The organism is Devosia sp. GW821-FHT12F11, assembly GCF_058806655.1.
The window spans coordinates 167,670-223,482 of the sequence record NZ_JBXAPX010000006.1; the positions used below are offsets into that span (position 1 = coordinate 167,670).

A 55,813-nucleotide genomic window follows, 5' to 3' on the forward strand; every position below is an offset into this window, starting at 1 on the left:
CAGCGCGGCAGGCCGCCGGCGGCGTTGGACATGATGTTCTGCGTCCAGGCCTGCAGGAACCACGGCCAGGTGAAGTAGATCAGAAGAATGCAAAGCGGCAAGAGGAAGAACAGCCCGCCGAGCAGGTCGATCCAGGTCCGCGCCTTCTCGCTGATGGCGCCGTAGAACAGATCGACGCGCACATGTTCGTTGAGCTTCAGCGTCCAGGCGCCGCCCAGCATCACCATGCCGCCGAACATGTACCAGACCGACTCGCTGAGCACGTTGGAGTACTGGGTGTAGAACCACACCAGACCGCCGAACACGCCGCCGCCATAGCTGCGCTCGAGCCAGATCATGCCGCTGATCGAATAGCGGAAAATCGCGTTGAAGGCCGAGACCAGTGCCGAGAACAGCACCAGCCAGATGGCGACAAGGCCGACCAGGCGGCTCAATTCATCGATAATGCGCGTGAAGCGCAAAGCCAGCGCCATTGGCGGTGGTTCCCCCGGCCCTCGTTCCTGTCCGGCCCGCTCTGCTGGCGAAGTCCAGACCGCAAGGCAACATGTGTCGGTAGGTCGCGTCAATCACTATGGAGACGGTTTGTTGTGGGTTGGTACATTTGACAAGAAAAATCGTCTATTGTAGCAACGCCAGATGCAGAACGAGACCCCGGCGCTGATCGAGGATGCAGGCAAGGCACGGCAGGCGATGACGCCGCTTCGGCTGAAGATGCTGGCGCTGCTGCGCCAGCCGGGTTCGGCGGCGACGCTGGCGGCAGCGCTGGAGTTGCCGCGGCAGAAGGTGGGCTATCACCTGCATGCGCTGGAGAAGGCAGGGCTGGTGGCGCCGGCCGGTGAGCGGCAGCGGCGGGGTTTCATCGAGCGGCTGTTTGTCGCCAAGGGTGGCTCGTTTGTAGTCGATCCGTCGATCTTCGGAGCGCCGCCCGCGGTGGAGAAGCAGGATCGGTTCGCCGCCGACCACCTGGTGGCGCGCTCGGCCGAGACTGTGCGTGAGGTGACGCGGATGCAGGCCGCCGCAGCGGACGAAGGCACGAGGCTCCTCACTTTCACCATCGAGGCGGATGTCGGCTTTGCCACGCCGCAGGATGTCGAGGTCTTTGCCGAGCGGCTGACCGCGATGCTGGCGGGGCTGGCCGGAGAGTTTGCGCCGAAAGGCGAGGGGCGGCGCTACCGCCTGCTGATCGGCGGGCACCCGGCGATCAAGGGCAAAGCGACCGGCACGGTCAATTGAGGAGCACGAGATGAGTGAGAAACAGGATCGTGTCATCGTCGAGATGACGATTGCCGCACCGGTCGAGACGGTGTGGGCGGCGCTGCGCGAGCCCGAGCAGTTGCTCAATTGGTTCGGTTGGGATGCCGATACCCTTCGCGACGAGATCAAGTTCATCTTCGAAGACCATGCCGAGGCGGACGAGGCCAACAGGGTCATCTCCTTCGGCGAGTACGAGGGGGTCGCCGACCGGGTCGAGCTCCGCGCGGCGCCCGGCGGCACGGTGCTGCGCGTGGTGCGCAGCGGCCCGGTCTCCGCTGACTGGAACGCCTTCTACGAGGACACCTGGGAGGGCTGGACCACGTTCTTCCAGCAGTTGCGGTTCCTGCTCGAGCGGCATCCGGGGGCGAAGCGACGGACGCTGTTCCTCTCCGGGCGGCTGGAGGCGCCCGGTGCCCTGCCGGTCGCGGCACTCGGTTTGGAAGCGCTGTGGAATGCCGCGGGCGGCAGCAAGGCATCATTCGCTCTGCCGCTAGGCGAAACGGTCACCGGCACCGTCTGGCACCACAGCAACCGCCAGGTGGCGATGAGCGTCGCTGGCTGGGGCGACGGGCTGATGGTGATCACCGACCAGCCGGCGCCCAATGCCGGGCCCAATGGCGGCGGCACCGCGCTGCTGACGACGTTTGGGTTGTCCGATGAGGTGTTCGCGGCGCTGGAGCAGCGCTGGACGGCGTGGTGGCGGCAGCGGTTTGTGAAGGTGGGGTAACTAGGGCACTTCGATGCCCAACCCACGGTGTCACCCCGGCGAAGGCCGGGGCCTATCCTGAGGTGGGGCAGTTCTGCGCAAGAGCCGGACTATCTCAGGATGGATCCCGGCCTGCGCCGGGATGACATCGCGTTTGTATAAGCGTTGGGGCGATCAGCCCTCCAGCCAGTGCACCTGTTCCGGCGTCAGCTTGATGTCGAAGGCGTTCATGCTGTCGTCGAGTTCGCCGAGTTTGCGCGGACCGATCAGCGGGATGGACGGGAAGTCCTGGGCCAGCACATAGGCGAGGGCCACGTGGATCGGGCTCTTGCCGAGCTTGGTGGCCAGTTCGATCGCCCGGTCGCGGCGGACGAAGTTCTGCTCGTTGTACCAGACGCGGACCATCTCCTCGTTGTCGCGCTTGTCGCGGCCGGCGAGGTCGGTGAAGAAGCCGCGGGCCTGGCTCGACCACGAGAAGTTCGGGATCTGCCGATCCTTCAGCCACTGCTTCCACTCTGGTGTCGACGAGGTGACGCAGCCGGCCCAGATCGGGTCGAGCATCTCGGCGAGGGCGAAGTTGTTGGAGAGCGCCCCCGGCCGCTGCTTGCCGTGCTTGTCGGCATAGGCAATGGCCTCATCGAAACGCTCGCGGGTCCAGTTCGAACCACCGAACGGCCCGCGGATGCGGCCCTTCTTCACCTCGGCATCCATGGCGTCGACGAACTCGCCGACCGGCACGTCGAGATTGTCGCGGTGCATGAAGTAGACGTCGACATAGTCGGTCTGCAGCCGATCGAGCGACTGGGTCAGTTGCTTGGAGATCACGTCCGGGTAGACCAGCGGGCTATGGGCGCCCTTGCCGATCACCACGGCCTCTTCGCGCACGCCGCGCGACTTCTGCCACTCGCCGAACAGTTTTTCGGTATAGCCGCCGGCATAGATGAAGGCGGTGTCGAAGATGTTGCCGCCCTTTTCCCAGAACGCATCGAGCAGGATGGCGCCGGAAGCGAAGGTGCGGAAATCCTCAAAGCCAAGGGCAACAGCCGAAGCCGGCTTCCTGACACCCGGGATGCTGCGCTTGGGGATCACCGTGCCACCGGACTTGAGCGGGCGGCCCGACAGCGTGTTGATGCGACGGGTCGACTTCTCGATCGTGAACTCGATGCCGGCATCGGCGCGCCACTTGTCGAGGGCGCGGGCCTGGCCGAGGCTGTCGGCCCAGGTCATGCCCGGCGCGGTCAGCTCCTGCCGGCCGGCAAGGATCGCTTCGGCAGCAGCGTCGGCCTCGAACGAGAACAGGTGCTTCTGCTTGCCGACGCTGATCGTCTCGCGGCTGCCGTCATTGCGGATGATGTCGATCTTGCCGTCACCGCCTTCGCGCCCGCCATCGGCGAACCAGAAGTTCGGCACTTCGATGCGGCCATCGGAGCCGAGGATGCGCAGCACGTTGTCCTGGTTGACGAACACCGAGCAGCTGACTTCGGCAATGATGCCGTTCTCGAACTGCAGCAGCGCCGCGGCCCAGTCATCGGTGCCCTCGGCGTTGAGGCGGGCCATGCCGGACACCTTCACCGGATCGGCGAACGGCCGGCCGAGCGAGGCGCCGGCGATGAAGCGCGACATCGAGACCGGATAGCCGCCGACATCGAGGATGCCGCCGCCGGCGAGTTCGGAGGCGAAGATGCGGTGGTCGGGGATGAACTTGCCCATCTGGAAGCCGAAGCTCGACTTGATGGCGCGCACCTCACCGATGGTGCCGGAGTTCACCAGTTCCCAGAGCTTCTGGGTCTGCGGGTGGAGCCGGTACATGAAGGCTTCGCCGACGAAGGTGCCGGCCTTCCTGTGCGCGTGGATCACCGCGTCGACTTCGAAGGCGGTGAGCGCCATCGGCTTTTCGACCAGCACATGCTTGCCGGCTTCGGCCGCCTTGATCGCCCACTCGGCATGGCCGGTATGGGGCAAAGCGAGATAGACCGCATCGACGTTGGGGTCGGCGAGCAGCGCGTCATAGCCATGGATGACGCGGGCGCCCGGGAAGTCCTCGGCGAGGCCGGGCTTGTTCGGGTTGCGGGTGGCGATCGCTTCTAGCGTGCCCAGCCGCGAGTCCTTGAGGCCGCGGGTGAAGTCCTTGGCGATGGCGCCGGGGCCGATGATCCCCCAGCGGATGGGGGCCTGAATGGTCATGATACTCTCCTCAAGAAATCGGGCCCAGCGGCAGCGATTCCCGCCGCCAAGGCAAGTTGCGGTTGGTAGCTATTTCACCGCGCCCAGCATGCCTTCGACGAAACGGCGCTGGAGCAGGAAGAAGATGATGAGCGTCGGCAGCGTGGCGAGGATCGTGCCGAACAGGATCATGCCGAAGTCGGGGGTATAGGACGAGGTCAGCGACGAGATGACGAGCGTCGCCGTCTTCTGCTCGGGCTTGTTGAGCACGATCAGCGGCCACAGGTAGTTGTTCCAGTTGGCCATGAACACGATGATGATGGCGGCCGCATAGGTCGAGCGCATCGTGGGCAGGTAGATGTAGAAGAAGATCTGCCACTCATTGAGCCCATCCACCCGTGCCGCGTCGCGCAGTTCGCCGGGGAAGGCCTTCGTCGCCTGGCGGAAGTAGAAGATGATGAAGATCGAGGCGATGCCGGGCAGCACCACTGCCGCCACCGTGCCGACGAGCTTGAACGATGAGATCATCACGAACAGCGGCACCATCAGCGCCGCGAACGGGATCGACAGCAGCAGCAGCATCAGCGTGAAGATGCGTTCGCGGAACCTCGACCGGAACATCTCGAAGCCATAGCCGGCGAGCGATGAGATGGCGAGCGTCAGCACGGTGCCGACCAGCGCGATGAAGGCCGAGTTCCAGAAGATGCGCGGGGCATCGACCGTGGCGAAGAAGTTGGCGGCGTTGACGAACAGCTGGTCGCCGAACGTCGCCTTGCCGATGCCGATATCGACCGAGCGGTTGGTAGCGCCCACGACCATCCAGAAGAACGGGAAGATCGAGACGAAAGCCGCAAGGCTCAGCAGCAGGTACTTGATGGTGCGGGCGACAAAGCTCGGCAGGTTGAACGATCGCGTGCGGCGCTCGACCCGGGACGTAGCGAGGGGAAGGGCCTGATCGGTCATTTGCTGCGATCCCGTGCGATGACGAACTGCAGGAAGCTGAGAACGGCAACGAGCAGCACGATGACCCAGGAAACCGTGGCCGAGTAGCCGAAGCTGGGCATGAACTTGAAGGTCAGGTTGTAGATGTAGAGCGAGAGCGTCAGCGTCGAGTCCGAGGGGCCGCCCTGGGTGATGTTGTTGACCTCGTCGAACAGCTGCAGTGTGCCGATGGTCGAAATGATGGTGGTGAACAGGATCACCGGCTTCAGCATCGGCACGGTAATCTGCCAGAACTGCTGCCACCCCGAGGCGCCATCGATGCGGGCCGCTTCGTAGATCGAGCGGTCGACGTTCTGCAGCGCCGCCAGGTAGAACACCATGTTGTAGCCGGTCCAGCGCCAGGTGATGGCGATGATGATCAGGATCTTGGCCCAGAACGGATCCTGCAACCAGTGGATCGGCTCCTGGATGATCCACACCGCCATCAGCATCTTGTTGACGATGCCGTCGGTGGCGAACATCGACTTGAACAGGGTCGAGTAGGCGATCAGCGAGGTGACGCAGGGCAGGAAGATCGCCGTGCGGAAGAAGCCGCGGAAGCGCAGCTTGGGATCGTTCAGCGCCACTGCTGCCAGCAGCGCCAAGAGGATCATGATTGGCACCTGCACGACCAGGAAGGTCAGGGTGTTGACCAGCGCGCGGATGAACACCGGATCCTTGGTCAGGCGAACGATGTTGGCGAAACCGCCGAAATTGAAGTTCATCCCCTTGCCGACCTGGAAGCTCATCCAGAGCGACCACAGGATCGGATAGAGCATGAAGATGCCGAGCAGCACGAGGGCGGGCGCGATGAACGTCCAGCCGGTGATGTGCTCGGTTCGGCCAAGTCTTGCGTTTGCCATGCCAACTCCCCGACAGGCGACTACACAACAGCTGCCGGTCGCGCTCCGGCGCGGGAGGGCGACCGCCAATGGGAGGAGGCGGGGCGTGTGGCCCCGCCTCCGCACCCGTTACTGCATCTGCTGGCTGGCCTGGTCGTTGATGGCCTTGAGCGCGTCGTCGACGCTGCCGCCCTGGGTGATGGCGGGAAGCTGGGCAACCACGGCCGCATCCACTTCGGCGGTATAGATGCCATAGTCGATGCTGGGGATCTTGGCCTGCCACTCGGAGAAATTCGCCCACACCGGCTGGCCGCCGAAGAAGTCGTCCGAGGCCTTGTAGGCATCGCCGGCCGAAGCCGGGAGCCAGGTGCTGAACGCGCCCTGGCCGATGAGAATCTTCTGGTAGAAGTCGACGTCGGTCGCCCAAACGGACTTCAGGAAGTCGACGGCGGCATCCTTGCCGGCGCCCGACGACAGCACATACCAGCTCGAGCCGCCTTCGTTGGAGTAGCCCGTGGCGCCCTCGACGCCTTCGAGCTTGGGAATGGGCGCCACGCCCCACTTGCCGGCCTGGTCGGGCTGCGACTTGATCGTGCCGGTCATCCACACGCCGTTGAGCGCGACGGCGGTTTCACCCGAGGTGAAGGCGCCGGTGAACTCGGTCCAGCCGGAGGCGGGCTTGACGATATCGGCCTGCCAGATCTTGGCGTAGGTCTCGAGCGCGGCCTTCAGCGGCTTGTTGTCGACGATGTTGAGACTGCCGTCGGTGTTGAAATACCAGGCGCCGGCCGACTGCATCATGATGCGGATGAGGCCGCTGCCGTTGAGATCGAGGGCAATGAGGTTATGGCCGGTCTTGGCCTTCACGTCCTTACCGATCTGGATGAACTTGTCCCAGGTCAGGTCCTTGAGAGCGTCGGCTTCGTAGCCGGCTTCCTTGAGGTAGTCGGCGCGGTAGAACAGCCCGGTGACGCCGGAGTCGAAGGGCAGCGAGTAGGATTTGCCGTCATGGGTGGCGGCAGCGACCTTGTAGGGCGCGAAGGCGGTCATATCGATCGAGTCGGACAGCGGCACGAAGGCGCCCGGGAAGGACTGCAGGTACTTTTGCGCCACGTCGTCCTGGATCAGGACGATGTCGGGCAGGCCGGTGGTGTCGCCGGCGAGCAGCTGGGTCTGCAGCTTCTGGCGGATATCCTCCTGCTGCATGCTGTCGTCGATCTTGATGGTCACATCCGGATGCGACGGGGCATAGCGCGACGCGGCTTCCTTCATGGCAGCGCCGTTGAAATTGGTATCCCAGGCCCAGACGGTGACATCGACGGCCATGGCCGCCGTCATGGTGAGCACGGAGACGCCGGCGGCTGCGGCAATGGCGAGCGCGTGGCGCCAGCGCGATGCGGTGGTGGTCATATATTCCTCCCGTTTTCATTTGGCTCACCTTGGGCAAGCGTGGTTAGAATATGCGACCAAAGGCGCATGTCCGCGACAAAGGGAAACTCGACTTGGCGGAAAGTAAGGTGCAGCAGCGGCCGGTGTACCAACCCAACGCCAGCAGCGTTGAGGCCCACCCGACGATCCTTTCAACCTTCCACAACCACCCGCTCGTGATGCTGAAGCCGCACTGGCACGCGCAGGTGGAGGTCAACTTCATCGTCGCCGGCACGGTGCATTACCGCATGCACACGCACGAGCTGACGCTGACGGCGGGGCAGATGGTGCTGTTCTGGGGTGGTCTGCCGCACCAGATGTACGATCTCTCCGACGATGCGATCTATGCCGGGGCGCATCTGCCGCTGATGCACTTCTTCCGGCTGCGGCTGCCCGAGGACGTGCCGCACCAGCTGATGCAGGGCACGACGCTGTTGAGTTGCACCCCCGATGATTCCGACGCGCATAATTTCGCACGCTGGAATCGCTATGCGCGCTCGGGCGATGCGGTGAAGGCGCAGCATGCGGTCGACGAGCTGCTGCTGCGGCTGGAGCGGGTGCGGTTCGAGCCCTACCAACTGGTCGGCAACAGCAAGGCGCCCGGGCACGCGGTGGAAACCGCCGAAGTGCAGTCGTCGCGCAATGTCGGGAGGATGTGCGACTACATCGCCGAGAATTTCCTGCACGAGATCGACTCGGTCGATATCGCGCGGGCGGCGAACCTTCATCCGAAATACGCCATGAGCATCTTCAAGCGCTCCACCGGCATGACGCTCAACGAGTATGTCAGCCTGTTGCGGCTCAGCTACGCCCAGGCGCTGCTGCTGCGCGACGATGCCAACGTGCTGCGCGTCGCGATGGAATCCGGGTTCGGCTCGCTCAGCGCCTTCAACAAATCGTTCCGCAAGATTGCCGGCATGTCGCCGTCGGATTTCCGGCGCGACGCCTTCATCCCCGGCGCGCTCGCCTCCTGAGCTTGAACTTTCGCGCATCGGCATTGTAACGATGCAGCAATTGTAGCTCGGGGATACGCAATGTTCGTAGTGGGTGGCGAAAGCCTGATCGACCTGATTTCGGAGCCGGTCGGGGTCGATGGCGTCATCCGCCTCGTGGCGCACCAGGGCGGCTCGCCGTACAACTGCGCCATCGCGCTCAGTAAGCTCGGCAATGACACTGGCTTTCTCTGCCCGATCAGCACCGATGGCTTCGGCACCTACCTGTTGGCGCCGCTGGCGGAAGCCGGGGTGAAGCCGCTGCTCGCGGAGCGGGTGGAAGCCTACACGACGCTGGCGGTGGTGACCTTCGATGCCAAGAAGAGCGCGCAGTACGGCTTTTACCGCAATGCCGATCGCGCCTTCACCCGCGAGGCGCTGATCGCCGCACTGCCGCAACAGCTCGAGGCGTTCCAGGTCGGCGGCTTCTGCCCGATCGAACCCGAGGACGCGGCGATCTGGCTGGATGTGGCCAAGGAAGCGGCGCGGCGGGGTGCGACGCTGACCATGGATCCCAATGTCCGGCCGTCGCTGGTGCCGGATTTTGCCGGCTACAAGGCACGTCTCTCGAGTTTCCTCGACATCGTCAACCTGGTGAAGGTGTCGATCGAGGATCTGGCTTCGCTGGAGCAGAGCCGCGCCGTGCGCGCCACCGAGCTGACCTCGGCCGAGGTCGAGGCGCTGGTGAAAAAGTACACCGCCGATTTCCTCGGCCGGGCCAATTGCGAGCTGGTGATCGTCACCTTCGGCGATGAGGGCAGCCGGGCGTTCAGCAGATCCGGTTCGGCGAAGCAGGGCGTTTACCCGGCGGTGCCGTTCGGCGACACGGTGGGGGCGGGCGACACGCTGATGGCGGCGGTGCTGACGCTGCTTAACGAGCAGGGCAACCTCAAGCCGGGCAAGCTCGGGGCGATGGACGATGCAGCGCTCGCGACGATGCTGCGCTTTGGCGCGGTGGCGGCAGGGCTCAACTGCCAGTTCGTCGGTTGCCATCCGCCGACCCGCGGCGAAGTCGACGCGGTGCTGGCCAAGGGCTAGCCGCCGCGACGCGCGGATGGTGGGCCGGCAAGGCCGGCTGGCGAACGCCATGGTTCAACCCACACCGAGTGCGGGTAGCTGATACCCTGGGCCTCACAGGCTCGTCAGTTGCGGTTGATTGGCCGCGCTGGTCAATTGCCGCCCGACTTGCTCGGGCTGATCTCCACTGGCCATCGAGTTCGCGGGCCGGAGGAAGGGCCGATATGCGTCACTGGCTTTGGATGCTTCTGGTAGCCATGCTGCTGGGCGCCGGGATCGCCGTCTATATGCTGAAGCCGGTGCAGGGCGCGGCGCGCGACCTGACGCTCACCGGCGACGTGGCGCGTGGGCAGTACCTGCTGCGGCTGGGCGATTGCGTCACCTGCCACACCGACAAGAAGAACGGGGTGGCTGAACTCGGTGGTGGCCCCGGGCTGGTGACGCCATTCGGCACGTTCTATGCGCCCAACATCACCTCCGACCCCAAGGCGGGCATAGGCGGCTGGACGCTGGCACAGTTCTCGAGGGCGATCAGCGATGGCGAGGGGCCGAAGGGGCACCTCTACCCGGCGTTCCCCTTTGAGAACTACACGCTGATGAGCGATCAGGATGTTGCCGATCTCTATGCGGCGCTGCAGCAGGTGCCGCCGGTTGCCACCTCGGCAAAGCCGCACGAGGTGGCCTTTCCGTTCGGCCTGCGACCGCTGGTGGCGGGCTGGAAGAACCTGTTCTTCACGCCACGCCGCTACGAGGCAGACGTCAGCCATTCGGAACGCTGGAACCGCGGCCGCTACCTGGTCGAGGGGCCGGGGCACTGCGTGATGTGTCACTCGCCACGCAACCTGCTCGGCGCGGTGGACAAGGGCAAGGAACTCACCGGCAACCCGGCCGGCGGCACCGGCGGCAAGGCGCCGGCACTGACGGCCGAGCGATTGAAGACAGAAGGCTATGATGTCGCCTCGATCGCCAGCGCGCTGAGCGATGGATTTACCCCCGAGTTCAACGTGTTGGGCAGCGCCATGGGCGAGGTGATCGCCGACGGCACGTCGTACTGGACCGAGGCGGATCGCGAGGCGGTGGGGGCTTATCTGCTCGGGGAGGAATAGAGCTACTCGAACATCTCCGATGAGATGCGGCGTGCGGAGTCGATGACACGCACCACTCGTCGTCGCATCGAAATCGAAGAACACGAGGTAACGCCCGACCGGAAAGCTCCGCAGTTTTGGTGCAAGGTCGTCACGTGCGCGCCCCATCTGAGGCGTGCTTGCGAGGTGCCAGATCGACTCCCCGATGCGACGCAGCTGCCCGTCGGCCGCTGGCGGGTTATCCGAAGCTATGAAAGACCAGATACTTCTCAGGTCGCGACGCGCGGCATTGGTGTGATGGGACACTAAGCGGCATCTTGGCGGCTCGCCTTCAGCTAATTCGCCTCGGCGATGATGTCCTCCATGTCGAGCGGCCCGGCATCACCGCTATCCAGTCCCTCCTGGATCAACCGCTTCAGCTCTTCCGTTCGCACCTTTCGCAGGACCTCTGCGTCTTCAAGCAGCCGCAGCCCGTCACGCAGCACTTCGCTGGCGCTGTTGTAGCGGCCGCTTTCGACGAGCTCGCGGACGAACTTCTCGTAATGGTCCCCGAGGGTGTAGCTGGATGGCATGGCTGATCTCCTTCGGGAGTAGACTATCACTTTATGATAGTCTTGGCCATTACGCCCCGGCGCGGATGGCGAGGGCGTCTTCGAGCGTCATCTCGGTGTGGTGCTCCCATTCGGGGCGCGGTTCGGGGAAATCGGTGCGGAAGTGGCCGCCGCGGCTTTCCTCGCGCTGCAGGGCGCCGGCGGCGACCAATGTCGCCGAGGTGGTCATATTGAGGAACGAGCGGGTAACGCCCTGCGCGGTGGCCTCGATCTCGGCGATGCGGCGCAGCGCAGTGCGCAGGTCGGTGGCGTTGCGCTCGACCCCGACCAGGTCGGTCATGGTGCGGCGCAATTCCTTCACCGACACGTGGTTGCGCAGGCGCTCCTCCACCGCCTCGCCCTCGACCGGATCCCAGCCGATGCCGGGGAAGGGGGCGAGCGGGCTGCGCAGCGGCTCGAGGCCGGAGATATCGGCGGCAATGCGGGCGCCATAGACCACGGCCTCGAGCAGCGAGTTCGAGGCGAGGCGGTTGGCGCCATGCAGGCCCGTCGACGAGCACTCGCCGGCGGCCCAGAGGCCCGGCAGCGAGGAACGGCCGTTGGCTTCGACCTTGACGCCGCCCATGTGGTAATGCGCCGCCGGGGTGACCGGGATCAGCTGGGTCACCGGGTCGATGCCGAAGTCGGTGCAGTATTTGGCGACGGTGGGGAAGGCGGTGAGGATGCGTTCGCCGATCGCCTCGCGGGTATCGAGGAACACCTTCCGGCCCGCCTTGATCTGCCGGTAGTTGGCGCGGGCGACGATATCGCGCGGCGCCAGCTCGGCATCGGGATGGATCGCCGGCATGAAGCGTTCGCCGAGGTCGTTGACCAGGATGGCGCCTTCGCCGCGCAGCGCCTCGGTGGCGAGCGGGGCGGGATCGGCGCCGGTGGCGATGGCGGTGGGGTGGAACTGCACAAACTCGGGGTCGGCGATCAGCGCCCCGGCCCGGGCCGCCATGCCCATGGCATGGCCGCGCACCCCGGAGGGGTTGGTGGTGACGGCGTAGAGCCCGCCCAGCCCACCGGCGGCGAGTACGGTGGCGCGAGCCCGGATCAGCACCGGCTCGGCATAGCGATCACCGAGCTTGCGGGCATAGACGCCGATGATGCGGCCATCGGCGCGAGCGAGATCGACGACGGTCAGACCCTCGACAATGCGGATCGACGGGGTCTTGCGCACCTCGGCAATGATCGCCTGCATGATGGCGTAGCCGGCGCGGTCGCCTTCGACACGCACCACGCGGTTGCGCGAGTGGGCAGCTTCCTTGCTCAGCACATAGTGGCCGAGCTCGTCGCGATCGAACGGGGTGCCCCAGCGGGCGAGGTCCTCGATGCGCGCCGCGGCCTCGGCAGTGACCGATTCCGCCTCGTCCTCATCGACGATGCCGGCGCCGGCGATCTCGGTGTCGACGGCATGGGCATGCGAGGTGTCGCCCGGACCGACCGCGGCAGCGACGCCGCCTTGCGCCCAGGCGGACGAGGCGCCATTGCCGAGCGGCACGGGGGAAATGACGGTGACGGGGCGGGGGGCGAGTTTCAGCGCGCAGAACAGGCCGGCCAAACCAGCGCCGACGATGAGGGCACCGTCGGCGTTGAGGACGTTGTCAGTAAAGGTCATCGGTCTCCCCCGGGCGAAACGCCCGGATCAGGCCTCGTCGACCACAGGGGTTTCTGCAGCGCGCTTCTTAAGCGATTCTATGGCGTTTTTGGCGCTCGACTTCGACTTGTAGGTTTCGGTCCGGACCATGGTCTCGCCGTTCGCCGCGACGAAGCGGACGAAGGTCTGGCCGTCCTTGGAGGCTGCCAGCTCGAAGCGATAGCCCTTGCCGGTCTCGCCCTTGGCGGTATCGACCACGGCGGCCTCGGGAGCGTTCTTCTTCAGCGAAGCAATGGCGTTCTTGGCGCTGTCCTTGCCCGCATAGTTCTCGGACCAGAAGATGGTCTCGGCGTTGTAGACATATTTGGCAACGAACTGCCCGCCCTTGGCGGAGGTGATCTTGAAGGAATGTGGCACGACGCTATTACCCCTCGGTTGCGGGCCGGGAAGTCGTGGCCCGATGACGCAAATCTAGCGCCGTGCGGGAGTCGCGCAACCCTCAAAGTCAGGCACGCGCTTGATTTGATTGAGCTTGGACCTGAGGGGCTGCCTACTGAGCGGATATCTACGTGACGAAAGTCCATATCCGCCGATACAGGGCTGGCTTAGCTGCAGCTATGCGAGAACCCGGTCCCTGCACCGGGGTCGGCTAGTTTGCGTCGGGATCAATCCCGCTTCTTGGAGAAATTGATCATCCTCTGCACAGCGGCGCGGGCGGGCTCGAGCAGTTCTTCGGCCACCGTCACTTCCTCGGTCATGGTGTGGAGCGACCACAACACGTTCTCGAGGTTGATGCGCTTCATGTGCGGGCAGATGTTGCAGCCGCGCAGGAAATCGACGCCGGTCGCCTCGGAGGCGACGTTGTCGGACATCGAGCACTCGGTGACCATCACCACGCGCGGCGGCTTCTGCGTCTTGACGTAGTCGATCATCGCGGCGGTCGAGCCGGCGAAATCCACCGCGTCGATCACCTCGGGTGGGCACTCGGGGTGGGCGATAATCTTGGCCGTCGGGTAGGCGTGGCGAAGTTCGGCGATGTCGTCGGCGGTGAAGGTCTCGTGCACCTCGCACGAACCGGCCCAGGTGATGACCTTCTTCTGCGTCTTCTTGGCGGTATTGCGCGCCAGGTACTGGTCGGGGATCATGATCACCGTGTCGCCGGCCACGCCGTTGACGATGTCGGCGGCGTTCGACGAGGTGCAGCAGACATCGGTCACCGCCTTCACCGCGGCGGAAGTATTGACGTAGGTGATGACCGGCACGCCCGGATACTGGGCGCGCATGGCGATGACGTCTTCGGGAGTGATCGACGACGCCAGCGAGCAACCGGCCCGGCTGTCGGGGATCAGCACGGTCTTCTTGGGGTTCAGCAGCTTCGACGTCTCGGCCATGAAGTGCACGCCGCACTGCACGATGATCGACTGCTTGACCTTGGTCGCTTCGATGGCGAGCTGCAGGCTGTCGCCGACGATATCGGCCACGCCGTGATAGATCTGCGGCGACTGGTAGTTATGGGCGAGGATGACCGCATCCTTCTCCTTCTTCAGCCGGTTGATCTGCAGGATCAGCGGCGCATAGAAGGGCCATTCGATCTCGGGGATGCGGTCTTTCACCCGCTCGTAGACGCGCGACGTCACCCGTTCGACCGCCTTGGTGAACTTGAGGTCGAAACTTTCCGCTAGGATGGCGCGAGCCTCCTCCAGCGGGGTGAGAGCGTTGATGAGCTGCACCGGACCGTCCCTCCAGACAGGTGGGACACTTAAGGTCGATTGCGGTCCTTTTCAATGTCGCGATTTGGCTTGATCGGCATGCGGCAAGTGCCTAACGCTCTCGCCGAACGACAGCCCCTCGAGGATCGCCATGCCGCAAGACGCCGCCGCCCTTCGCCAGACTCTCTCGCTCGCGCCGGTGATTCCGGTGATCGTGCTAGACGATGTGTCCGCGGCGCGGCCGCTGGCCGAAGCGCTGGTGGCTGGCGGTCTGCCGGTGCTGGAAGTGACGCTGAGGACGCCGCACGCGCTGCAGATCATCGAGGAGATGGCCAAGGTTGCGGGCGCTGTGGTCGGTTCGGGCACGGTGCGCTCGCCGCTGCAGATGGGCCATTCGGTCGATGCCGGCTGCCAGTTCATGGTGTCGCCCGGCGCTTCGCCGCGGCTGCTCGAGGCGGCCGAAGAGCACAAGATTCCGCTACTGCCCGGCATCGGCACTCCTACCGAGGCGATGACCGCCTCGGAACATGGTTACTCGTTCCTTAAGTTTTTCCCGGCCGAAGCGCTGGGTGGGGTCAAGGTGCTGAAGGCCTATGCCAGCCCGCTGGCCGACATCACCTTCTGCCCGACCGGCGGCATCGACATGGCAAAGGCCAAGGAATACCTGGCGCTGCCCAACGTCATCTGCGTCGGCGGCTCGTGGATCATGCCGGCCGATGCCATTGCCAACAAGGACTGGAAGCGGATCGAGACGCTGGCGAGGGAAGCTGCGGGGTTGAAGCGGAACTAGACCTGGTCAGAACGCTCGCAGGGTCGCCAGCTTGTTGCCGGCACTGTCGATGAGGACCAGCACACCAGCCTCGGCGTGAAATTTGGCGGCGGCAGCGAGGACGGCGAGGAAGCTCGCCTCCTGCGCCATGGTTGCCGGCTCGCACGCCATCTCGGTCCAGGCGATATCGGTGAACTGCACCGTGTCGTCGTTGACGCTGACGCTGCCGCCATAGCCGTTGCAGCCGCCGTTGCCGCCGGCGCGCCCGCCCGGCCCGACTTCCAGCGTGGTGTGCACACCTAATGTCACGACGCCATCGCGCAGTTCCTCGAGCGCCCACTTGCCATGGAGCAGCGAGCCGCCGGCGAAAGCCGGGGTGGCGGCTGCGAGGGCAAAGACACAGACGAGCAGGGCACGGAACGACACTTCAAAACCTCCACGGGACGCAGTTGCAGCCATACCCCGCCGGCATTATGGCAAAGCCATGATCCGAACTGCTATGGGTGGAGCGACGGCGCCCGCGGAGGCAGAGCTTGGCTAGAAAATCGCGATCGACGGTCATCGGCCTCTCCCACCTCCGCATCACCCTCAGCGAAAGCTTCTACATCGGTCCCGGCCGCGCCGACCTGATGGAACTGATCGCCGAGACCGGCTCGATCTCGGACGCGGCCAAGCGGATGGGGATGTCGTACAAGCGGGCCTGGGGGCTGGTGCAGGTGTTGAACGAGGGGTTCGGGGCGCCGCTGGTCGAGGCGTCGCGTGGTGGCACGGCACAGGGGGCGTCGCTCACCGCTGCGGGGCGCGAGGTGCTGGAGCGCTATCGCGACATGCAGGAGGCGACGCGTAAGGCGATCGGCAGGGATGTCGAGGCGCTCGTCGCATTACACGTCGATATGTCCACACGAAAATAACGCTTGCTGCCGGTGCCTGACGTTGGCACAACCATGGATATTTCCATTCGGACATATCGAGGGCCTCATGCGTCGGACGACCCTTCTGCTTGGCGTCAATCTGCTGGCGCTGCTGGGCGCGCCGGCCCTTGCCGCCGATGTCAGCGCGGCCATTGCTGCCAACTTCACCAAGCCGGCCGAAGAGCTGGGCGCGGCGTTCAGCAAGCAGACGGGCGACACGGTGAGCTTCAGCTTCGGCGCCACCGGGGCGCTCTATACGCAGATCAGCCAGGGCGCGCCGTTCGAGGTGTTCCTTTCGGCCGACACCAAGCGGCCGGCGCAGACGGTGAAGGACGGCTTTGGCGTCGACGGCACGGTGTTCACCTATGCGGTGGGCAAGGTCGTGCTCTACTCGCCGTCGGTCGATCTCACCGACGGTGCAGCGGTGCTCAAAGCCAACGCGTTCCAGCACCTCGCGGTCGCCGATCCGAAGACCGCGCCCTATGGCGCCGCGGCAATGGAAACGCTGGACAAGCTCGGGCTGACAGAAGCCGTGACGCCCAAGATCGTCACCGGCGAGAATATCAGCCAGGCGCTGCAGTTCATCGATTCAGCCAATGCCGAGCTCGGCTTCGTTTCCCTGAGCCAGGTGATCGACAAGCCGGCCGCGCAGGTCTGGCGCGTCCCGGCCGAGGACTATTCGCCGATCCTGCAGGATGCGGTGCTGCTGAAGCCAGGCGAGGCCGATCCGGCGGCCGCGGCGTTCCTCGAGTTCTTGAAGAGCAGCGAAGCGCGCGCCATCATCGAGAAATACGGCTACGAGGTCGGCTCGGGTCAGTGAGGTTTTCATGATGCTGAGCGCCAGTGAGATCGTGCAGCCCGTCGGGCTGACGCTGACGCTGGCACTCATCGTCACGCTGATCCTGCTGCTGGTCGGCACGCCGATCGCCTGGTGGCTGTGCCGGACGCGCTCGCCGCTGCAGGCACCGATCGCCGCGGTGGTGTCGCTGCCGCTGGTGCTGCCGCCGACGGTGCTCGGGTTCTACCTGTTGCTGGCGTTCGGGCCGAATGGTCCGGGCGGCCTCTTGGCGCCGCTATGGGGCGCACGGACCCTGGCTTTCTCGTTCGAAGGGCTGGTCATCGCCTCGGTGCTCTACTCGCTGCCCTTCATGGTGCAGCCGCTGCGCACGGCCTTCGAGGCGCTCGGCGACGAGCCGCTGGAGGCCGCGGCAACGCTCGGGGCAGGGCGGTGGACGACCTTTTTTCGCGTGGTGATCCCGCTGTCGCGCACCGGCTATCTCACCGGCGCCATCCTGACCTTCGCGCATACCGTCGGCGAGTTCGGCGTGGTGCTGATGATCGGCGGCAACATCCCCGGCAAGACCAAGCTGGTGTCGATGGCGATCTACGATTTCGTCGAGCGGCTGGAATGGGACAAGGCCCATATCCTCGCCGGCGGCATGGTGGTGTTCGCCTTCGTGGTGATCACGGCGGTGATGCTGATCGACCGGCGGGTTGGGCGGGTGGTGGGGTGAGTATCGACTGAGGCAGACGGCCCCCTCCCATCCTCCGCCACAAGGGGGGAGGTGCCACGCCGGTTCACTGGGCATGATCGAAGACAGAACCTCGACTCTTCACCTCCCCCTTCATGGGGGAGGCCGGGAGGGGGCCGTCTCTATCAGTCGGCGTCAAGCCAGCCGCAACAGCTCCACGAAGCGCTTCAGCGCCTTGGTCAGGCCCTTGCGCTTCTTGGTGTCGAGGTCGGCGAACAGCGCTTCTTCGAGTTGTTCCCAGTTGGCGGCCAGCACTTCGCGGATGCGGGCGCCGCGTTCGGTGAGGGCCAGTCCTTCGGTGAGGTCCGGACCGATGGCCTGGCGCGCCACGATGCCCCGCTCGATCAGCCGTTGCAACCGGGGCTGCAGCGCTTCGGGCTCCAGCCCCAGATGCTCGGCGAGGGCCGCTTCGCTCGCCCCGAGCTCGGCATGCAGCACGAAGATCACGGCATCGTCGCCGGCCTCCAGCCCGCGGTCGAGCAGCGGCACCAGCAGCGCCTTGTGGGCCAGCTGGCCAGCTTCGATCAGCCGGTAAAGCGTTGAACGGGCTTCGGGTTTGGTCATGGGTGGATAGATAGACTTCAGGACGGGATCGAGCGACATGGGACCCATCCTATCGTTAATCTCAGAGAGACCAAGTGGCGGCATTGTTCAGGCTTTGCGGATGACTTATGCGTGCTGAGGCGGTGTTCGGCAGAAGCACCCCCAGTCTACACAGTTCAGGTCAGGAACGCATGAGCCAGGACCTCGCCCGCATCAGGGCCTTCGTGCAGGTGTTCGATGCCGGCGGCTTCTCGTCCGCAGCGCGGCAACACGGGCGCTCCAAGGCGCTGCTGTCGAAATATGTCACCGACCTCGAGGACTATCTCGGGGTGCGGCTGATGAACCGAACCACCCGCAAGCTCAGCCTCACCGAAGCCGGCGAAGCCTATTATCGCGAGGCCAGCCAGCTGCTGCAGCAGCTGGACGACCTCGATGCGACGATCTCGGATCAGACCGCCGAGCCCCGCGGGCTGGTGCGGGTGTCGGCGCCGCGGAACCTTGGTGAGACCACGCTGGCGCCGGCGATCTTCGCCTTTATCGCCAAGAACCCGCTGATGTCGGTCGATCTGAGGCTCGAGGATCGCTATGTCGACCTGGTCGAGGAGAGCGTCGATGTGGCGCTGCGCATCTCGACGCTGGCCGATTCCTCGCTGATCGCCCGCAAGATCTCCGATATGCGGCATGTGATCTGCGCCGCACCGAGCCTCGTCAAACGGGTCGGCACGCCGACCTCGGGTGAGGCGCTGCGCAACATGCCGTGCGTGCTCGATACCAATATGCCCTCGCACAGTTCGTGGCGCTTCATCGAAAACGGTACGCCGATCTCGGTGCATGTGTCCGGTCCGGCTCGGGTAAATTCTCCGGTGGCCGCCATGCAGGCGGCGCTGGCCGGCCTTGGGTTCGCCGTATTGCCGACCTACCTCGCTGACCCGCTGATCGCCGAAGGGCGGCTGGTTCGCGTGCTCGAGGACAGGATGCCCGAGGGGCCGAGCCTGCAAGCCGTCTATCCGCATCGGCGGCATCTTGCCGGCAAGGTTCGCGCCCTGATCGACCACCTGGTCGCCTGGTTCGCCGACAACCCGGTCAAGTAGGTTCAGGGATTGGGGCAGGCGTTGATGACGGGTTTGTTACGCAAGCTGGCGCTGGCGGTTGCCGCCACACTCGGCCTTGTCGGCGCGGCTGAGGCTCACCCGCATATCTTCATCGATGCCAAGGCGACGATCGTCTTCAACGACGCGGGCGAACTCACCGAGATCAAGAACGCCTGGACCTTCGACGAAGCGTTCTCGGTCTGGCAGATCCAGGGGCTCGACACCAACAACGACGGCATCACCTCGTCCGAGGAGATGCAGGACCTCGCCGACGAGAACATCAAGGGTCTGGCCGAGTACAACTTCTACACCTCGGCCGGGGAAACCACCGCGTCGCTGCCGTTCGCTTCGATGGACAACGGCAGGTTCGTGTTTGCCGACAACCGGTCGACGCTCAGCTTCGGCATCGAGCCGCAGGGCCCATATCGGATCAAGGACAAGCTCGAGATCGCAATTGCCGACCCCGAGTACTATGTGGCGATCACCTTCCGCGACCTCTCCGATATCACGCTCGAGAATGCGCCTGCCGGTTGCGGCGTACATCTCGAACCGCCGCGCGAGCTGTCGCCTGACCTGCAGGCGCGGCTCTACGAGCTGTCGTCCGATGTCACCAAGCTGCCCCCCGATCTCGAGGCCGCTGTCCGGGGCACGCAGGGCGCCATCGTGGTTGACTGCTCCGGCGCGGCCAAGCCAGCGGCAGCCAGCACGGCACTTGAGGCCGTAACTCAGGTGGCCGAAGCCAAGCCCGCAATGCCGTTCGGCGGCCCGCCACCGGAGCCTGGGTTCAAGCTGCCGCGGACCGGCTTTCTCGGCTGGGTGCAGAAGGCGCAGGAAGACTTCTACCGCGGGCTGGAAGGGGCGCTTTCGGCGCTGAAGCACGACTGGACAGCGTTCTGGGTGCTGGGCGGGCTGAGCTTCCTCTATGGGGTGTTCCACGCCGCCGGACCGGGGCACGGCAAGGTGGTGATCGGCTCCTACATGCTGGCCAACGAGCGACAGGTGCGGCGCGGCATCGGGCTCAGCTTCGCCGCGGCGATGATGCAGTCGCTGGTGGCGGTGGTGTTCGTGGGCGTCGCCGCGGCAATCCTGGGGTTGTCGAGCGTCGCCATGGGCACGGCGGTCGGCTGGATCGAGAAGGCGTCGTATGGCCTCGTGGCGCTGCTCGGCCTGTGGCTGATCGCGCGAAAGCTGTTCGGCTGGGGAGGGCACTCGCACGACCACGGGCCGAACCTGACAGCCAAGGCGCACCAGCATCTGCATGCCGACGAAGCGCCCAAGCATGCGCTGCTCAATGTTCGCAAACAAGACTTGGAGCGGGGGCAGAGCTTCAATTTCCGCACCGGCCTGCAGCCGGCGGGTGGCCCGGCGCTCGATGCCTATGGCCGGGTGCCGGGTGATGCGCATTACGGACACGACCACGGCGATCATGACGGGCACGATCACGATCACGAGCACGAGCATGGCCATCATCATCACGTCGTGACTGCCGAGCAGACCGGCGGCGACTGGCGCGAACAGCTCGGCGTGGTGCTGGGGGTCGGGCTCAGGCCCTGCTCGGGAGCGCTGGTGGTGCTAGTGTTCGCACTGAGCCAGGGCATCCTCGCGGCGGGCATCGCCGCAGTGTTCCTGATGGGGCTCGGCACGGCGATTACCGTGTCGGCGCTGGCGGTGCTGGCGGTCGGTGCAAAGGGCTTTGCCACCCGCTATCTCGGCGCCGAAGGCAAGCTTGGCAGCCGGCTGGTCTGGTGGGCCGAGCTCTGCGGCGCGCTGGTGGTGTTTGCCTTTGGCGCGGTGCTGCTGCTCGCCAGTTTCTAGAGCCATCTCGCGACAAACCAGGCTCGCCGCGACACCCTTGCACTTGTGTTCGGTGCGCCGCTGACTATGTTGCGCGCCAACAGAACGTTTCCAGCTATAGGCCAGCCCATGGCAACCGGACTTCCCGCCGGACACCCCGCGATCGCGACACCGAAAGTGGGGGTGCTGTTGCTCAACCTGGGCACTCCCGATGGCACCGACTACTGGTCGGTGCGCCGCTATCTCAGCGAATTCCTTTCCGACCCCAGGGTGATCGAACAGCCGCAATGGCTGTGGCAGCCGATCCTGCAGGGCGTGGTGCTTTCGACCCGCCCGCAGAAGAGCGGCGAGAACTATGCCCGGATCTGGGACAAGGAAGCCAACGAGAGCCCGCTCCGGGTCATCACTCGCAAGCAGGCGACCAAGCTGCAGGAGCGGCTGGGCAAGAACATCATCGTCGATTTCGCCATGCGCTATGGCAACCCGTCGACCAGGTCGGGCATCGAGGCGCTGCAGGCGCAGGGCTGCCAGAAGATCCTGCTCGCGCCGCTCTATCCGCAATACTCGGCAACCACCACGGCGACCGCCAATGACAAGGCGTTCGATGCGCTGAAGACGCTGCGCTGGCAACCGGCCGTGCGCACGCTCCCGGCGTATTTCGACCAGCCGGCCTATATCGAGGCGCTGGCGCAGAGCATTGCCGATGGCGTTGCGGCACTGGATTTCACGCCGGACGTGATCCTCACCTCGTATCACGGCATGCCGGTGCAGTATTTCGAGGCAGGTGACCCCTATCACTGCCAGTGCCTCAAGACGACGCGGCTGGTGCGCGAGCACCTGGGCTGGTCCGAGGACAAGCTCAAGGTCACCTTCCAGAGCCGGTTCGGCCCGACCAAGTGGCTCGAGCCCTATACCGACGCCACGCTGATGGCGCTGCCGGCGGAGGGCATGAAGCGGGTTGCCGTGGTGGCGCCGGCTTTCTCGGCTGATTGCATCGAGACGCTCGAAGAGATCGCCATCACCGGCCGCGAGCAGTTCGAGCACGCCGGCGGCGAGCGTTATGCCTATATCCCCTGCCTCAACGACAGCGAACTGGGAATGGGTATGCTGGAGAGTGTGATCCGCAAGGAACTGGCGGGCTGGGTGTAGGTGTTGGCGGCGCTTGCCGCGGTCGGTCAACCAGCCAGTGGCCGTCATCCCGACGAAAGTCGGGACCCAGTGCACTGACCGCACCACATCCGCAGATCTCTCCGACCCTGCCGTGATGGACCGGGGAGGTCACCACTAAGACGGGCCGTCCGAGCAATGGGTCCCGACTTTCGTCGGGATGACGGCCGGTGGGGGGGAGTCGGAGCACTCAGTGCCTCGAACTACAGCTTCAGATCCTTCAACGGCCCGGCCACCGCCTCCACCATCCCCTTGGTGATCGACTGGGTCAGCTCGAAATAGCCGGCCCACGGGTCAGGTTCCTGGGCCTTTGCCGCGGCGGCGTCGATCTGGAACAGGTTGGCGGCCTTGATCGTCTCCAGCTCATCCCAGCCGACCGGCACGGCGCAAGGAGCGCCGGGGCGCGCCCGGGTCGAGAATGGAGCGATGGCGGTGGCGCCGCGCTCGTTGCGCAGGTAATCGACGAACATCCGGCCCTTGCGTTCGACCTTGCGTATATTGGCGGTGAAGCTATCGGGTTCGTTGTCCTCGAGCTTCTGCGCGAAGGTGCGGCAGAACAGCTTGACCAGCGGCCATTCGGTCACCGGCTGCAGCGGCGCGATGACGTGGATGCCCTTGCCGCCGGTGACCATCGGGAAACTCTCGAGCCCCCTTTCACCGAGCACGTCGCGGATGTGGCGCGCCGCCTCGCGGGTGACCTTGAAGTCGAGTCCCTCGTCGGGGTCGATATCGAAGATGATGCGATCGGGCTTTTCCAGCGTATCGATATGGCTGCCCCAGATGTGGAACTCCAGCGTCGACATCTGCACCCCGGCGAGGATGCCGGCGAGATCGACCACGTAGAAATGGTCCTCCTTGTCGCTCTCCTTGAGCTCGATGGCGACGCGCTTCATCGTGTCGGGGAAGCCGCCGGTATCGTGCTTCTGAAAGAACGGCTTGCTGCCGCGCGGCACCCGCACCAGGCTGAGCGCGCGGCTTTCGATATGGGGCAGCATGCGCTCGGCGACGGCGTCGTAATAGGCGACGAGCTGGCCCTTGGTGACGCCGCCATCGGGCAGCGCCTCGCGGTCGGGGCTGGTGAGCCGGACGCCGAGCCGCTCAGCCACGGCTATCCCCATGTCGTCGGTGAGCTTCATGGGCTTGAGCTTAGCCGCTGATTTCCGCTTTGTCGCCACAGGCTTGGCCGGTGTGGTTTCCAGTTTCACCTGGCGCGCCGGCTTGTCCTGCCGGAGGCCGACAAAGGAGGGGTGGCGCAGCACGCCGTCGGGGGTGAACTCAGTGAAGTCGACCTCGCCCACCAATTCAGGCTCGACCCAGCGGGCGCGCCGGACGATGTCGCGGGGGACGGTTTCGAACGGTGGGGTCTTGCGCGCTCGCTTATCCAGCTCGGCCTGCAGCTCGGCCAAACTCTGCTGGGTGAAGCCGGTGCCGACGCGGCCGCGATAGACCAGCTTGCCACCCTCCCAGGTGCCGAGCAGCAGTGAGGCGAAGCCCTTGTGCTTGTCGGAGGGCCGCCAGCCGCCGATGACGAATTCCTGCCGGTTGGTGCACTTGATCTTCAGCCAGCTGCGGGTGCGTTCATGCCGGTAAGGCGCATCGGCCAGCTTGGCGATCACGCCCTCCTGATGCGCCTCGCACATTGCCTTCAGCACCTTGTCGCCATGCCCGCGCACGTGCTCGGAATACTGGATCTCGCCATCTTCCCGGATCTTCCCAAGGAGCTTTCGCAGCCGCTCCTTGCGCTCCAGCAACGGCAGTTTTTCAAGGTTTTCGCCATCCTGTTCGAGCAGGTCGAAGGCGAAATAGACCAGCGGGCCGCCGTTCGACAGCGCGTCCTTGAGGGTCGAGAAATCGGAACGGCCGTCCTTGAACGCGCAGATCTCGCCATCGAGCAGGGCAGAGCCCCTGGTGAGCTTGGAGAGCGGTTCGACAAGCCGGTGGAACTGCCTGGTCCAGTCATTGCCGTTGCGGGTGAAAAGCCGCACCTCCGGCCCGGCGACGGCGGCGACACAACGGTAGCCGTCATACTTCATCTCGAACAGCCAGTCCTCGCCGCTGGGCACCTCCTCCACCAGCGTTGCCAGCTGTGGCTCGCGGAAATCCGGCAGCGCCACCGCCTTGCCGCCGGTCCACACCTTGGCGGTGGGCTCGGTCGCGGCCTTGGCAGCCTTCGTCGTTGGTTTCTTCCGCGGCTTGTTGCCTTTGGCGATGCCGGGGAGGTCGCGGCCGGTCTCGACGCTGGTGGTGAACTTCTCGGTGAGGCCGTCGGTGTCGGTCGAATAGTCGTCGCGATGCTTGATCAGCAGCCAGTTCTCGCGCGTGCCGTGCCTGGTCTGGTTGTCGCGGCCCTTCATATGGACCAGCACCCATTCGCCCTTCATCCGCTGGCCCTTGAGGGTGAATTTCAGGTCGCCACCATCGAGCCCCTCGTGCGGGTCGCCAACCGGTTCCCAGGTGCCTTCGTCCCACAGCATCACCGTGCCGCCGCCATACTCGCCTTCGGGGATGGTGCCCTCGAAGTCGCCATAGTCGAGCGGGTGATCCTCGACCCGCACCGCCAGCCGCTTGTCGGCCGGGTTGGTGGAGGGGCCCTTGGTGATGGCCCAGCTTTTCAGCACGCCGTCGAGCTCGAGCCGGAAATCATAGTGGAGCCGCGTCGCGTCATGCTTTTGCACCACGAAGCGCAGCGGCTTGCCTTTCCTGGCACGCTTGGCCTTCGTCCCCGAAGGTTCAGCGGTTTTGGCGAAGTCGCGCTTCGCCCGATAGGCTTTGAGCTGTTCGTTCGGGGTGGTGGTCATCTCAGCTCGCCTTCTTGCGCGGCGCAGCTTTGGTGGCGGCCTTGCGCGCCGGTGTCGCAGCTGGCTTGGACTTGCCGCCTTCCAGGCTCTTCTTCAGCGCCGCCATCAGGTCGACGACATTGTCGCCGCGCGGGCTGCGGGAAGGCTCTTCGACCTCGGCGGTGATCCGGCGGCCCTTCGATTTCAGCTTGCGCTGGATCAGTTCGCGCAAGGCGGCCTGATAGTGGTCCTTGAAAGCTCTCGGGTCGAACTTCTCGGTCTTCTTCTCGATCAGTGCCGTCGCCACGTCGAGCAGGTCGTCGTCGGCGGATTTGGCCGGGATGTCGGAGAAGAAGCTGTCGGACTTCTTCAGCTCATCTTCGTAATGCAGCGTCTCGAGCAGGATGCCCTTGCCGCACGGCTTGATCGAAACGAGGTATTCCTTGCCGCGCAGCGCCAGCTGACCGAGCCCGACCTTCTTTGCCTTGCGCAGGGCGTCACGCACTACCCGGAAGGCGTCTTCTGCCAGCTCGTCGGCTGGGGTGAGGAAATAGGGCGTGTCGAAATACATCGGCGGGATCTCGTCCTCGTCGACGAACTGCACCAGCTCGAGGGTCTTGCGCGTCTCCAGCTTCACCGCATCGATCTCGTCGTCGGTGAGCAGCACATAGTCGCCCTTCTCGTACTCGAAGCCCTTGCGGATCTCGTCCTTCTCCACCGGGCCGACGCCGTCGACCACCTTCTCGTAATGGATCGGCTTGCCGGTCGGCTCGTGGATCTGGCGGAAGCTCGGCTTGGCGCCGGATTTCGTCGCGGTGAACATCTCGACCGGAATCGAAACGAGCGAAAGACGCAACTGGCCTTTCCAGATCGGACGGGTGGCAGGCATGGGCGTTACTCGCGAACGATTGTCTTATCGTTCAACGGCATTTGCGCCCTGAGTGTTCCACCCGGCCAACATGGGATATCGGGCCGCCGACATTGCGCCAACACCCACCGGCACATACATGTTTCCTAACGGGCCGGGCGCAAAAGGGGATGAGGCAATGGAGTTCATGGATCTCGACGGGTTGAGCCTGACGCTGATTGCGCTGGGCGTGCTCGCGGTGTTGGTGCTGTTCGCCGGCGCCAAGGTGGTGCCGCAGGGCTACAACTTCACCGTGGAGCGGTTCGGCCGCTACATCCGCACTCTCAAGCCGGGTTTGAGCCTGATCATTCCGTTCGTCGACGGTGTCGGCCGCAAGATGAACATGATGGAGCAGGTGGTCGACGTGCCGCACCAGGAGGTGATCACCCGCGACAACGCCACGGTCACCGTCAACGGCGTGAATTTCTACCAGATCCTCGACGCCGCGGCAGCGGCCTATGAAGTGGCGCAGCTCGAACTCGCGGTGCAGAACCTCACCATGACCAACATCCGTACGGTGATGGGCTCGATGGATCTCGACCAGTTGCTTTCCAACCGCGACGAGATCAACCAGCGCCTGCTCAAAGTGGTGGATGCTGCGGTGCAGCCATGGGGCCTCAAGATCACCCGCATCGAGATCAAGGATATCGACCCGCCCAAGGACCTCGTCGAATCGATGGGCCGGCAGATGAAGGCGGAGCGCGAGAAGCGCGCGCTGATCCTCGAGGCCGAGGGCAAGCGGCAGGCTTCGATCCTGCAGGCCGAGGGCCAGAAGCAGAGCCAGGTGCTGGAAGCCGAAGGACGGCGCGAAGCGGCGTTCCGTGACGCCGAGGCGCGCGAGCGTTCCGCCGAAGCCGAGGCCAAGGCCACTCAGGTGGTGTCGGACGCCATCGCCTCCGGCAACGTGCAGGCGATCAACTATTTCGTCGCCAACAACTACATCAAGGCGCTCGAAAGCCTCGCCAAGTCGCCCAACCAGAAGGTGCTGATGCTGCCGGTCGAGGCGGCCAGCGTCATCGGCGCCATCGGCGGCATCGCCGAGATCGCCAAGGAAACCTTCGGTGCCGAGAAGCCGGCCACCAGGCCGACCAGCGGCCGTCCGCCGTCCACCACCTGATCCGGTCATTGGTGAAAGCGCTCCAAGGAGGCAGACATGCAGGTCATCGACTTCATCGCCACCCACGGCGCGTGGTCCTGGGTAGTGGCCGGGCTGATCCTTCTGGCGCTGGAGCTGGTCGTGCCGGGCGGGGTGCTGGTCTGGCTCGGTGGCGCAGCGCTCGCCACCGGGGTGCTGGCGCTGTTCGTCAGCATCTTCTGGCCGCTGCAGTTCGTCATTTTCGGCGCCCTGGCGCTGGTCAGCATCGGGTTGTGGCTCAAGTTCCGCGGCCCGGGCGTGGCATCCGACCGGCCGTTCCTCAACCAGCGGGCCAACCGCTTCATCGGGCAGGAGGCGGTGCTAGACGAGCCGATCCGCGACGGCATCGGCCGGCTGGCACTTGGCGATACCGTGTGGCGCGTACAGGGCCCGGATCTCGCAGCCGGCTCGCGGGTGCGGATCGTCGACGCGGATGGCGCGCTGCTGAAGGTGGAAGCCGCCTAGACATTCAGCGTTCCAGGCGCACCTCACAAGGTTTCCTTAACCATAAGCTGCAAGGGTTCGTTGACCATTATCGCCCGAGGCAGTGCAGCAGATGCGAACGAGGAGAGCCGGCTTTGCCGTCAGCGCTACTGCGCTGGCGCTGCTCGCGATTCCTGCGAGCGCAGGCGAAATCATCCCGCTCGGCGACGGTTCGGCGACCAACAATGCCGACTTGCTTGGCAGCCCGGCGATCGACTGCGCCAACTGCGCGGCCACACCGCCTTATGAATGGGGCAACCAGCCGTTCGAGCTCGACTGGAGCCTGGGCCTTCGCGGTGGCATCAAGGATGACGGCACCGGTGGCAGCCCTAGCTATGAACTGATCGCGCTGCCGAGCGTGACGCTGAAGCACCAGACCATTCGCGGCGGCTATGACGTCGGGTTGAGCGGCGAGCTCGGCTACGACCTCGATGGCAGCGCCCGGATCGGCTCGATCACGGGCACGGCGGGGGGCGAATACAAGCTCGATGCGCTGACGACGCTCGCCGGGCGCGCCAACCTCAAGGTGTCGCAGGACGATCCGAACGGGCCGGACTATGCCAGCAACGTCGCTTCCACGCCGGTTGTGGTATCCGGCGATGGCGAGATCAGCGCCGCGCGCGATCTCGGAGCGTTCAACCTGGCCGTGCGCGGCAGCGCCGGGCGCGAGGTCTATGGCGAGACCGTCTATGATGACAACTCGACCTCCGACAACAGCTTCCAGAGCACGACGGCCTATGGCGCCGGCGCCCGGCTTGGCTATGAGCTGACGCCGGGACTGGTTGCCTTCGTCGACGTAGAGGCGGACTACCTGGCGTACGATGCCCCGTCGCCGAGCCTGCTGGTCAAGCTCGACAATGTCACCTATGCGGGCCGCGGGGGGCTCAGCGCCAAGTTCAGCGAGACGCTGCAGCTCGAGGGCTCACTGGGCCTCGGCTACACCGACCTCACCGACGGCACGCTCGGCGATTTCTCTGCCGTGCTCTACGACGCCAAGGCGGTGTTCCGCCCCGACGAGACGCTGACCCTGACCGGCGCCTTCACCACGACGATCTCGCAGCCGGGCACCACGTCGGGCGCCACGGCGAAGCTGATCTACGCCGCCACCGGCCAGGTCGAGTATCTGGTGAACCCGTGGCTGAAGCTGCGGGCCGATGCGCAGTGGAGCGAGGCGCACTACCAGGGCATCGACAACGACGAGTACAAGTGGGGCCTTGGCGCCGGGGCGGACTACCTGCTCAACGAGCATACCGACCTCACGGCCGATTACAGTTTCGTGAGAGCGGAGAAGACCCCGGACCCCGCCACCGACGAGCATCAGGTGACGGTGGGGGTGAAGTTCCACCGGTAGAGCAGGGCCAGGGCGATAACGCTGCACGTTTGGCCCCACACGCGGTATGCGAACCGAGGCTCTGCAGGTCCCCCAAACTCGGTGTCATCCCCGCGAAAGCGGGGAACTCCGTTTGCGATCGTGCGGCAGGCCAAAAAAACAGAGGTTCCCGCTTTCGCGGGAATGACCCGGTGGGTGGGGCACTCCCCGATGGGAGACGTGAGACGAGGGCCAGCGCGCAGTCCGTGAGACGTTCCCCTAAATCAGATGCCGGATCTGCTTGCGGAACGCCTCGGAGAGATCGGGCCGATCGAGCGCGAACACCACGTTGGCGGTCAGGAAGCCGAGTTTCGAGCCGCAGTCGAACGACTGGCCCTTGTACTTCACGCCGCTGAAATGCTGCTGGGTCATCAGCGTCTGCATGGCGTCGGTGAGCTGGATCTCGCCGCCGGCGCCGCGTTCCTGATCGGCGATCAGCGAGAAGATCTGTGGTTGCAGGATGTAGCGGCCGGAGATGATGAGGTTGGAGGGGGCCTCTTGCCGCTTCGGCTTTTCCACCATGCCGGTGATGCGGAAGCCTTCGTCAGGACCGGCGCCGCGCGCCACGACGCCATAGGACGAGACATCGTCCATCGGCACCTCTTCGACGGCAATGACGTTGCCGCCGCTGGTCTCGTAGGCATCCATCATCTGCCGCAGGACACCCGGGACGCCCTTGAACACCATGTCGGGCAGCAGCAGCGCGAAGGGCTGGTCGCCGACCAGTTCGCGGGCGCACCAGACGGCGTGCCCCAGGCCCAGCGGTTCCTGCTGACGGGTGAAGCTGGTCTGGCCGGCCGAGGGCAGATCCTTCTGCAGCTCTTTCAGCGCCTCGCTCTTGCCGCGGATTTCGAGGGTATGCTCGAGCTCGTACTGGCGGTCGAAATGATCCTCGATGACGCCCTTGTTGCGGCCGGTGACGAAGACGAAGTGTTCGATCCCCGCCTCGCGCGCTTCATCCACCGCGTACTGAATCAGCGGCCGATCGACCACCGTCAGCATTTCCTTGGGCATCGCCTTGGTGGCAGGCAGGAAGCGGGTGCCGAGACCCGCGACCGGGAACACGGCGGTGCGCACGCGATTGGGCAAGGAGGACTCCTGAAAAAGGCGGGAGGGGAGGCTATAGGCGGGCTATAAGGCGTTTCTTAGCACCTCGCAAATTAGCGTCCACGCCATTAATTTCTGGTTTTGAGGGTTGGACCATGACGGTTCTGGTCACAGGCGGCGCCGGCTATATCGGCAGCCATATGGTGCTGCGGCTTGCCGACGCGGGGCAGGCGGTGGTGGTGCTCGACAACCTCAGCACCGGCTTCGATTGGGCCATCGACCACCGGGCGACATTCGTCGAGGGCAATGCCGGCGACATGCAACTGGTCGGCAAGCTCATCGCTGAGCATGGCATCGCCGAGATCGTCCATTTCGCCGGCTCGATCGTGGTGCCGGAATCGGTCAGCGACCCGCTCAAGTACTACGCCAACAACACGGCGACCTCGCGCAACCTGATCGAGGCAGCGGTGAAGGGCGGGGTGAAGCACATCATCTTTTCCTCGACCGCGGCGGTTTATGGCAATGCCGGGCTCGAGCCGGTGGCCGAGACCAGCCAACTGATGCCGGAATCGCCCTATGGCCGCTCCAAGCTGATGACGGAACTGATGCTGGCCGATGTCGCCGCGGCTCACCCCTTGACCTATGGCGTGCTGCGCTACTTCAACGTCGCCGGCGCCGACCCCAGGAAGCGCAGTGGGCAGTCCTCGCCAACCGCCACGCACCTGATCAAGGTCGCCGCGCAGGCGGCGCTGGGCCAGCGCCCGAGCATGGGGATTTTCGGCACCGACTTCCCGACGCCCGACGGCACCGGGGTGCGTGACTACATCCATGTCAGCGACCTGGTCGAAGCGCATGCCTTGCTGCTCGAGTACCTGCGCAAGGGCGGCGCCTCGGTCACCATGAACTGCGGCTACGGCCGCGGCTTCTCGGTGCGCGACGTGGTGCGCACGGTCAAAGCGGTCTCGGGCGTCGACTTCAAGGTGATCGAAGAGCCGCGCCGCGCCGGCGATCCGGCTTCGATCGTCGCCAAGGCCGACAAGGTGCGGCAGGTGCTGGGCTGGAAGCCGGCGCATGAGGATCTCACCGAGATCGTTGACGCCGCGCTGAACTGGGAGCGCTATTTAGCCACACGAAACAGGTAGCGATTCGCCATGCAACGTCACCTCGCCTTCGTCGTCGCGTTCCTTGGCCTCATCTCACCGGCCTTTGCTCAACCGGTGGAGAGCTTTGAGTCCTTCATCAAGAACTTCGAGGCGACGGCGGTGGCCGCGGGTGTCACGCACGAAACCTACGCCAAGGCGATGTACGGGCTGAAGCCCGATCCGAATGTGCCGGCGCTGGTCACGGCGCAGCCCGAGTTCACGACGCCATTGTGGGACTACATCGAGAAGCGCGTTACCGAATGGCGCCTCGACAAGGGCAAGGAAGCCATCGAGCAGAACAAGGCGCTGCTGACGGCGATGGGGCAGAAATACGGCGTCGACCCCTACCTGCTGGCCTCGATCTGGGGCATCGAGACCAACTACGGCCGCGTGCTGAGCGATCCCCAGTATATCCGTCCGATCATCCCGTCGCTTGCAACGCTCGTGCATCAACGGCGCGTTCGGCTCGAAGGCGACACGGCGGACCTGATCGCGGCACTGCTGCTGGTGCAGCGCGGGCCGCTGGACGCTACCCAGCTGGTCGGCAGCTGGGCCGGCGCCATCGGCCACCTGCAGGTCAACCCGAGCAACGTCATCAAATACGGCACCGACGGCGATGGCGATGGCGCTGTCGACCTGCACAACTCTCTGGCCGACGCGCTTGCAACCTCCGCCACCTACATCATTGGTCTGGGTTACAAGCCCGGCCTCGACTGGGGCTACGAGGTCGATGTGCCGGATGGGTTCGATTACCTGCTGGCGACGCGCGACCAGTTGCGGCCGATCTCGTTCTTCACCGAGCTCGGCATCAAGCGGGTCGGCGGCGCCGGCTTCAGCGACCCCTCGATCCCGGTGTTCCTCTACGCGCCGACCGGGGCGAAGGGGCCGAAGTTCCTGATGACCAACAACTACCTGATCCTCAAGGGCTACAATTTCTCCGACAGCTACGCGATGGCGATTTCGCATCTCGAGGACAGGCTGCAGGGCCGCGGCGAGTACGTCACCCCCTGGCCGCGGGACACCAAGTTCCCCAACCTCGAGCAGCGCCGGGCGATCCAGGAGGCGCTGATCAAGCTCGGGCTTTACGAGGGCAAGGTCGACGGGCGCATCGGGCCGGTGAGCCAGGCAGCCTACGCCAAGTTCCAGGCGTCGAAGGGCGAGGTGGCCGACGGGTTCATTACGCTGCACAGCTACGAGGAACTGGTGGCGGCGGCGAAGTAGCCGCGTTCATCGCTGCTGCTCCTGAGTTGCCGGTCAACCACCGACGCTGAATCAAACTCGATGTCATCCCAGCGAAAGCTGGGACCCAAGCATCCGCTTGCGCTGTGGCGAGTTGGGTCCCAGCTTTCGCTGGGATGACACCGGTGGGGGTGGAGGGATTGGTGGTTCCCTCGGAACGCGGCAAAGGGAGCAATCCCCCGATAGATTTATCGCGAGCGGTCTTCAACTCACCGTCGTTCGTCAGCTAAATGGCGGCCATGCAGAAGAAACCCAACCGGTTCGTACTCTGGGTCGTCGGCGCCGTGGTGGCGGCGCTGGTGCTGACCGACATGCTACCGATGTTTGCGCAGGCGCGCGAAGCCGAGCTGGCAGTGCCGGCGATCGCCCAACAGATCGAGGACGGTCGGATCCTCGTGGCGCAGCAGGAGCAGGCTCCGCCGCGCAAGAAGCGACGCACCCTGATGGACCTGTTGTTCGGGGATGACGAGCAGCAGCAGGAGCAAGCCCCGGTGGTGGAAAAGCCGGTGGTGAAGAAGCAGAAGAAGGCGGCGCTGCCGCCGCCGGAAAAGCCCAAGATCGAGAAGGCCACGGGCGCGACGCGGCTTGCGGTGTTCGGTGACTCGATGGCAACCGATGTCGGCAAGGCGCTGGAGCGCTTCTATGCCGAGGATCCGAACATGGCGATCCTGACGCAGGGCGTCGGCTCGTCGAGTTTCGTCAGGCCGGATTTCTTCGACTGGCCCAAGACCATCAGCGAACAGATCACCGCCAACGGGTTCGACATTGCGGTCATCATCATCGGCATCAATGACCGGCAGAAGATGCGGCTCAACGGCGAGGTCTACGGCTCGCTGACGCCCGAGTGGACCACCGAATATTCGGCCCGCGTCACCAATGTGGTGAAGGCGCTGCGCGCCGCCAACAAGCCCACCATCTGGATCGGGCTGCCGCCGATGGAGGCGCCGAAGTTCGGCAAGGCGATGATCCAGGTCAACGAGATCCAGCGCCTCGCGGCGTTCAGCGGTGGCGCCGAGTTCCTCGATATCTACGAGAAGTTCGCCACCGAAGAGGGGGGCTACACGGCGCGCGGCCCCGACCTCAACGGCAACCAGGTGCGTATGCGCAAGGAAGACGGCATCCACTTTTCCGCTGCCGGCGCCGACAAGCTGGCCTTCTACCTGAGCCAGAGCCTCAAGAACTACTATCGCGGCGGCGGCACGGTGGGCATCGAAGTCGCCGATCCGCTGCTCGGCACCGACGCGCAACTGATGATGCGGCCGCCCTATCAGGGGCTGGGGCAGATGAAGCTGCTGGAAGTGGCGGGTGCGGTGATCTCGCTCACCAATACGCCGCGGCGCGCCGCGGATCTGGTGACGGCCGACATGGCCGATGCGGCGACCGTCGGCTTTGATCTGACGCAGATGATCGAGGCGCCGGTCGGGCGTGCCGATGCGTTCGGTGTCGGCAAGGTCGAGAATCCCAACCCGAAATGAAGCGGCGCGCCGTTCTCGCCGGCCTCGCCCTCATCGCAGGAGCCATTCCCGCCATGGCCGATGACCAGGCTTTCCTCGCCGCCGCGCGCGACAACGATGCCGCGGCTCTCACCCACTTGCTGGCGGCGGGGCAATCCGTGGACGTACGTGACAGCGGCGGCCGCACGGCGCTGCTGCTGGCGACCCACGCCAACGCGATCGAGGCGGCGCGGGTGCTGATCGAGGCGGGTGCCGATGTCAACGCCAAGGACGACATCAAGGACACGCCCTACCTCTATGCTGGCGCCGAGGGGCGGACCGAGATCCTGAAGCTGCTGCTGGCGGCCGGCGCCGACCTCAGGGATACCAACCGCTTCGGTGGCACAGCGCTGATCCCCGCGGCGGAGAAGGGGCATCCCGAGAATGTGCGGTTGCTGCTCGCGGCCGGCGTCGACCCCAACCACGTCAACGGCCTCGGCTGGACGGCGCTGCTCGAGGCGGTGATCCTCACCGATGGTGGGCCGGTCTACCAGGAGATCGTCGCCGACCTGATCAAGGGCGGCGCCGACGTGAACCTCGCCGATGCCGACGGGGTGACGCCGCTGGCCCATGCCAGGGCGCGCGGCTATGCCGAGATCGGAAAGTTGCTCGAGGCGGCCGGCGCGAAATAGCGCTTTCAGGATCGGGCTGTGCCGGCGCAGTGTTGGGCTCGGTGTAGATTTACCCATCGGACTGTGGCTTCCCTCCCCTTGAGGCGAGGGACCGAGGGAGGGGCTGGTGCAGTCAGCACCGAGCGTCCCTCACCACCCCCACCTCCCACCCCTCCCCTCAAGGGGGAGGGGAGCTCAGACGGCGCAGTATCAGTCAGCGCTCATGCCTCGCTGGCCGCCGACACCAGGTTGTTGCGGAGGTTGGTGATACCGCGCTGCAGGATGCGGAATTCGTCGCGGTTCAGCCCGGCCGCTTTGTAGGTGACCTTCGACAGCTCCCGGGCTTTCTCGCGCAATTGCCGGCCGGTTTCGGTCAAGCGCACGAACACCATCCGCTCATCCTCAGTGCCACGCGTCCGCGTGACATAACCCATCGCTTCGAGGCGCTTGAGCATCGGGGTCACCGTGCTCGGCTCGAGGAACAGCTTGTCGCTCAACCCTTTGACGGTCTGCTCGTCCTGTTCCCACAGCGCAACGACGGCGACGTATTGCGGGTAGGTGAGCCCAAGTTCCTCCAGCACGGGCTTATAGACCCGCGAGTAGGCAAGGTTGGCCGAGTAGACGGCAAAGCACATGAAGTCGGCGAGGCCCGCTTCCTGGTCACGCTGCGGTTCAGCCATCGGGGAACTCCGTTCGCAAAATCATTATCGCGATAACTTTTTTGCTTGTACGGCCGCGCGAGCTGTGACACAAGTCGCGCCGTAATGATTATCGCGATAACTAAATGGTGGTGTTGGCGCGGCCTGCCAAGCCCCGATGTGAAACGAACGGAAGAGCAATGAACCAGATTGAAAAGATCCTCTACACCGGCCGCACCCATACCAGCGGTGGCCGTGCCGGCACGGCGCGCAGCTCGGACGGTGCGCTCGACGTGGCGCTGTCGCCGCCCGGCTTCGGCAACGGCACCAATCCCGAGCAGCTATTCGCTGCCGGCTGGTCGGCCTGCTTTCTCGGCGCGATCGGCGCGGTGGCCAGCAAGCTCAAGGTAGCACTGCCGGCCGAGCGCACGGTGGATGCAGAAGTCGACCTGGTGATGGAAGGCGAGCAGTATGGCCTCAGGGCCCGGCTCAATGTCAGCCTGCCGGGCCTCGAGCGCGAGCTCGCAGAGCAGCTGGTCGCCGCGGCGCACCAGACCTGCCCCTATTCCAAGGCAACGCGCGGGAATATTCCTGTCGAGATCAATCTGGTTTGATTGATGGCGAAAAGCAGCTCCAGCCCACCACTCGGTGTCATCCCTGCGAATGCAGGGACCCAACTCACCGCTGGCACGGTCTGATAGATTGGTCCCAGCTTTCGCTGGGATGACATCAGGTGTGTGCAGCGAGAGACGGCCGAAGAAGCAAAAAAAAGGGGCGCCCGAGGTGCCCCTTCATTCATTCTGTAGCCCGGCCTTACCGCGGCAAATCGGTCTTGCCCATCAGCCACTCATCGATCGAGCGGGCGCACTGGCGGCCTTCGCGGATGGCCCAGACGACCAGCGACTGGCCGCGACGCATGTCGCCACAGGCGAAGAACTTCTCCCTGGAGGTCTGGTACTTCATCGTGTCGGCCATGACGTTCGAACGCTTGTCGGTCGCGACGCCCGCGTCCTGCACGAGGCCTTCCTGCACCGGGCCGAGGAAGCCCATGGCGAGCAGCACCAGGTCGGCCTTGAGCACGAACTCGGTGCCCGGGATCGGCTGGAACTTCTCGTCGGCGCGGGCGCATTGCAGGCCCGTTACCTTGCCGTTCTCGCCATCGAACCGGATCGTCGCCACGGCGAAGTCGCGGGTGACGCCTTCCTCCTGCGAAGACGAGACGCGGAACTTCACGGGGTAGTTCGGCCAGACCAGCGCCTTGTTCTCCTTTTCGGGAGGCATGGGCATGATCTCGATCTGGGTCACCGAGGCAGCGCCCTGACGGTTCGAGGTACCGATGCAGTCCGAGCCGGTGTCGCCGCCGCCGATGACGACGACATGCTTGCCGCCGGCGAGGATTGGGGTGACGTTGTTCAGCGGCTCGCCGGTGACGCGGCGGTTCTGCTGGCCGAGGAAATCCATGGCGAAATGGATACCGTCGAGCTCGCGGCCCGGGATCGGCAGGTCGCGCGGCTTCTCGGCGCCGCCCGACATGGCGATGGCGTCGTACTGGCTGGCGAGCTCATCGGCGGTGATGTCCTTGCCGACATTGACGCCGGTATGGAGCGTCACGCCTTCGGCCACCATCTGCTCGACGCGGCGATCGATCTGCGTCTTGTCGAGCTTGAAGTTCGGGATGCCATAGCGCATCAGGCCGCCGATCTGCTGGGCCTTCTCATAGAGATGCACATCGTGGCCGGCGCGCGCCAGCTGTTGGGCCGCGGACATGCCGGCCGGGCCCGACCCGATCACCGCGACCTTCTTGCCGGTCTTGTTCGGATTGATCTGCGGCTTGATCCAGCCTTCTTCCCAACCCTTGTCGACAATGGCGCACTCGATCGACTTGATGTTGACCGGGGTGTCCGGGATGTTCAGCGTGCAGCTCGCCTCGCACGGGGCAGGGCAGATGCGGCCGGTGAACTCGGGGAAGTTGTTGGTGGAGTGAAGGTTCTTCAGCGCCTTCAGCCACTCGCCCTTGTAGACGAGGTCGTTCCAGTCCGGGATCTGGTTATTCACCGGGCAGCCGTTATGGCAGTACGGAATGCCGCAATCCATGCAGCGCGCCGCCTGGTCGCGAGTGCCCTTGTCGCCCAGGGGAATGGTGAACTCGTTGTAGTTCTTCAGCCGCTCGGCGACCGGGAGATAGTCCCGGTCGACGCGATCGATTTCGAGGAAGCCTGTTATCTTGCCCATGACGAACCTCTACCTGTTCGTGAAGTTTGTGCGATTGACGCTGCGCACGAAGCAGTCAGCGCCTCGATATTCCTGTCCGACGTGGTCGGCCTGAACCTGTTTTCGCAGCGCCGCTTCCGTCTGCCTCAGCACCAGCGGGCAGCTGTCCATGCGGTACTCGGCGCTCTTGCGGCCGAAGGACGAGTAGTGAAACTCGCCTGCCTTATCGACGTAGAACAGCACCACGATCGCCGGGCGATCATCGATGGCCGGAGCCGGAGCGTTGCTTACCCTCGCTTTCGGCGGCTTCTTGCCGTGGCAGGTCGAGCCGATATACGGCATCGAATAGAGCGCAGGCTGGTTCTGCTCGAGCGCGGTGCGCCGCGCCACCACCTCGCTGATGCCATCGCACATGCCCAACCCCGCCTTCTCGATATGCATCGTGATGGCGATGGTGTGGACCTTGCCTTTGGCATCGACGAAATGCAGGTCGACCTTCTGCGGATAGAGCGGCACCGATTTGGCGGCGGCAGCGCCTGCAAGGCCGAGGGCCAGCAGGCTCGCCGCCACCAGGAGGCGGAGAATGCGTGTCATTCCGCCGCCACCTGCTGCGCCGCCTCGCGGGCCTTTTCCATCTTCTGCAGGGCCTTGCGATACTCGATCGGCATGACCTTCCTGAACTTGGGCAGATACTCGTCCCAGTTTGAAAGGATGTGGTTGGCACGCGAAGAGCCGGTGAAGCTCTTGTGCCTGAGGATCAGCTGGTAGAGCCGGTCGGCATCGCGACGCTGCAGGTCATGCAGGATCTCGACCACGCCCATGGTCTCGAGGTCGCCGTGGTGGCCGAAGTCGCGGCCATTGAGGCGTTCCTCTTCGACGACCGGCTCGAGCTCGACCATCGACATGTTGCAGCGGCTCTCGAAGCTGTCGTCCTCGTCGAGGACGTAGGCGACGCCGCCGGACATGCCGGCCGCGAAGTTGCGGCCGGTCCGGCCCAGCACCACCACCACGCCGCCGGTCATGTACTCGCAACCGTGGTCGCCGGTGCCTTCGACAACCGCGATGGCGCCGGAGTTGCGCACGGCGAAGCGCTCGCCGGCTACGCCGCGGAAGTAGCACTCACCGGTGATGGCGCCATAAAGCGCGGTGTTGCCGATGATGATCGAGTCCTCGGGCACATAGCCGCGTTCTTCGGGCGGCCGGACCACGAGGCGTGCGCCGGAAAGGCCCTTGCCCACGTAGTCATTAGCCTCGCCGACCAGATCGATCGAGATGCCGCGCGCTGCCCAGGCGCCGAAAGCCTGGCCGGCCGTGCCGGTCAGCGACACCGCGATGGTGTCTTCGGCGAGGCCGGCATGGCCGTAGCGCTTGGCCACCGCACCGCCGAGCATGGCGCCCGCCGAGCGGTCGACGCTGGTGATCTTCTCGACGATCTTGACCGGGGTGCCGTGGTCGAGCGCGGGCTGCGCCGCGGCGATCAGGCGACGGTCGAGGACCTTGTCGATCGGGTGGTTCTGGCCTTCAGTGTGGGTGATCCCCACGCCTTCCGGCGCGAACGGCTTGTGGAAGAGCTTGCTGAAATCCAGCCCCTTGGCCTTCCAGTGGTCGATGGCCTCGCTCTTGTCGAGCATCTGCATCTGCCCGACCATTTCCTCGAACCGGGTGTAGCCCATCTCGGCCATCAGCTCGCGCACTTCCTCGGCGACGAAGAAGAGGTAGTTGATGACGTGCTCGGGCTTGCCGGTGAAGCGGGCGCGCAGCACCGGATCCTGGGTGGCGACGCCAACCGGGCAGGTGTTGAGGTGGCACTTGCGCATCATGACGCAGCCGGCCGCGATCAGCGGCGCGGTGGCGAGACCGAACTCGTCGGCGCCGAGCAGGGCGCCGATCACCACGTCACGGCCGGTGCGCACGCCGCCATCGACCTGCACCGCGATGCGGCTGCGCAGCCGATTGCGGACCAGCGTCTGCTGGGTTTCGGCGAGGCCGATTTCCCAGGGCGAGCCGGCATGCTTCAGCGAGGTCAGCGGCGAAGCGCCGGTGCCACCCTCGTAGCCCGAGATGGTGACATGGTCGGCGCGCGCCTTGGCGACGCCGGCGGCAACGGTGCCAACGCCGACTTCCGAGACGAGCTTCACCGAGACCTGGCCGGTCGGGTTGACGTTCTTCAGATCGAAGATCAGCTGCGCCAGATCCTCGATCGAGTAGATGTCATGGTGCGGCGGCGGCGAAATGAGGCCGACGCCCGGGGTCGAGTGCCGGACCTTGGCGATGGTCTCGTTCACCTTGTCGCCGGGCAGCTGGCCGCCTTCGCCGGGCTTGGCGCCCTGGGCCATCTTGATCTGCATCATGTCGGAGTTGACGAGATACTCCGTCGTCACGCCGAAGCGGCCCGAGGCCACCTGCTTGATGGCCGAGCGCTTGCTGTCGCCGTTCGGCATCGGCTTGAAGCGATCGACTTCCTCGCCGCCCTCGCCGGTGTTCGACTTGCCGCCGATCCGGTTCATGGCGATGGCCAGCGTGGTGTGCGCCTCGAGTGAGATCGAGCCATAGGACATGGCGCCGGTCGAGAAGCGCTTGACGATCTCGGCCGCCGGCTCGACCTGGTCGAGCTCGACGGGCGCGCGGCCTTCCTCGTCCGCCTTCTTGATGCGGAAGAGCGAGCGAATGGTGACGTACTTGTCTTCGACCTCGTTCACGAGCTTGGAAAACTCGCGGTACTTGTCGCGGGCATTGCCACGGGCGGCATGCTGCAGGCTGGCGACCGTCTCCGAGCGCCAGACATGCGCCTCGCCGCGCTGGCGGAAGGCATAGTCGCCGCCGACGTCGAGCACGTCTTCGAGCACCGGCGAGTTGCCGAAGGCATCCTGGTGCCGCAGCACGGTTTCCTCGGCGATCTCCTTCAAACCGGCGCCTTCGATGGTGGTGGCGGTGCCGGTGAAGTAGGTCGAGACGAAATCCGTCGACAGGCCCACGGCGTCGAAGATCTGCGCGCCGCAATAGGACTGGTAGGTCGAGATGCCCATCTTGGCGGTGACCTTCAGGATGCCCTTACCGATCGCCTTGATGTAGCGGTAGATGATCTCGTCCGCGTCCAGCTCACCCGGCAGGTCGCCCTGCATCGCAGCCAGCGTCTCGAACGCCAGATACGGGTTGATCGCTTCGGCGCCATAGCCGGCGAGAGCGCAGAAATGGTGGATTTCGCGCGCTTCGCCCGTCTCGACCACGAGGCCCACCGAGGTCCGCAAACCCTTGCGGATCAGGTGATGGTGGATACCGGCGGTCGCCAGCAGGGCAGGGATCGCCACCCGCTCGCGGTTCATGGCGCGATCGGACAGGATGATGATGTTGTCGCCCGAGTGGACGGCCATCTCGGCATCCGAGAACAGCTGGTCGAGCGCCCGCTTCATCCCATCTGCGCCTTCCGACACCGGATAAGTGATGTCCAGCGTCTTCGACCGGAACGGGTTGTCTTCCATGCCGCCGATGGCGCGGATCTTTTCCAGATCCTCGTTGGTGAGGATCGGCTGGCGCACTTCGAGCCGCTGCCGGCTGTTGCCGCCCTTGAGATCGAGCACGTTCGGCCGTGGCCCGATGAACGAGACGAGGCTCATCACCAGCTCTTCGCGGATCGAGTCGATCGGCGGGTTCGTCACCTGCGCGAAGTTCTGCTTGAAGTAGGAGTAGAGGAGCTTCGACTTGTTCGAGAGCGCCGAGATCGGCGTGTCGGTGCCCATCGATCCCACAGCTTCCTGGCCGGTGGCGGCCATCGGCGGCAGGATCATCTTCAGATCTTCCTGGGTGTAGCCGAAGGCCTGCTGGCGATCGAGCAGCGGCACATCCGAGGTCTTGGGCTCGAAATGCACCGGCGGCAGCTCCTCGAGCACGATCTGGGTACGGCCCAGCCACTGCTTGTAGGGGTGCGCGTTGGCGAGCTCGGCCTTGATCTCCTCGTCGGAGACGATACGGCCCTGCTTCAGGTCGATCAGCAGCATCTTGCCCGGCTGCAGGCGCCACTTCTTCTTGATCTTTTCGGCCGGGATCGGCAGCACGCCGGCTTCCGAGCTCATCACCACTTCGTCGTCTTCGGTGACGAGGTAGCGCGCCGGACGCAGGCCGTTGCGGTCGAGCGTCGCGCCGATATGGATGCCGTCCGAGAAGCACATGGCGGCGGGGCCGTCCCACGGCTCCATCAGCGCGGCGTGATACTCGTAGAAGGCGCGGCGATCCTCATCCATCAGCGGGTTGCCGGCCCAGGCTTCCGGGATCAGCATCATCGCGGCATGCGGCAGCGAGTAGCCGCCACGGATCAGGAATTCGAGCGCGTTGTCGAAACAGGCGGTGTCCGACTGGCCGGGATAGGAAATCGGCCACAGCTTGTTGATGTCGCCGCCGAACAGCGGCGAGGACACCGAAGCCTGCCGCGCCGCCATCCAGTTGACGTTGCCGCGCACGGTGTTGATTTCGCCGTTGTGGCAGACGAACCGGTAGGGGTGGGCCAGCCGCCAGGACGGGAAAGTGTTGGTCGAGAAACGCTGATGCACCAGCGCCAGCGCCGACTCGAAATCGGGGTCGTGCAGGTCGCGGTAATAGGCGCCGAGCTGGGCGGCGAGGAACATGCCCTTGTAGACGAGGGTCCGGCAGCTCATCGACACGATGTAGAAGTCGTTCGGCTTGCCCTCGAAGGCCGAGTAGATCTTGGCCGACATCACCTTGCGGATGATGTAGAGCTTGCGCTCGAACGCCTCTTCATCCTCGATGCCGTCGCCGCGGCCGATGATCACCTGCCGGTGGCAGGGCTCGGTAGCGACGATCTCGGGATCCTTGCTCAGCGACGAGTTGTCGGACGGCACGTCGCGCCAGCCGATGACCGTCTGGCCTTCGTCCTCGATCACCTTGCTGACGACGCGTTCCATCTTGGCGCGGAGGTCCGCGTCCTGCGGCATGAAGATGAAGCCGACGGCATACCTGCCCTTTTCCGGCAGGTGGAAGCCGAGCCGGGCGCTCTCCTTGACGAAGAACTTGTGCGGGATCTGCACCATGATGCCGGCGCCATCGCCCATCAGCGGATCGGCGCCCACGGCACCGCGATGCTCGAGGTTCTCGAGGATGGCGAGACCGTTCTGCACGATCTTCTGGCTGGGCTGGTTCTTCATGTTGACGATGAAGCCCACGCCGCAGGCATCGATCTCGCGCATGGGATCATAGAGGCCCTCGGCCGCCGGACGCATCACGCCTACTGGCAGATCGGTGCGGTAGCCGTCTTTGCGATTGGCGGTATCCGCGACGGGAAGTGAGACAGTTCCGTTCCGTGCATCAGCCATTTGCAAAGTCCTCTGTTTGCAGTCGTCTTCGAGACCAGGACGGGTGTCCCGGTGTTCAAGTTCCTTTCGACGCGCCTTCAGCCCCCAGTCGTACCTCAGTGTACGGCTCGAATCCGAGTGCGCAATCCTTTAGTGGGGAGCGGCTCTGCATCCAAATGGCCGCTCGTACGGGCTCGATAAGGCCCCACCCCTCCGTTTCCGCTATCGACAAGCGGGCCAGCCGGATCGGCGTGTGAAACGCATCCGGGGAGACCGGCCGCTCACGAAATTGGACAGACGTGCTGTCCTATCGAGGCTACATTTGCATAATTCCAAACTGCGAGCAAGCGTCCGGGGACACTTTTTTGCCGTGTTGTGACTGACGCGGCGTAGGAGATCGCGGGGAAGGAATAGGAAAACAGTAGGAATTGGCGGCCATGCGCCGCCTGAGAAAGGCGTGTTTCGGGCGTTTCGCCCTTGTTGCACCTATAGGAAATCGGACCGATGAGAACCCAGGGGTACGCTGATGATCGGGTTCCCCCATCGACATCCAGCTGTGGGGATGTGCATGTTTCACCTCACGAAATTGCTCCCGAGCCCAAAATGCCACTGAGACCCCCGTTCATCGTCAACCTCCGCGATGGCCTCAGCCCGCTCGACCATGGCGGCTTTGCCGATATGGGCGGATTCGGCCATGCCGTCGGGCGGCTGCATGGCCTCACCCATATCGGCATCAACTATGAAGTGGCGCCGCCGGGCAGCCGCACGTCGTTTCCGCATGCCGAAAAACTCGAGGAGGAGTTCGTCTTCGTGCTTGGCGGCAAGCCCGACGTGTGGATCGACGGCAAGCTTCACCCGCTCGAGGCCGGCGATGCGGTGGCGTTTCCGGCCGGGACGGGAATCGCCCACAGCTTCCTCAACAACAGCGACGAGGACATGCAGCTGATCATTCTCGGCGAGCACGAGGTGCCGGGTAACCAGCTCTACTATCCGCTCAACCCCGAGCGCATGGCCGAGTTCAGCACCTGGAACGGCGCCTGGCTCGATGCGCCGAAGCGGCCGCTCGGCCCCCATGACGGCAAGGCGCGCGCCGGCAGCCGCGACGAGGGCGCGCCTCGCCCCCGTCGCCCCGGCTGCATCGCCCATTACAGCAAGGGCCTCGCGCCGTTCCCCAACCCCAAACACACCAACCATGGCGGCCAGAGCAGCCGGATGGGGGCGGCTTTGGGGATGACGCGCATCGGCATCAACTACGACATCGTCGCCCCCGGCAACCGCACCTCGCGTCCGCATGCCGAGAGTCGCGAGGACGAGTTCGTGCTGGTGCTCAAGGGCCGTCCCGATGTGTGGATCGACGGGCACCTGCACGAGCTCGATGAAGGCGACGCGGCGGTGTTTCCCGCCGGCACCGGCATTGCCCACTCCTTCCTCAACAACAGCGACGCGGACGTGCACCTGCTGGTGGTCGGCGAGCACGCCCGCGAGGGCAACCAGCTGAACTACCCGCTGAACCCTGAGCGGATGGAGGAGTTCGCAAAACTGGGCCGGGCCTGGCTCGATGCCCCGAAGCCGGAGCTCGGGCCGCATGACGGGATGGCGCGGGCGGGGACGCGGCGGGGATGAGCGGGGAGTCCCGTGCCCTCCACGTCCCCCCTCTTGGAATTTCTAAGGCTTAGCGAAGATGCTAAGCCCAAGAAATTCCATTCTCCCCCGCAAGGGGGGAGAATGGCAGCGAGACCTGCGCATGGGATGCCGAAGGAGTAACGGCGGGCCCCGCCGTCATTCCAGGTGGCTCTTCAAAAACCACAGGTTCTTGTCGAGGCTGCGCGAGAAGGCGGTGAAGATGTCGGCAGTGTCGGCATCACCGGCTTCGTCCGCTGCATCGATGCCCTCGCGGGTGGATTTGCTCAGCGCGGCGTAGCGTTCGACCAGGGCGGCGACGTGGTCGGGGACTTTGCGGATATCGGTGGGGTAGGGGGCAAGCTTGCTGGCCTTGCCCACCGTTTGCAGCGTGCCCAGTGCGATGCCGTCGAGCTGGGCGACGCGTTCGGCGATGATGTCGACGTGCTCGTCGACGTCATCGCGCAACTGGTCGAGCAGTTCGTGCACGGCGATGAAGGTCGGACCTTTGAGGTTCCAGTGCGCCTGCTTGGTGATCAGCGCCAGGTCGATGGCGTCGGCAAGGCGGGCATTCAGCAGGTCGATCATCTCGGCCTTGGTGTTGGACTTGAGGCCGATCTCGGGGGATTTCATCTCGGGGAACCTGTGACGCGTTGCGGGACGCCGTGAGAACGGCGCGAGCCGGCTTGAGGTTCCTTCCCCGAGACGGTGCTGTCTTGAACGAAGTGCGCGCGATCAGTCAGGGCTCGGTAGTGACTTGTCGGCCTTGCAGACGCTCAGCGGCTTGATCGCACCCGAGAAGATCTCGGTGATCCGCTCCTCCGCCTTGTCGACGCTGACGCTCATGCAGGCGCAGCCATAGCCGTAGCCGCTACCCGGATTATTGGTCTCGACGAACTGCTTGTCGTCGAAATCCGGAGCGTTATCGATGCCCTTGGCTTCGGCGCCATCGGCATCGCCCTGCGAGGTGATGGTCCAGGTGGCGTCCTTGTCCATCAGCCACAGGTTGCCCGGCGTCGGGTTCATATACCAGCCGCACCGGGTTTCGGCGGCGAGAGCCGGCGAGGTGGCAATCAAGGACACCGCAACGATGACGGCAAGACGATGCATGGTGACGCTCCCTCAAGAATATGGAGCCGGAAAGCAGCAGTTCTTCATCGCGTCGGCAAGACCCGTTGCTGGCGAAAGTTTGCGCAATGCAAACAACAACGACTCAGTCCTCGAACTGAGGAGCTTGATCTCTGCCGTTGCAGCGCGCCCCGCGGTCCGGGCACTCCTCAGTCCTGCGGAGTTTTCGGGCGTTGCGAAAGCCTGATGGTGCGCGCATCAGATGCACAGAGGTGGCAGGTAGATGACGAGGATACATATACTCGGGGCGTCCGGTGCGGGGACGAGCACCCTTGGCGCTGCGGTTGCGGCAGCCATGGCGGTGCCGCACCTCGATGCCGACAGCTACTTTTGGCAGCCCACCGATCCGCCCTTCACGTCGCCCCATCCGCGGGAGGTTCGATTGGCACTGCTTATGCAGGCCATGGCCGACAAGGCCGATTGGGTTTTGTCGGGTTCTGCGCTGGGCTGGGCGCAGCCGCTCGAACGGCTCTACGAGCTGATTGTCTATGTGAGGCTGGACCCCGCCATCCGGATGGCGCGGCTCAGGGAGCGTGAGCACAGGCGCTACGGGCAGCGCATCGAGAGCGGCGGCGACATGAACGCGGCCAGCGTCGAGTTCCTCGCCTGGGCGGCGCGCTACGACACCGCGGGACCGGAACAGCGCAGCCGTGTCGCGCACGAGGCTTGGCTTGCGAGACAAAGCGCCCCGATCCTGCGCCTCGACACGTCGCGCCCGGTGGTCGAGCTCGTGCCTGAAGTGCTGGCTGCCGCCAATGGCCTGGGCCCCTGACCGCCGCACGCTGGAACTGCAAAACAACAAGGGCGCAGTCCGCACGGACTACGCCCTCATTTCCGTTCACCTGACGATCAGACCGCCTGGTTTGCCATCAGGTCGTTCATGACCGGATTGGCGCGGATTAGTTGACCGTCTGGTCCTCGATGGTCTTGGTCGAGGCGCTGATCGGAATCTGGCGAGCCTTCTTGCTCTCCGGGATCTCGCGCTTCAGCTCGATGTGGAGCAGGCCGTTCTCGAGGTTGGCGCCGGCGACTTCAACATAGTCGGCGAGCTGGAACCTGAGCTCGAAGGCGCGCTCGGCGATGCCGCGGTGCAGGAATTCGCGAGACTTGTCCTCGCTTTCCTGGGCCTTGGCGCCCTTTACGACCAGGTTGTTCTCCTTGCTTTCAATCGCGATGTCGCCTTCGGCAAAGCCGGCGACGGCGATCGAGATGCGGTAGGTGTTCTCGCCGGTCTTCTCGATGTTGTAGGGAGGATAGGATTTCGCCTCCTGACCTACGAGGGCGTCGAGACGATTGAAGACGCGGTCGAAACCGACGGTCGAACGATAGAAGGGGGAAAAATCGTAGCTAGCCATGATCACATTCTCCTTTGAGCAACGTGGCTTTGTTCGGGTGTCCCATGCGCACTCCCCAATTGGGCAAGCAGGCATTCCCGGGTTCCCGATCCCCGGGAGTTCCCGGCGGACAGCATTGATTTAGGGAGCATCGGCCAGGGTTCAAGACCCCCGTTCAGGTCGATGAACCGAAGATGAATGCAGCAATCAAAGGCGGTTCAGACAGCGGCTCCTATAAGCGGGACTGTGCTTACTGTCTGCTGCAGGGCACACCGAATGAGCCGCCTTCACCCGCCCCCCGCAAGGCGGCCATCACAGGAAAGCCAGTGTCTCAATCGAGGCGCTGGCTTTTCGGTTTTCGGGTTCGATTTCTTGGGGCGTTCACCGTTTCAATGACGGCGAAGCACTGAGTATCAGCACACACCGGTGTCATTCCCGCGTAGGCGGGAACCTGGTGGGATGCCTCGGCACCCGCTGAGGTTGAGAAATCCCACTGGGTCCCCGCCTACGCGGGGATGACGCCGGTGGCCAAACCCCAAAATGCAGCCTAATCGAAGCACTCTAGCCACGGCCGTCATTCCCGCGCAGGCGGGAATCCAGTATGCGTGAGGGTATCGTCCGGAGCAGCGCATGAACGCCATCGTCGACCCCAATGGGCCAACCCTCGCCGTGGTGCCGTCCAATCCGGTGCCGGAGGGGGCGCGGGTCGGCTATTTCACCACGCCCGACAGGGTGCAGTTGCGCTACGCCACCTTCCCCAAGGGGCAGGGCGCGGCCAAGGGCACGATCTGCCTCGTCCAGGGGCGCACCGAGTTCATCGAAAAGTATTTCGAGACCATCGCCGATTTCCAGTCGCGCGGTTTCGCCGTCGCTACTTTCGACTGGCGCGGGCAGGGCGGCAGCCAGCGGCTGATCGGCAACAAGCGCCTCGGCTACGTCCGCCGCTTCGATGACTATTGGGAGGACCTCAAAGCCTTCCATGGCTCGATCCTCCTGCCCGATTGCCCCGCGCCCTACTACCTCGTGGGCCATTCGATGGGTGGGCTCGCCTCGCTTTATGCCGGCATCCGCGACCGCATGATGTTCGAGCGGATCTTCGTGTCGGCGCCGATGGTGGGGCTCGATCGCCAGCCGCTCAGCATGGCCGGCATGGCGCGGCTTTGCGGCACGCTGGCCAATCTGGGGCTCGCCAGGCTGCCGATCGGGCGGCGCGGCGACAAAGCGCAGACCGAGCAGAGCTTTGCCGGCAACCCGCTGACCTCCGATCTCGCGCGCTTCAACCGCTCGGTCGAGGTGCTGAAGGCGCGCCCCGAACTCGAGCTCGGCGCCCCGACCTTTCGCTGGGCGGCGTCCGCCTTCGAGGCGATGGCCGGCGCCGCGACCGACCAGTTCCCCGGCGCCGTCCGCATCCCGGTGCTGATGCTGGCGGCGGCGCGTGACGAGATCGTCTCGACCTCGGCCATCGAAACGCTGGGTTTGAGGATGCGCACCGGCCGCCACCTGGTGATCCCGGGCGCCCGGCACGAAATGTTCGTCGAGAACGACGCCATCCGCGCCCAGGTGTTCGCGGCGTTCGACGCGTTTATCACCGAGCAGAGCGCTTAGGCGGACCTCGCAGTAAGTGCCTTCTCCCACGAGGAGAGAAGGCGATCGCCGATAGAGCAGCGCTCTACCCCCGGAGCACGGCCATGGCCGCGGCGTGCAGCTCGGGCGTCGCCGCCGCCACGCAGTTGCCGCCCTGCTCGGCCGGCTCGCCATCCCAGGTGGTGATGACGCCGCCGGCGTTTTGGATCAGCGGAATCAGCGGGCAGATATCGACATCCTTCAGGCCGGCCTCGACGACGAGATCGATGTGGCCCGCCGACATCAGGGCATAGCCATAGCAATCGAGCCCGTAGCGGGTGGTCAGCACCCTGCTGCGGATGCGCGCCCATGGCTCGGCCACCCCCTTTTTCTCGAACAGGTCGGGCGAGGTGGTGGTCATCTTGGCCCTGGCCAGTTCGGTGACCCCCGAGGTGCGGAGCGCCGCCTTGTCGCTGACCCGGTGATAGGAGGCTTCGCCGGGGAGGCCGAGATAGATCTCGCCGGTGAACGGCTGGGCCATCAGCCCGGCCACCGCCTTGCCGTCGATGGTGAGGCCGACCAGCGTGCCCCAGACCGGGACGCCGGTGATGAAGGCGCGGGTGCCGTCGATCGGATCAATGATCCAGGCGAAGCGGCTATTGCCCGGCTTGTCATCCCATTCCTCGCCGATGATGGCGTGGTCGGGGAAGCGGTTGCCGATCAGCTCGCGGATGGCCAGTTCGGCCTGCCGGTCCGCCTCGGTGACCGGGTCAAAACCCTGCGCTTCCTTGTTGTCGACGGCGAGCGCCGAGCGGAAGCGGGGCAGGGTGACGGCCGCGGCGATCTCGGCGGCATCAAGCAGGGTGCGGCGCACGAGGTCGGCGGTGAGGCCGCCGAGATATGTATCTTCCATGTCAGCCTTCCCGGCGCGATTTTGTGAGTTGTTCCAGTGTTCTAGCAGCCGGCCTCAGCCGAGGTGTGCGAATAGTTTGTGACGATCGTGATTCATTTTTGCAACAACGGCGCAAGTTTATCTGTTGAAGACTTCCGGCCGGCTTGTGAAGGGGCGCAAATCAGTTCACGCCAGTAGCTGCATGATGGATGGGCGGCTCTTGAGCCTCTTGCCTCGACTTAGGCAACGCACTCCGGCCGTCATCGTTTCCTCCCTTGACTGGGCCGCTCCGGCGGCCCGATTTTTGTGGGACATGCAATCCTGCACGCTCCATAGAACTCGATGTCATTCCCGCGAAAGCGGCAAACTCCGTTTTGCGGTGGCTGCTGCACGCTCCGAAAACAGAGGGTCCCGCTTTCGCGGGAATGGCATCGAGTTTGCGGGGGCAGTAGCGCCCTTCACTCCGCGGCGTATTTCTCCTGGACCGGAGCGGGCGGCGCGAGCATGGCGAAATCGAGCCCCACCAGCGTCGCGACCAGCCGGTCCACCAGTTGCCGCATGGCGCCGAAGCCGGCGTTCTTCTCGAGCGTCACCTCATTCATATAGAGGTGGCGGCTGAGTTCGATCTGCAGCGCATGCACGCCATGCTGCGGCCGGCCGTAGGTGCGGGTGCAGAAGCCGCCGGCATAGGGGCGGTTGCGCGCCACGCGCAACCCGGCGCCGGCGAATACCATTTCGGCGAGATCGGCGAGAATGGGCGCGCAGGTGGTGCCGTAGCGATCGCCCAGCACCACGTCGGGGCCAAGCCGGTCGCCGCTGCGCGACAGCCGTGGCATCGAATGGCAATCGATCAGCACCGCGACCCCGAAGGCGCCGTAGGCTTCGGTCAGCAGCCGCTGCATGGTGGCGTGATAGGGCTGGTAGATGCCCTCGATGCGCATGCGCGCGTCATCGAGCGTCAGCCGCTCCTTGTAGATCGGCTTGTTCTCGGCCACGACCCGCGCCAGCGTGCCGAGCCCGGCGGCAACGCGCGGGCTGGTGGTGTTGAAGCGCTCCGACAGCGGCTCGACGAACATGGTGGGGTCGAGTTCCCAGGGCTCGCGGTTCACATCGAGATAGGCGCGCGGAAAATGTGCCCGGATCAGCGGCGCACCCAGGTGCGGCGCGCGCTGGAACAGCTCGTCGACGAAGGCATCCTCGGACTGGCGGATCGACAGGTGGTCGAGCCTGGTCATCGCAAGGAAGCGCTCAGGGTAATCGCGGCCGGAATGTGCGGAATTGAACACCAGAGGCGCCATCACCCGGCGGGGCCGGATGGTTTCGAATGCTGGCCTGTCCCAATAGTCGGACTGCACCGGGTCTCCCTTCAGCGCCGAAGCGCTGTCTTATTGCCACACTCTGCCGCGCGCGTTGCCGAATGTCCATAAGTCCGAGGTGGGCATGTTCACACTTGCCGCGTATGGGTTCTCGATCGAGAAAACTTGCATTAAACATCACGCATTAGAGTTCCGCGGCAGAACGCCGTCGAAGGGGCGCCAAGAGGACATGATGAAGCGCATTCTGCTCGCCGAAGACGATAACGACATGCGCCAGTTCCTCACCCGGGCGTTGAAGACCGCCGGTTACGAGGTGGTTTCGTTCGACAACGGCAGGTCGGCCTACGAGCGGCTGCGCGAGGAGCCGTTCTCGCTGCTGCTCAGCGACATCGTGATGCCGGAGATGGACGGGATCGAACTGGCGCGTCGCGCCACCGAACTCGATCCGGATCTCAAGGTGATGTTCATCACCGGTTTTGCCGCCGTGGCGCTCAATCCCGACTCGGAAGCCCCCAAGGATGCGTCGGTGCTGAGTAAGCCCTTCCATCTCAAGGACCTCGTACACGAGGTCGAGCGGCTGCTGGCGGCCTGATCGCCCGTCGCTTCGCTCCGGTCGCACAGCCTGACGGCTGCGATACCCCTCATCCGGCGCTACGCGCCACCTCCGGGCGAGGGCGCAGCCCTCGCCGGGAGGCGCCCGCAAGCAGCAGACGGCCAAAGGCCGTCTCTGCGGGGCGGATGAGGGGTATCGCATCGCCAAGCGATGCGCGTCCCGAGCGGAAGCGAGGGGCGTTTCCACTCGTCGTCCCCCAGCCTTTTTCCGACAGTTTCCCCACCCCGGAATTGACCCTTGACCCGCAAGCGGGTTTTATGGTCTACCGCGCTCGCAACGACGGGCGCTGCCCGACGTGACAAGTGAAGTGATGGGTGTATAGCTCAGCGGGAGAGCACTACCTTGACATGGTAGGGGTCACAGGTTCAATCCCTGTTACACCCACCATCGCTCGCTTGAAGGACTCCCGAAGTCCTTGAATATGCCGATGAAATCGGCGCCGCAGTTTGGTCGCGACAGACGACGGTCCTAACAGACCTGAGGTCGTAACCCGAACGGATGGGTGTGTAGCTCAGCGGGAGAGCATCGCCTTCACACGGCGGGGGTCACAGGTTCAATCCCTGTCACACCCACCATCCAATTGAAGCCCCTGGCGCCGATCGGCTGCCGGGGGTTTTGCTTTTCAGCCTCCTGCCTGACCGCGCGTCCGAGACCTGTCGAGTCGCCGCCGGGCAATCGTCTGTTGATCGTCGTGGGATGAACAGATTCGGCTCACCGGATGACCAGATTCGCTTCACTGGATAGAGTCGCCGGCGTCCTGAATGCAGTTGTCTTGGCTTTGCCACAAAATTCCCGGGGCCATCGTCGGTCTGCCGATGGCTACGCAGATACCAGTATCCGAGCATGGTAACTCTTTGACTGACAACAAAAAGATCACGACCGGGCGCCCGATCGGAGTCGATGCAACGCTGCAACACTTGCTCCAAGAGTGACAACTGTTGCCCTTCGGGGGCTCGATTCCTGCCATATTTCGTGTGAGGGTAAGTTCGACCTTTTGGAGGGCAATCATGAAGCACATCACCACTATCCTGCTGGCCACCGTGGCCGCTGCTGGTCTGATGTCCTCGGCCTACGCCGCGGATCTGATCATTGAAGAACCGGCTCCGGTCGGTGTCGTCGACGTCGGCGGCAACTGGGACGGCGCGTACGTTGGCGTGTTCGTCGGCGGCGGTTGGGCACATGCCGACCACGTTGCCAATCCGCCGAACAACGACCTTGATCTGGCCGGCTGGCTGATCGGTGTCGACGCTGGTGCGAACTTCACGCTCGATGGCGGTATCGTGCTCGGCGTGGTCGGTGACATCGCCTGGTCGGACATCACGGGCGACGACGATGGCGCCTTTGCCTTCGACACCACGCACACCATCGACTGGCAGGGTTCGTTGCGCGGTAAGATCGGCTTTGATGGCGGTGCCTTCATGCCCTACCTGACCGGTGGTCTTGCCTTCGCCCACGCGACCCGCACCAGTTCGGCCGGCGTCGACAACGAAGCCAGCGCGACCCATGTTGGCTGGACCGTTGGTGCTGGTGTTGAATTCGCCGCCACCGAAGACCTCTCGGTTAACCTTGAGTACCGCTACTCGGATCTTGGCGAGCAGGTGTATGACTGGTCCGGTCCGGGCATCAACCCGACCATCGGCCTGACCACGCACACGGTCACTGCCGGCCTGCACTGGAACTTCTAAGCTAGTTCCATAGCGAGAAATTCAGGGCCCCGCCCGGCGCGAGCCGCGGCGGGGTCTTCTTTTCCCCGAAAATTCCCCATTTGTGCCTTGAAATCGCCATGCCGGAAACAGGTGTGGCGCGAATGGCACGACTCTCTTTCCGAGGGAGCTCGCGTGAACAGTTTGTTAGCACGTGAGGTCGCTTTTGCCTGCGACACGGGCTACGTGAGGGCCCTCTCTCTAGGAGTTGACTAAATGAATCGTTTTGCAATCGCTCTGCTGGCCGGTGTGGCTGGCGTCTCCGTGATGTCCTCGGCCTTCGCCGCTGACCTGATCATCGACGAACCCGCTCCGGCGGTCGGCATCGTGTCCACCACCGGCAACTGGGACGGCCTGTTCATCGGCGCCTTCGCTGGCGCTGGCTGGGGCACCGTCACCGACGAGGATGGTTACTTCGCAGCCATCGACACCGAGACTGACCTGACCGGTTGGCAGGTTGGCGTGACCGCCGGTGCCAACTTCACCGTGTCGGAAGCTATCGTCGCCGGTATCGTTGGCGACATCGCTTGGTCCGACCTCAGTGGTGATCTTGCTGTCGACGGTTCGTCCTATAAGGTCGACTGGACCGGTTCTATCCGTGGTCGTCTGGGCTTTGACGGCGGCGCTTTCCTCCCGTACGTGACCGCTGGTGTGGCCTTCGCCAACGCCACCGTGACCGACGAAGGTGTGCCGGTCTACGAAGACACCCAGACCCACATTGGCTGGACCGCCGGCGCTGGCGTCGAGTTCGCCGTTGCCGACAACGTGTCGCTCGACCTGCAGTACCGTTACACCGACTACGGCACTAAGGACTACAACCTCAACGGTACCGACTACTCGTTCGGCCTGACCTCGCATGCGGTCACCGCAGGCGTGAACTTCCGCTTCTGATTTCCGCTTTCGGCCTCGAGCCGAACGGTCATCTAAATCGACCCCGCCCGGCGCAAGCCGCGGCGGGGTTTGATTTTGCAAGGTGACGCCGTTGTTTGAGTGCGGTCTCGCGCAGCATTGGCCGACACTGCCACGTCCGCGGCGTAAGTGTGTTTAAATAGAGATCTGTAACTTCGTCAGAATGACTGGCCGCGTGTGTGTCCTGTGGGTGACACTTCACATCTAAGCTGTAGGTTGCTGGCGCATGCGGGTTTTCTTTCATTCAAACGTGCGTATCTTATTGGCGTTGCTTTTCTGGAGGCCACCCATGAATCGTCTTGCCGTTTCCCTGCTCGCCGGCGTTGCCGCTCTGAGCTTCATCTCCTCGGTCCAGGCGGCCGACCTCATCATCAGTGAACCTGCTCCCCCGGTTGGTATCGTCGACGTCGGCGGCAACTGGGACGGCGTGTATGTCGGCGCCTTCGCCGGCTATGGCTGGGGCACCCTGACCGATGACGATGCATATTTCGACCCTGCCGGCACTGAGTATGACACTACGGGCTGGCAGGTCGGCGTTGCCGCCGGTGTTAACTTCACGGTCTCGGAAGCCATCGTTGCCGGCCTCGTCGCCGATATCGCCTGGTCCGACGTTGGTGGTACCTTTGTCGGTGGTGATCTCGAGTCGAAAACCGACTGGCAGGGCAGCATCCGTGGTCGTCTCGGTTTTGATGGTGGCGCTTTCCTCCCGTACGTGACGGCCGGTCTGGCCTTCGCCAACAACACGCTCACCGACACGACCGTACCGATCGAGGATACCCAGACCCATGTCGGCTGGACGGTTGGTGCCGGTGTGGAGTTCGCCGTTGCCGACAACGTGTCTCTCGACCTGCTGTACCGCTACAGCGACTTCGGTTCGAAGGACTACACGCTCAGCGTCGGCGATTATTCGTACAGCCTGACCTCGCATGCGATCACTGCCGGCGTGAACGTCCGCTTCTGACGGCCGTCGGTTTCGGCTGATCGATCGGTCTATTTGACCCCGCCCCGGCTTTGGCCGAGGGCGGGGTTTGTTGTTGCGAGCATGCGCCACCTTTCGGGCCGGCGGCCATCTGAGCGTCGGGGAGGCGCCTAGGCATTTTACGACTGAGCCGTAACGGCCCGATGGTTGGGCCCGACCCAGGCGCCTTGGCTCCGGCGCCATCCCCGCGGGGCGCGGAGCAATGGGACCTCTCAGCCTCGACGCGTGCCACAGCATGCCACCAGGTTCCCGCCTGCGGGGAATGACCTCCGTGTGGGCTGAGCTGCGATGCTTCGCCCGATCGATCCGCCGCTTCGCGATTCTCCCGTGCCCCGGAACATTGCTGCATCTTGATGGTGAAACGCGCGGTCAGGGGCGTTGTCACCGTTCATTCACAACTGTTGCGCGTTTGCCCTTGTCAGATCGGCAAATCGGTCCCACCTTCGCGGTCATGTTCAACCAGCAAAAGGAGGTGGTCCAAGTGTCTCATCAGAAATCGTCGGTTTCGAAGGGTCTTGGAGTCTCCGTTAGTTCGGAGCAGCCTCTGGCCTGATCGAAGGCACCTCGCTTTTCGGGACGACCTTGTCGCCCTGAGGGCAATGACTGCTTCGAAAGCCACGAAATCGGAAAGGGTCGCCTCCGGGCGGCCCTTTCTTTTTGGCCGCGGCCTGCCTGTTCAAGCCCCGGCAGGCGGGGCTCATGTGCACGCCCTCGCCGCGCCGGGCGAAACTCTATTCGCGAGTTCGACTCTATACTTGGCAGTCGCCCAGCAACGCGCGGTTCTCAAACCATTCGTTAACCAAGTCCTGACGGTTACCGCGGCGTAAAGGAATTGTTTGCAACTTGGATTCGATTCATGCGGGCACGCAATCCGTTCCCTTCGTGTACCTTGGAGGCACATCATGAACCGTTTTTCTCTCTCTCTGCTGGCGGGCGCAGCCGTGCTGTCCATGGCTTCGGCTGCTTCGGCCGCTGACCTGCTGGTCCAGCAGCCGTCCATGCCGGGCTTTGTCGATATGGGCGGCGGCGGTGGCTGGGATGGCGCCTATGTCGGCGGCTTCGTCGGCTACGGCTTCGGCACCGCAACGCAGGACGCCGCCGACGTGCTCTTCCTGGTCGACGACGAACTCGACCTCTCCGGCTGGACCGTCGGCGCTACTCTCGGCGCCAATTTCACCGTCGCTCAAGGCTTCATCCTCGGCGCCGCCGGCGATATCGCCTGGGCTG

The 55,813-nt window shown here is 64.6% G+C and carries 51 protein-coding genes, 2 tRNA genes and 1 pseudogene (2 of these 54 only partly in view); 30 read left to right on the forward strand and 24 right to left on the reverse strand.

Features of this window, described 5'->3' with window-relative positions; all coding sequences use genetic code 11:
- On the reverse strand, positions 1-473 hold the 5' portion of the coding sequence (locus tag AC1ROK_RS18440; protein ID WP_492849574.1) for a TRAP transporter small permease subunit. The gene continues 133 nt to the left of window position 1, outside the view; 473 of the gene's 606 nt are visible here — the first part of the coding sequence; the start codon lies at positions 471-473; the stop codon falls past the left edge of the window.
- Positions 474-636: 163 nt separating this feature from the next.
- Here AC1ROK_RS18440 and AC1ROK_RS18445 point away from each other — a divergent pair, with 163 nt between their 5' ends.
- Entirely contained in the window at positions 637-1,233 is a 597-nt protein-coding gene (locus AC1ROK_RS18445; protein ID WP_492849576.1) for a helix-turn-helix domain-containing protein, read from the forward strand.
- 10 nt (positions 1,234-1,243) lie between these two features.
- The gene (locus tag AC1ROK_RS18450) at positions 1,244-1,981 is read left to right on the forward strand and encodes an SRPBCC family protein (protein ID WP_492849577.1); all 738 of its coding nucleotides are present in this window, start codon (positions 1,244-1,246) and stop codon (positions 1,979-1,981) included.
- A gap of 153 nt (positions 1,982-2,134) precedes the next feature.
- Here the strand turns inward: AC1ROK_RS18450 and AC1ROK_RS18455 are convergent, their stop codons facing one another.
- The 4 genes from AC1ROK_RS18455 to AC1ROK_RS18470 all read right to left on the reverse strand — a co-directional run bounded on the left by AC1ROK_RS18455 (position 2,135) and on the right by AC1ROK_RS18470 (position 7,356).
- A complete protein-coding gene (locus tag AC1ROK_RS18455; protein ID WP_492849579.1) occupies positions 2,135-4,144 on the reverse strand; it encodes an aldo/keto reductase in 2,010 nt (669 codons plus the stop codon).
- A 69-nt stretch (positions 4,145-4,213) separates the two neighbouring features.
- Positions 4,214-5,086, reverse strand: coding sequence for a carbohydrate ABC transporter permease (locus AC1ROK_RS18460; RefSeq protein ID WP_492849581.1), 873 nt, complete (start codon positions 5,084-5,086; stop codon positions 4,214-4,216).
- Entirely contained in the window at positions 5,083-5,967 is an 885-nt protein-coding gene (locus tag AC1ROK_RS18465; protein ID WP_492849583.1) for a carbohydrate ABC transporter permease, read from the reverse strand. Before AC1ROK_RS18465 ends, AC1ROK_RS18460 begins: the two co-directional genes overlap by 4 nt.
- A gap of 108 nt (positions 5,968-6,075) precedes the next feature.
- Positions 6,076-7,356 carry an ABC transporter substrate-binding protein gene (locus tag AC1ROK_RS18470; RefSeq protein WP_492849585.1) on the reverse strand — a complete coding sequence of 427 codons (1,281 nt, stop codon included), beginning with the start codon at positions 7,354-7,356 and terminating at the stop codon, positions 6,076-6,078.
- Positions 7,357-7,463: 107 nt separating this feature from the next.
- On the opposite strand from AC1ROK_RS18470, the gene AC1ROK_RS18475 reads away from it, so the two are divergent.
- The 3 genes from AC1ROK_RS18475 to AC1ROK_RS18485 all read left to right on the forward strand — a co-directional run bounded on the left by AC1ROK_RS18475 (position 7,464) and on the right by AC1ROK_RS18485 (position 10,489).
- A complete protein-coding gene (locus tag AC1ROK_RS18475) occupies positions 7,464-8,348 on the forward strand; it encodes a helix-turn-helix domain-containing protein (protein ID WP_492850010.1) in 885 nt (294 codons plus the stop codon).
- A 60-nt stretch (positions 8,349-8,408) separates the two neighbouring features.
- Complete coding sequence (locus AC1ROK_RS18480) at positions 8,409-9,404, forward strand: carbohydrate kinase family protein (RefSeq protein WP_492849587.1); 996 nt, start codon at positions 8,409-8,411, stop codon at positions 9,402-9,404.
- A 203-nt stretch (positions 9,405-9,607) separates the two neighbouring features.
- Positions 9,608-10,489 carry a c-type cytochrome gene (locus AC1ROK_RS18485; protein ID WP_492849589.1) on the forward strand — a complete coding sequence of 294 codons (882 nt, stop codon included), beginning with the start codon at positions 9,608-9,610 and terminating at the stop codon, positions 10,487-10,489.
- Between the two features lie 78 nt (positions 10,490-10,567).
- Here AC1ROK_RS18485 and AC1ROK_RS18490 read toward each other — a convergent pair.
- From AC1ROK_RS18490 to nadA, 5 genes and pseudogenes are all read right to left on the reverse strand, one after another.
- Positions 10,568-10,774: pseudogene (locus tag AC1ROK_RS18490) on the reverse strand (type II toxin-antitoxin system RelE/ParE family toxin); the annotation flags it as partial.
- A gap of 29 nt (positions 10,775-10,803) precedes the next feature.
- Positions 10,804-11,040 (reverse strand): type II toxin-antitoxin system ParD family antitoxin, encoded by a 237-nt coding sequence (locus tag AC1ROK_RS18495; RefSeq protein ID WP_492849591.1) that lies wholly within the window; start codon positions 11,038-11,040, stop codon positions 10,804-10,806.
- Between the two features lie 49 nt (positions 11,041-11,089).
- Complete coding sequence (locus AC1ROK_RS18500; RefSeq protein WP_492849593.1) at positions 11,090-12,679, reverse strand: L-aspartate oxidase; 1,590 nt, start codon at positions 12,677-12,679, stop codon at positions 11,090-11,092.
- 27 nt (positions 12,680-12,706) lie between these two features.
- Positions 12,707-13,075 carry a YegP family protein gene (locus tag AC1ROK_RS18505; protein WP_492849595.1) on the reverse strand — a complete coding sequence of 123 codons (369 nt, stop codon included), beginning with the start codon at positions 13,073-13,075 and terminating at the stop codon, positions 12,707-12,709.
- A 248-nt stretch (positions 13,076-13,323) separates the two neighbouring features.
- Positions 13,324-14,379: a quinolinate synthase NadA gene (gene nadA, locus AC1ROK_RS18510; protein ID WP_492850012.1), complete on the reverse strand. Its 1,056-nt coding sequence runs from the start codon at positions 14,377-14,379 to the stop codon at positions 13,324-13,326.
- 139 nt (positions 14,380-14,518) lie between these two features.
- Between nadA and eda the strand changes: the two genes are divergently transcribed.
- A complete protein-coding gene (gene eda / locus AC1ROK_RS18515) occupies positions 14,519-15,157 on the forward strand; it encodes a bifunctional 4-hydroxy-2-oxoglutarate aldolase/2-dehydro-3-deoxy-phosphogluconate aldolase (protein ID WP_492849597.1) in 639 nt (212 codons plus the stop codon).
- Between the two features lie 6 nt (positions 15,158-15,163).
- On the opposite strand, the gene AC1ROK_RS18520 is transcribed toward eda, so the two are convergent.
- On the reverse strand, positions 15,164-15,562 hold the full coding sequence (locus AC1ROK_RS18520) for an META domain-containing protein (protein ID WP_492849599.1): 399 nt from the start codon (positions 15,560-15,562) through the stop codon (positions 15,164-15,166).
- A gap of 107 nt (positions 15,563-15,669) precedes the next feature.
- On the opposite strand from AC1ROK_RS18520, the gene AC1ROK_RS18525 reads away from it, so the two are divergent.
- The 3 genes from AC1ROK_RS18525 to modB all read left to right on the forward strand — a co-directional run bounded on the left by AC1ROK_RS18525 (position 15,670) and on the right by modB (position 17,561).
- On the forward strand, positions 15,670-16,047 hold the full coding sequence (locus tag AC1ROK_RS18525) for a winged helix-turn-helix domain-containing protein (RefSeq protein WP_492849601.1): 378 nt from the start codon (positions 15,670-15,672) through the stop codon (positions 16,045-16,047).
- Between the two features lie 67 nt (positions 16,048-16,114).
- Positions 16,115-16,867: a molybdate ABC transporter substrate-binding protein gene (gene modA, locus AC1ROK_RS18530; RefSeq protein WP_492849603.1), complete on the forward strand. Its 753-nt coding sequence runs from the start codon at positions 16,115-16,117 to the stop codon at positions 16,865-16,867.
- A 10-nt stretch (positions 16,868-16,877) separates the two neighbouring features.
- Positions 16,878-17,561, forward strand: coding sequence for a molybdate ABC transporter permease subunit (gene modB, locus AC1ROK_RS18535; RefSeq protein WP_492850014.1), 684 nt, complete (start codon positions 16,878-16,880; stop codon positions 17,559-17,561).
- A gap of 153 nt (positions 17,562-17,714) precedes the next feature.
- Here the strand turns inward: modB and AC1ROK_RS18540 are convergent, their stop codons facing one another.
- A complete protein-coding gene (locus AC1ROK_RS18540; RefSeq protein WP_492849605.1) occupies positions 17,715-18,182 on the reverse strand; it encodes a MarR family winged helix-turn-helix transcriptional regulator in 468 nt (155 codons plus the stop codon).
- Between the two features lie 131 nt (positions 18,183-18,313).
- Between AC1ROK_RS18540 and AC1ROK_RS18545 the strand changes: the two genes are divergently transcribed.
- From AC1ROK_RS18545 to hemH, 3 genes are all read left to right on the forward strand, one after another.
- Positions 18,314-19,213, forward strand: coding sequence for a LysR family transcriptional regulator (locus AC1ROK_RS18545; RefSeq protein WP_492849607.1), 900 nt, complete (start codon positions 18,314-18,316; stop codon positions 19,211-19,213).
- A gap of 24 nt (positions 19,214-19,237) precedes the next feature.
- The gene (locus AC1ROK_RS18550; protein ID WP_492849609.1) at positions 19,238-21,028 is read left to right on the forward strand and encodes a HoxN/HupN/NixA family nickel/cobalt transporter; all 1,791 of its coding nucleotides are present in this window, start codon (positions 19,238-19,240) and stop codon (positions 21,026-21,028) included.
- A gap of 108 nt (positions 21,029-21,136) precedes the next feature.
- Complete coding sequence (hemH, locus tag AC1ROK_RS18555) at positions 21,137-22,156, forward strand: ferrochelatase (protein ID WP_492849611.1); 1,020 nt, start codon at positions 21,137-21,139, stop codon at positions 22,154-22,156.
- A 221-nt stretch (positions 22,157-22,377) separates the two neighbouring features.
- On the opposite strand, the gene ligD is transcribed toward hemH, so the two are convergent.
- Both ligD and ku read right to left on the reverse strand, forming a co-directional pair.
- Positions 22,378-24,972, reverse strand: coding sequence for a DNA ligase D (gene ligD / locus AC1ROK_RS18560; protein ID WP_492849613.1), 2,595 nt, complete (start codon positions 24,970-24,972; stop codon positions 22,378-22,380).
- A 1-nt stretch (position 24,973) separates the two neighbouring features.
- On the reverse strand, positions 24,974-25,840 hold the full coding sequence (gene ku / locus AC1ROK_RS18565) for a non-homologous end joining protein Ku (protein ID WP_492849615.1): 867 nt from the start codon (positions 25,838-25,840) through the stop codon (positions 24,974-24,976).
- A 157-nt stretch (positions 25,841-25,997) separates the two neighbouring features.
- On the opposite strand from ku, the gene AC1ROK_RS18570 reads away from it, so the two are divergent.
- The 3 genes from AC1ROK_RS18570 (at position 25,998) to AC1ROK_RS18580 (ending at position 28,827) form a co-directional block, all read left to right on the forward strand.
- The gene (locus AC1ROK_RS18570; protein ID WP_492849617.1) at positions 25,998-26,975 is read left to right on the forward strand and encodes an SPFH domain-containing protein; all 978 of its coding nucleotides are present in this window, start codon (positions 25,998-26,000) and stop codon (positions 26,973-26,975) included.
- A gap of 36 nt (positions 26,976-27,011) precedes the next feature.
- Positions 27,012-27,458, forward strand: coding sequence for an NfeD family protein (locus AC1ROK_RS18575; protein ID WP_492849619.1), 447 nt, complete (start codon positions 27,012-27,014; stop codon positions 27,456-27,458).
- Between the two features lie 91 nt (positions 27,459-27,549).
- Positions 27,550-28,827: an outer membrane beta-barrel protein gene (locus AC1ROK_RS18580; protein WP_492849621.1), complete on the forward strand. Its 1,278-nt coding sequence runs from the start codon at positions 27,550-27,552 to the stop codon at positions 28,825-28,827.
- A gap of 237 nt (positions 28,828-29,064) precedes the next feature.
- Here the strand turns inward: AC1ROK_RS18580 and galU are convergent, their stop codons facing one another.
- A complete protein-coding gene (gene galU / locus AC1ROK_RS18585) occupies positions 29,065-29,934 on the reverse strand; it encodes a UTP--glucose-1-phosphate uridylyltransferase GalU (protein WP_492849623.1) in 870 nt (289 codons plus the stop codon).
- Between the two features lie 113 nt (positions 29,935-30,047).
- Here galU and galE point away from each other — a divergent pair, with 113 nt between their 5' ends.
- From galE to AC1ROK_RS18605, 4 genes are all read left to right on the forward strand, one after another.
- Positions 30,048-31,034: a UDP-glucose 4-epimerase GalE gene (galE, locus tag AC1ROK_RS18590; RefSeq protein WP_492849625.1), complete on the forward strand. Its 987-nt coding sequence runs from the start codon at positions 30,048-30,050 to the stop codon at positions 31,032-31,034.
- A 9-nt stretch (positions 31,035-31,043) separates the two neighbouring features.
- Positions 31,044-32,255 (forward strand): lytic murein transglycosylase, encoded by a 1,212-nt coding sequence (locus tag AC1ROK_RS18595; RefSeq protein ID WP_492849627.1) that lies wholly within the window; start codon positions 31,044-31,046, stop codon positions 32,253-32,255.
- Between the two features lie 257 nt (positions 32,256-32,512).
- The gene (locus tag AC1ROK_RS18600; RefSeq protein ID WP_492849629.1) at positions 32,513-33,748 is read left to right on the forward strand and encodes an SGNH/GDSL hydrolase family protein; all 1,236 of its coding nucleotides are present in this window, start codon (positions 32,513-32,515) and stop codon (positions 33,746-33,748) included.
- On the forward strand, positions 33,745-34,398 hold the full coding sequence (locus AC1ROK_RS18605; RefSeq protein WP_492849631.1) for an ankyrin repeat domain-containing protein: 654 nt from the start codon (positions 33,745-33,747) through the stop codon (positions 34,396-34,398). The genes AC1ROK_RS18600 and AC1ROK_RS18605 overlap by 4 nt, the downstream gene beginning before the upstream one ends.
- Before the next feature lie 200 nt (positions 34,399-34,598).
- Here the strand turns inward: AC1ROK_RS18605 and AC1ROK_RS18610 are convergent, their stop codons facing one another.
- Complete coding sequence (locus AC1ROK_RS18610) at positions 34,599-35,057, reverse strand: MarR family winged helix-turn-helix transcriptional regulator (protein WP_492849633.1); 459 nt, start codon at positions 35,055-35,057, stop codon at positions 34,599-34,601.
- Positions 35,058-35,215: 158 nt separating this feature from the next.
- Between AC1ROK_RS18610 and AC1ROK_RS18615 the strand changes: the two genes are divergently transcribed.
- The gene (locus AC1ROK_RS18615) at positions 35,216-35,629 is read left to right on the forward strand and encodes an organic hydroperoxide resistance protein (RefSeq protein ID WP_492849635.1); all 414 of its coding nucleotides are present in this window, start codon (positions 35,216-35,218) and stop codon (positions 35,627-35,629) included.
- Between the two features lie 199 nt (positions 35,630-35,828).
- Here the strand turns inward: AC1ROK_RS18615 and AC1ROK_RS18620 are convergent, their stop codons facing one another.
- From AC1ROK_RS18620 to gltB, 3 genes are read right to left on the reverse strand one after another with little or no spacing between them, the layout of a single operon-like run.
- Positions 35,829-37,247 (reverse strand): glutamate synthase subunit beta, encoded by a 1,419-nt coding sequence (locus AC1ROK_RS18620; RefSeq protein ID WP_492849637.1) that lies wholly within the window; start codon positions 37,245-37,247, stop codon positions 35,829-35,831.
- 9 nt (positions 37,248-37,256) lie between these two features.
- A complete protein-coding gene (locus AC1ROK_RS18625) occupies positions 37,257-37,820 on the reverse strand; it encodes a hypothetical protein (protein WP_492849639.1) in 564 nt (187 codons plus the stop codon).
- Entirely contained in the window at positions 37,817-42,457 is a 4,641-nt protein-coding gene (gene gltB / locus AC1ROK_RS18630; RefSeq protein WP_492850016.1) for a glutamate synthase large subunit, read from the reverse strand. The genes AC1ROK_RS18625 and gltB overlap by 4 nt, the downstream gene beginning before the upstream one ends.
- A 675-nt stretch (positions 42,458-43,132) precedes the next feature.
- On the opposite strand from gltB, the gene AC1ROK_RS18635 reads away from it, so the two are divergent.
- Positions 43,133-44,152 (forward strand): cupin domain-containing protein, encoded by a 1,020-nt coding sequence (locus AC1ROK_RS18635; RefSeq protein WP_492849641.1) that lies wholly within the window; start codon positions 43,133-43,135, stop codon positions 44,150-44,152.
- 156 nt (positions 44,153-44,308) lie between these two features.
- On the opposite strand, the gene dps is transcribed toward AC1ROK_RS18635, so the two are convergent.
- Entirely contained in the window at positions 44,309-44,782 is a 474-nt protein-coding gene (gene dps / locus AC1ROK_RS18640) for a DNA starvation/stationary phase protection protein Dps (protein ID WP_492849643.1), read from the reverse strand.
- Between the two features lie 102 nt (positions 44,783-44,884).
- On the reverse strand, positions 44,885-45,259 hold the full coding sequence (locus AC1ROK_RS18645; protein ID WP_492849645.1) for a DUF4087 domain-containing protein: 375 nt from the start codon (positions 45,257-45,259) through the stop codon (positions 44,885-44,887).
- Between the two features lie 241 nt (positions 45,260-45,500).
- Here AC1ROK_RS18645 and AC1ROK_RS18650 point away from each other — a divergent pair, with 241 nt between their 5' ends.
- The gene (locus AC1ROK_RS18650) at positions 45,501-46,049 is read left to right on the forward strand and encodes a P-loop NTPase family protein (protein WP_492849647.1); all 549 of its coding nucleotides are present in this window, start codon (positions 45,501-45,503) and stop codon (positions 46,047-46,049) included.
- Between the two features lie 127 nt (positions 46,050-46,176).
- Here AC1ROK_RS18650 and AC1ROK_RS18655 read toward each other — a convergent pair whose 3' ends face one another.
- Positions 46,177-46,632, reverse strand: coding sequence for an Hsp20 family protein (locus tag AC1ROK_RS18655; protein ID WP_492849649.1), 456 nt, complete (start codon positions 46,630-46,632; stop codon positions 46,177-46,179).
- A gap of 609 nt (positions 46,633-47,241) precedes the next feature.
- Here AC1ROK_RS18655 and AC1ROK_RS18660 point away from each other — a divergent pair.
- Positions 47,242-48,216: an alpha/beta fold hydrolase gene (locus tag AC1ROK_RS18660; RefSeq protein ID WP_492849651.1), complete on the forward strand. Its 975-nt coding sequence runs from the start codon at positions 47,242-47,244 to the stop codon at positions 48,214-48,216.
- A 64-nt stretch (positions 48,217-48,280) separates the two neighbouring features.
- On the opposite strand, the gene hisN is transcribed toward AC1ROK_RS18660, so the two are convergent.
- Together hisN and AC1ROK_RS18670 are read right to left on the reverse strand one after the other, a co-directional pair.
- Positions 48,281-49,087, reverse strand: a complete 807-nt coding sequence (hisN, locus tag AC1ROK_RS18665; RefSeq protein ID WP_492849653.1) for a histidinol-phosphatase — start codon at positions 49,085-49,087, stop codon at positions 48,281-48,283.
- Positions 49,088-49,524: 437 nt separating this feature from the next.
- A complete protein-coding gene (locus AC1ROK_RS18670) occupies positions 49,525-50,421 on the reverse strand; it encodes an N-formylglutamate amidohydrolase (RefSeq protein ID WP_492849655.1) in 897 nt (298 codons plus the stop codon).
- Positions 50,422-50,611: 190 nt separating this feature from the next.
- Here AC1ROK_RS18670 and cpdR point away from each other — a divergent pair, with 190 nt between their 5' ends.
- The 7 genes from cpdR to AC1ROK_RS18705 form a co-directional block, all read left to right on the forward strand.
- Positions 50,612-50,974: a cell cycle two-component system response regulator CpdR gene (gene cpdR, locus AC1ROK_RS18675; protein ID WP_211200049.1), complete on the forward strand. Its 363-nt coding sequence runs from the start codon at positions 50,612-50,614 to the stop codon at positions 50,972-50,974.
- A 333-nt stretch (positions 50,975-51,307) separates the two neighbouring features.
- Positions 51,308-51,382, forward strand: a tRNA-Val gene (locus tag AC1ROK_RS18680).
- A 113-nt stretch (positions 51,383-51,495) separates the two neighbouring features.
- Positions 51,496-51,570, forward strand: a tRNA-Val gene (locus tag AC1ROK_RS18685).
- A gap of 432 nt (positions 51,571-52,002) precedes the next feature.
- The gene (locus tag AC1ROK_RS18690; protein WP_492849657.1) at positions 52,003-52,680 is read left to right on the forward strand and encodes an outer membrane protein; all 678 of its coding nucleotides are present in this window, start codon (positions 52,003-52,005) and stop codon (positions 52,678-52,680) included.
- A 234-nt stretch (positions 52,681-52,914) separates the two neighbouring features.
- On the forward strand, positions 52,915-53,589 hold the full coding sequence (locus tag AC1ROK_RS18695; RefSeq protein WP_492849659.1) for an outer membrane protein: 675 nt from the start codon (positions 52,915-52,917) through the stop codon (positions 53,587-53,589).
- Positions 53,590-53,896: 307 nt separating this feature from the next.
- Positions 53,897-54,568, forward strand: coding sequence for an outer membrane protein (locus AC1ROK_RS18700; RefSeq protein WP_492849661.1), 672 nt, complete (start codon positions 53,897-53,899; stop codon positions 54,566-54,568).
- 920 nt (positions 54,569-55,488) lie between these two features.
- Positions 55,489-55,813 carry the start of an outer membrane protein gene (locus AC1ROK_RS18705; RefSeq protein ID WP_492849663.1) on the forward strand. 347 nt of this gene lie beyond the right edge of the window, so the window shows 325 of its 672 coding nt (coding positions 1-325); the start codon lies at positions 55,489-55,491; its stop codon lies off the right edge, out of view.

What these genes read in the sequence shown, in the direction of transcription:
- AC1ROK_RS18695 (WP_492849659.1), top strand. Translation starts at nt 52,915, where the DNA reads ATGAATCGTTTTGCAATCGCTCTGCTGGCCGGTGTGGCTGGCGTCTCC.
- AC1ROK_RS18445 (WP_492849576.1), top strand. Translation starts at nt 637, where the DNA reads ATGCAGAACGAGACCCCGGCGCTGATCGAGGATGCAGGCAAGGCACGG.
- AC1ROK_RS18495 (WP_492849591.1), bottom strand. Translation starts at nt 11,040, where the DNA reads ATGCCATCCAGCTACACCCTCGGGGACCATTACGAGAAGTTCGTCCGC.
- AC1ROK_RS18655 (WP_492849649.1), bottom strand. Translation starts at nt 46,632, where the DNA reads ATGGCTAGCTACGATTTTTCCCCCTTCTATCGTTCGACCGTCGGTTTC.
- dps (WP_492849643.1), bottom strand. Translation starts at nt 44,782, where the DNA reads ATGAAATCCCCCGAGATCGGCCTCAAGTCCAACACCAAGGCCGAGATG.
- AC1ROK_RS18570 (WP_492849617.1), top strand. Translation starts at nt 25,998, where the DNA reads ATGGAGTTCATGGATCTCGACGGGTTGAGCCTGACGCTGATTGCGCTG.
- AC1ROK_RS18690 (WP_492849657.1), top strand. Translation starts at nt 52,003, where the DNA reads ATGAAGCACATCACCACTATCCTGCTGGCCACCGTGGCCGCTGCTGGT.
- AC1ROK_RS18460 (WP_492849581.1), bottom strand. Translation starts at nt 5,086, where the DNA reads ATGACCGATCAGGCCCTTCCCCTCGCTACGTCCCGGGTCGAGCGCCGC.
- AC1ROK_RS18540 (WP_492849605.1), bottom strand. Translation starts at nt 18,182, where the DNA reads ATGTCGCTCGATCCCGTCCTGAAGTCTATCTATCCACCCATGACCAAA.
- eda (WP_492849597.1), top strand. Translation starts at nt 14,519, where the DNA reads ATGCCGCAAGACGCCGCCGCCCTTCGCCAGACTCTCTCGCTCGCGCCG.
- modB (WP_492850014.1), top strand. Translation starts at nt 16,878, where the DNA reads ATGCTGAGCGCCAGTGAGATCGTGCAGCCCGTCGGGCTGACGCTGACG.
- AC1ROK_RS18610 (WP_492849633.1), bottom strand. Translation starts at nt 35,057, where the DNA reads ATGGCTGAACCGCAGCGTGACCAGGAAGCGGGCCTCGCCGACTTCATG.
- AC1ROK_RS18600 (WP_492849629.1), top strand. Translation starts at nt 32,513, where the DNA reads ATGCAGAAGAAACCCAACCGGTTCGTACTCTGGGTCGTCGGCGCCGTG.
- AC1ROK_RS18595 (WP_492849627.1), top strand. Translation starts at nt 31,044, where the DNA reads ATGCAACGTCACCTCGCCTTCGTCGTCGCGTTCCTTGGCCTCATCTCA.
- AC1ROK_RS18455 (WP_492849579.1), bottom strand. Translation starts at nt 4,144, where the DNA reads ATGACCATTCAGGCCCCCATCCGCTGGGGGATCATCGGCCCCGGCGCC.
- AC1ROK_RS18480 (WP_492849587.1), top strand. Translation starts at nt 8,409, where the DNA reads ATGTTCGTAGTGGGTGGCGAAAGCCTGATCGACCTGATTTCGGAGCCG.
- AC1ROK_RS18450 (WP_492849577.1), top strand. Translation starts at nt 1,244, where the DNA reads ATGAGTGAGAAACAGGATCGTGTCATCGTCGAGATGACGATTGCCGCA.
- AC1ROK_RS18650 (WP_492849647.1), top strand. Translation starts at nt 45,501, where the DNA reads ATGACGAGGATACATATACTCGGGGCGTCCGGTGCGGGGACGAGCACC.
- cpdR (WP_211200049.1), top strand. Translation starts at nt 50,612, where the DNA reads ATGATGAAGCGCATTCTGCTCGCCGAAGACGATAACGACATGCGCCAG.
- galE (WP_492849625.1), top strand. Translation starts at nt 30,048, where the DNA reads ATGACGGTTCTGGTCACAGGCGGCGCCGGCTATATCGGCAGCCATATG.
- ku (WP_492849615.1), bottom strand. Translation starts at nt 25,840, where the DNA reads ATGCCTGCCACCCGTCCGATCTGGAAAGGCCAGTTGCGTCTTTCGCTC.
- modA (WP_492849603.1), top strand. Translation starts at nt 16,115, where the DNA reads ATGCGTCGGACGACCCTTCTGCTTGGCGTCAATCTGCTGGCGCTGCTG.
- AC1ROK_RS18700 (WP_492849661.1), top strand. Translation starts at nt 53,897, where the DNA reads ATGAATCGTCTTGCCGTTTCCCTGCTCGCCGGCGTTGCCGCTCTGAGC.
- AC1ROK_RS18615 (WP_492849635.1), top strand. Translation starts at nt 35,216, where the DNA reads ATGAACCAGATTGAAAAGATCCTCTACACCGGCCGCACCCATACCAGC.
- AC1ROK_RS18575 (WP_492849619.1), top strand. Translation starts at nt 27,012, where the DNA reads ATGCAGGTCATCGACTTCATCGCCACCCACGGCGCGTGGTCCTGGGTA.
- hemH (WP_492849611.1), top strand. Translation starts at nt 21,137, where the DNA reads ATGGCAACCGGACTTCCCGCCGGACACCCCGCGATCGCGACACCGAAA.
- AC1ROK_RS18635 (WP_492849641.1), top strand. Translation starts at nt 43,133, where the DNA reads ATGCCACTGAGACCCCCGTTCATCGTCAACCTCCGCGATGGCCTCAGC.
- AC1ROK_RS18550 (WP_492849609.1), top strand. Translation starts at nt 19,238, where the DNA reads ATGACGGGTTTGTTACGCAAGCTGGCGCTGGCGGTTGCCGCCACACTC.
- gltB (WP_492850016.1), bottom strand. Translation starts at nt 42,457, where the DNA reads ATGCGTCCGGCGGCCGAGGGCCTCTATGATCCCATGCGCGAGATCGAT.
- AC1ROK_RS18500 (WP_492849593.1), bottom strand. Translation starts at nt 12,679, where the DNA reads ATGACCTTTACTGACAACGTCCTCAACGCCGACGGTGCCCTCATCGTC.
- AC1ROK_RS18485 (WP_492849589.1), top strand. Translation starts at nt 9,608, where the DNA reads ATGCGTCACTGGCTTTGGATGCTTCTGGTAGCCATGCTGCTGGGCGCC.
- AC1ROK_RS18580 (WP_492849621.1), top strand. Translation starts at nt 27,550, where the DNA reads ATGCGAACGAGGAGAGCCGGCTTTGCCGTCAGCGCTACTGCGCTGGCG.
- AC1ROK_RS18605 (WP_492849631.1), top strand. Translation starts at nt 33,745, where the DNA reads ATGAAGCGGCGCGCCGTTCTCGCCGGCCTCGCCCTCATCGCAGGAGCC.
- AC1ROK_RS18470 (WP_492849585.1), bottom strand. Translation starts at nt 7,356, where the DNA reads ATGACCACCACCGCATCGCGCTGGCGCCACGCGCTCGCCATTGCCGCA.
- hisN (WP_492849653.1), bottom strand. Translation starts at nt 49,087, where the DNA reads ATGGAAGATACATATCTCGGCGGCCTCACCGCCGACCTCGTGCGCCGC.
- AC1ROK_RS18465 (WP_492849583.1), bottom strand. Translation starts at nt 5,967, where the DNA reads ATGGCAAACGCAAGACTTGGCCGAACCGAGCACATCACCGGCTGGACG.
- AC1ROK_RS18660 (WP_492849651.1), top strand. Translation starts at nt 47,242, where the DNA reads ATGAACGCCATCGTCGACCCCAATGGGCCAACCCTCGCCGTGGTGCCG.
- AC1ROK_RS18645 (WP_492849645.1), bottom strand. Translation starts at nt 45,259, where the DNA reads ATGCATCGTCTTGCCGTCATCGTTGCGGTGTCCTTGATTGCCACCTCG.
- ligD (WP_492849613.1), bottom strand. Translation starts at nt 24,972, where the DNA reads ATGACCACCACCCCGAACGAACAGCTCAAAGCCTATCGGGCGAAGCGC.
- AC1ROK_RS18545 (WP_492849607.1), top strand. Translation starts at nt 18,314, where the DNA reads ATGAGCCAGGACCTCGCCCGCATCAGGGCCTTCGTGCAGGTGTTCGAT.
- AC1ROK_RS18625 (WP_492849639.1), bottom strand. Translation starts at nt 37,820, where the DNA reads ATGACACGCATTCTCCGCCTCCTGGTGGCGGCGAGCCTGCTGGCCCTC.
- AC1ROK_RS18620 (WP_492849637.1), bottom strand. Translation starts at nt 37,247, where the DNA reads ATGGGCAAGATAACAGGCTTCCTCGAAATCGATCGCGTCGACCGGGAC.